Origin of the sequence: Pseudomonas sp. HR96, from assembly GCF_034059295.1 — a bacterium.
GTDB lineage: Bacteria > Pseudomonadota > Gammaproteobacteria > Pseudomonadales > Pseudomonadaceae > Aquipseudomonas.
Window position 1 is genome coordinate 1,858,361 of the sequence record NZ_CP139141.1, and the last position, 56,871, is coordinate 1,915,231.

Annotated in this window: 48 protein-coding genes, 3 tRNA genes and 1 pseudogene (2 of these 52 only partly in view); 26 read left to right on the forward strand and 26 right to left on the reverse strand. The window is 64.9% G+C overall.

The window, feature by feature from the left end:
* Positions 1-50, forward strand: the 3' portion of a protein-coding gene (gene recR, locus SFA35_RS08730; RefSeq protein ID WP_320577316.1) for a recombination mediator RecR. 553 nt of this gene lie to the left of the window's left edge; only the last 50 of its 603 coding nucleotides appear in the window; the start codon falls outside the window, past its left edge; its stop codon occupies positions 48-50.
* Between the two features lie 129 nt (positions 51-179).
* On the opposite strand, the gene SFA35_RS08735 is transcribed toward recR, so the two are convergent.
* From SFA35_RS08735 to ccoN, 11 genes are all read right to left on the reverse strand, one after another.
* Positions 180-728, reverse strand: a complete 549-nt coding sequence (locus tag SFA35_RS08735; protein WP_320577322.1) for an adenine phosphoribosyltransferase — start codon at positions 726-728, stop codon at positions 180-182.
* A gap of 66 nt (positions 729-794) precedes the next feature.
* Positions 795-1,529, reverse strand: a complete 735-nt coding sequence (fnr, locus tag SFA35_RS08740; RefSeq protein ID WP_320577325.1) for a fumarate/nitrate reduction transcriptional regulator Fnr — start codon at positions 1,527-1,529, stop codon at positions 795-797.
* A 128-nt stretch (positions 1,530-1,657) separates the two neighbouring features.
* Positions 1,658-2,431: a sulfite exporter TauE/SafE family protein gene (locus SFA35_RS08745; RefSeq protein WP_320577327.1), complete on the reverse strand. Its 774-nt coding sequence runs from the start codon at positions 2,429-2,431 to the stop codon at positions 1,658-1,660.
* Positions 2,424-2,615: a cbb3-type cytochrome oxidase assembly protein CcoS gene (gene ccoS, locus SFA35_RS08750; protein ID WP_320577329.1), complete on the reverse strand. Its 192-nt coding sequence runs from the start codon at positions 2,613-2,615 to the stop codon at positions 2,424-2,426. Before ccoS ends, SFA35_RS08745 begins: the two co-directional genes overlap by 8 nt.
* Positions 2,615-5,026: a heavy metal translocating P-type ATPase gene (locus SFA35_RS08755; protein ID WP_320578920.1), complete on the reverse strand. Its 2,412-nt coding sequence runs from the start codon at positions 5,024-5,026 to the stop codon at positions 2,615-2,617. The genes ccoS and SFA35_RS08755 overlap by 1 nt, the downstream gene beginning before the upstream one ends.
* Before the next feature lie 2 nt (positions 5,027-5,028).
* Complete coding sequence (locus SFA35_RS08760; protein WP_320577331.1) at positions 5,029-5,562, reverse strand: FixH family protein; 534 nt, start codon at positions 5,560-5,562, stop codon at positions 5,029-5,031.
* Between the two features lie 12 nt (positions 5,563-5,574).
* A complete protein-coding gene (gene ccoG, locus SFA35_RS08765; RefSeq protein WP_320577333.1) occupies positions 5,575-6,963 on the reverse strand; it encodes a cytochrome c oxidase accessory protein CcoG in 1,389 nt (462 codons plus the stop codon).
* Between the two features lies 1 nt (position 6,964).
* Entirely contained in the window at positions 6,965-7,942 is a 978-nt protein-coding gene (ccoP, locus tag SFA35_RS08770; protein ID WP_320577335.1) for a cytochrome-c oxidase, cbb3-type subunit III, read from the reverse strand.
* Positions 7,939-8,133: a cbb3-type cytochrome c oxidase subunit 3 gene (locus SFA35_RS08775; RefSeq protein ID WP_320577337.1), complete on the reverse strand. Its 195-nt coding sequence runs from the start codon at positions 8,131-8,133 to the stop codon at positions 7,939-7,941. The genes ccoP and SFA35_RS08775 overlap by 4 nt, the downstream gene beginning before the upstream one ends.
* 21 nt (positions 8,134-8,154) lie before the next feature.
* Positions 8,155-8,763, reverse strand: coding sequence for a cytochrome-c oxidase, cbb3-type subunit II (ccoO, locus tag SFA35_RS08780; RefSeq protein ID WP_320577340.1), 609 nt, complete (start codon positions 8,761-8,763; stop codon positions 8,155-8,157).
* Complete coding sequence (ccoN, locus tag SFA35_RS08785) at positions 8,763-10,205, reverse strand: cytochrome-c oxidase, cbb3-type subunit I (protein ID WP_320577342.1); 1,443 nt, start codon at positions 10,203-10,205, stop codon at positions 8,763-8,765. Before ccoN ends, ccoO begins: the two co-directional genes overlap by 1 nt.
* 265 nt (positions 10,206-10,470) lie before the next feature.
* On the opposite strand from ccoN, the gene SFA35_RS08790 reads away from it, so the two are divergent.
* The 3 genes from SFA35_RS08790 (at position 10,471) to SFA35_RS08800 (ending at position 16,336) form a co-directional block, all read left to right on the forward strand.
* Entirely contained in the window at positions 10,471-11,172 is a 702-nt protein-coding gene (locus SFA35_RS08790; RefSeq protein WP_320577344.1) for an alpha/beta family hydrolase, read from the forward strand.
* Between the two features lie 159 nt (positions 11,173-11,331).
* Positions 11,332-13,935, forward strand: coding sequence for an autotransporter outer membrane beta-barrel domain-containing protein (locus tag SFA35_RS08795; protein WP_320577346.1), 2,604 nt, complete (start codon positions 11,332-11,334; stop codon positions 13,933-13,935).
* A 100-nt stretch (positions 13,936-14,035) separates the two neighbouring features.
* The gene (locus SFA35_RS08800; RefSeq protein WP_320577348.1) at positions 14,036-16,336 is read left to right on the forward strand and encodes an autotransporter outer membrane beta-barrel domain-containing protein; all 2,301 of its coding nucleotides are present in this window, start codon (positions 14,036-14,038) and stop codon (positions 16,334-16,336) included.
* 56 nt (positions 16,337-16,392) lie between these two features.
* Here SFA35_RS08800 and SFA35_RS08805 read toward each other — a convergent pair whose 3' ends face one another.
* The 3 genes from SFA35_RS08805 to acnA all read right to left on the reverse strand — a co-directional run bounded on the left by SFA35_RS08805 (position 16,393) and on the right by acnA (position 21,717).
* A complete protein-coding gene (locus SFA35_RS08805) occupies positions 16,393-17,958 on the reverse strand; it encodes a PAS domain-containing methyl-accepting chemotaxis protein (RefSeq protein ID WP_320577350.1) in 1,566 nt (521 codons plus the stop codon).
* 113 nt (positions 17,959-18,071) lie between these two features.
* Positions 18,072-18,851, reverse strand: a complete 780-nt coding sequence (locus SFA35_RS08810) for a CPBP family intramembrane glutamic endopeptidase (RefSeq protein WP_320577353.1) — start codon at positions 18,849-18,851, stop codon at positions 18,072-18,074.
* 124 nt (positions 18,852-18,975) lie between these two features.
* Entirely contained in the window at positions 18,976-21,717 is a 2,742-nt protein-coding gene (acnA, locus tag SFA35_RS08815; RefSeq protein WP_320577360.1) for an aconitate hydratase AcnA, read from the reverse strand.
* A gap of 132 nt (positions 21,718-21,849) precedes the next feature.
* On the opposite strand from acnA, the gene rlmM reads away from it, so the two are divergent.
* On the forward strand, positions 21,850-22,914 hold the full coding sequence (gene rlmM / locus SFA35_RS08820; protein ID WP_320577362.1) for a 23S rRNA (cytidine(2498)-2'-O)-methyltransferase RlmM: 1,065 nt from the start codon (positions 21,850-21,852) through the stop codon (positions 22,912-22,914).
* 29 nt (positions 22,915-22,943) lie between these two features.
* Positions 22,944-23,198 (forward strand): sulfurtransferase TusA, encoded by a 255-nt coding sequence (tusA, locus tag SFA35_RS08825; RefSeq protein ID WP_320577364.1) that lies wholly within the window; start codon positions 22,944-22,946, stop codon positions 23,196-23,198.
* Between the two features lie 246 nt (positions 23,199-23,444).
* Here tusA and SFA35_RS08830 read toward each other — a convergent pair whose 3' ends face one another.
* The gene (locus tag SFA35_RS08830; protein WP_320577366.1) at positions 23,445-24,851 is read right to left on the reverse strand and encodes an MATE family efflux transporter; all 1,407 of its coding nucleotides are present in this window, start codon (positions 24,849-24,851) and stop codon (positions 23,445-23,447) included.
* A gap of 142 nt (positions 24,852-24,993) precedes the next feature.
* Between SFA35_RS08830 and pdxB the strand changes: the two genes are divergently transcribed.
* The gene (gene pdxB, locus SFA35_RS08835; protein WP_320577368.1) at positions 24,994-26,136 is read left to right on the forward strand and encodes a 4-phosphoerythronate dehydrogenase PdxB; all 1,143 of its coding nucleotides are present in this window, start codon (positions 24,994-24,996) and stop codon (positions 26,134-26,136) included.
* 116 nt (positions 26,137-26,252) lie between these two features.
* On the opposite strand, the gene SFA35_RS08840 is transcribed toward pdxB, so the two are convergent.
* Positions 26,253-26,441, reverse strand: a complete 189-nt coding sequence (locus SFA35_RS08840; RefSeq protein WP_320577370.1) for a PA1571 family protein — start codon at positions 26,439-26,441, stop codon at positions 26,253-26,255.
* 174 nt (positions 26,442-26,615) lie between these two features.
* On the opposite strand from SFA35_RS08840, the gene SFA35_RS08845 reads away from it, so the two are divergent.
* Entirely contained in the window at positions 26,616-28,376 is a 1,761-nt protein-coding gene (locus tag SFA35_RS08845) for an ABC transporter transmembrane domain-containing protein (RefSeq protein ID WP_320577373.1), read from the forward strand.
* A gap of 43 nt (positions 28,377-28,419) precedes the next feature.
* Here the strand turns inward: SFA35_RS08845 and SFA35_RS08850 are convergent, their stop codons facing one another.
* Positions 28,420-28,701 (reverse strand): pyrimidine/purine nucleoside phosphorylase, encoded by a 282-nt coding sequence (locus SFA35_RS08850; protein WP_320577375.1) that lies wholly within the window; start codon positions 28,699-28,701, stop codon positions 28,420-28,422.
* Between the two features lie 121 nt (positions 28,702-28,822).
* Positions 28,823-29,368 carry an exonuclease domain-containing protein gene (locus SFA35_RS08855; RefSeq protein WP_320578922.1) on the reverse strand — a complete coding sequence of 182 codons (546 nt, stop codon included), beginning with the start codon at positions 29,366-29,368 and terminating at the stop codon, positions 28,823-28,825.
* A 291-nt stretch (positions 29,369-29,659) separates the two neighbouring features.
* Here SFA35_RS08855 and SFA35_RS08860 point away from each other — a divergent pair, with 291 nt between their 5' ends.
* The 5 genes from SFA35_RS08860 (at position 29,660) to SFA35_RS08880 (ending at position 36,280) form a co-directional block, all read left to right on the forward strand.
* On the forward strand, positions 29,660-30,448 hold the full coding sequence (locus SFA35_RS08860) for a substrate-binding periplasmic protein (protein WP_414058532.1): 789 nt from the start codon (positions 29,660-29,662) through the stop codon (positions 30,446-30,448).
* Positions 30,449-30,528: 80 nt separating this feature from the next.
* Entirely contained in the window at positions 30,529-33,549 is a 3,021-nt protein-coding gene (locus SFA35_RS08865) for a dermonecrotic toxin domain-containing protein (protein WP_320577377.1), read from the forward strand.
* 71 nt (positions 33,550-33,620) lie between these two features.
* Positions 33,621-34,292, forward strand: coding sequence for a response regulator transcription factor (locus tag SFA35_RS08870; RefSeq protein WP_320577380.1), 672 nt, complete (start codon positions 33,621-33,623; stop codon positions 34,290-34,292).
* Positions 34,289-35,623 carry a sensor histidine kinase gene (locus tag SFA35_RS08875; RefSeq protein ID WP_320577382.1) on the forward strand — a complete coding sequence of 445 codons (1,335 nt, stop codon included), beginning with the start codon at positions 34,289-34,291 and terminating at the stop codon, positions 35,621-35,623. The genes SFA35_RS08870 and SFA35_RS08875 overlap by 4 nt, the downstream gene beginning before the upstream one ends.
* Before the next feature lie 96 nt (positions 35,624-35,719).
* Positions 35,720-36,280: a GNAT family N-acetyltransferase gene (locus tag SFA35_RS08880; RefSeq protein WP_320577384.1), complete on the forward strand. Its 561-nt coding sequence runs from the start codon at positions 35,720-35,722 to the stop codon at positions 36,278-36,280.
* Positions 36,281-36,435: 155 nt separating this feature from the next.
* On the opposite strand, the gene acnB is transcribed toward SFA35_RS08880, so the two are convergent.
* The gene (acnB, locus tag SFA35_RS08885; protein ID WP_320578926.1) at positions 36,436-39,045 is read right to left on the reverse strand and encodes a bifunctional aconitate hydratase 2/2-methylisocitrate dehydratase; all 2,610 of its coding nucleotides are present in this window, start codon (positions 39,043-39,045) and stop codon (positions 36,436-36,438) included.
* Between the two features lie 398 nt (positions 39,046-39,443).
* Here acnB and SFA35_RS08890 point away from each other — a divergent pair, with 398 nt between their 5' ends.
* Positions 39,444-39,908: a DUF1289 domain-containing protein gene (locus tag SFA35_RS08890; protein ID WP_320577386.1), complete on the forward strand. Its 465-nt coding sequence runs from the start codon at positions 39,444-39,446 to the stop codon at positions 39,906-39,908.
* Between the two features lie 36 nt (positions 39,909-39,944).
* On the opposite strand, the gene SFA35_RS08895 is transcribed toward SFA35_RS08890, so the two are convergent.
* Positions 39,945-40,805: a universal stress protein gene (locus SFA35_RS08895; RefSeq protein WP_320577389.1), complete on the reverse strand. Its 861-nt coding sequence runs from the start codon at positions 40,803-40,805 to the stop codon at positions 39,945-39,947.
* 139 nt (positions 40,806-40,944) lie between these two features.
* Between SFA35_RS08895 and SFA35_RS08900 the strand changes: the two genes are divergently transcribed.
* On the forward strand, positions 40,945-41,544 hold the full coding sequence (locus SFA35_RS08900; protein WP_320577391.1) for a tRNA-(ms[2]io[6]A)-hydroxylase: 600 nt from the start codon (positions 40,945-40,947) through the stop codon (positions 41,542-41,544).
* A gap of 24 nt (positions 41,545-41,568) precedes the next feature.
* Here the strand turns inward: SFA35_RS08900 and SFA35_RS08905 are convergent, their stop codons facing one another.
* Positions 41,569-42,609 (reverse strand): DMT family transporter, encoded by a 1,041-nt coding sequence (locus SFA35_RS08905; protein ID WP_320577393.1) that lies wholly within the window; start codon positions 42,607-42,609, stop codon positions 41,569-41,571.
* Positions 42,610-42,808: 199 nt separating this feature from the next.
* Here SFA35_RS08905 and SFA35_RS08910 point away from each other — a divergent pair, with 199 nt between their 5' ends.
* From SFA35_RS08910 to SFA35_RS08925, 4 genes are all read left to right on the forward strand, one after another.
* Positions 42,809-43,282, forward strand: a complete 474-nt coding sequence (locus SFA35_RS08910) for a MarR family winged helix-turn-helix transcriptional regulator (protein WP_320577395.1) — start codon at positions 42,809-42,811, stop codon at positions 43,280-43,282.
* Positions 43,279-44,760: an efflux transporter outer membrane subunit gene (locus SFA35_RS08915; RefSeq protein ID WP_320577397.1), complete on the forward strand. Its 1,482-nt coding sequence runs from the start codon at positions 43,279-43,281 to the stop codon at positions 44,758-44,760. The genes SFA35_RS08910 and SFA35_RS08915 overlap by 4 nt, the downstream gene beginning before the upstream one ends.
* Before the next feature lie 20 nt (positions 44,761-44,780).
* Positions 44,781-46,067, forward strand: a complete 1,287-nt coding sequence (locus SFA35_RS08920; RefSeq protein ID WP_320577400.1) for an efflux RND transporter periplasmic adaptor subunit — start codon at positions 44,781-44,783, stop codon at positions 46,065-46,067.
* 71 nt (positions 46,068-46,138) lie between these two features.
* Complete coding sequence (locus tag SFA35_RS08925) at positions 46,139-47,668, forward strand: DHA2 family efflux MFS transporter permease subunit (RefSeq protein ID WP_320577402.1); 1,530 nt, start codon at positions 46,139-46,141, stop codon at positions 47,666-47,668.
* Positions 47,669-47,834: 166 nt separating this feature from the next.
* Here SFA35_RS08925 and lpxH read toward each other — a convergent pair whose 3' ends face one another.
* Complete coding sequence (lpxH, locus tag SFA35_RS08930) at positions 47,835-48,554, reverse strand: UDP-2,3-diacylglucosamine diphosphatase (protein ID WP_320577405.1); 720 nt, start codon at positions 48,552-48,554, stop codon at positions 47,835-47,837.
* Positions 48,551-49,051, reverse strand: coding sequence for a peptidylprolyl isomerase (locus SFA35_RS08935; protein ID WP_320577407.1), 501 nt, complete (start codon positions 49,049-49,051; stop codon positions 48,551-48,553). Before SFA35_RS08935 ends, lpxH begins: the two co-directional genes overlap by 4 nt.
* 211 nt (positions 49,052-49,262) lie before the next feature.
* Here SFA35_RS08935 and SFA35_RS08940 point away from each other — a divergent pair, with 211 nt between their 5' ends.
* Positions 49,263-50,975 carry a glutamine--tRNA ligase/YqeY domain fusion protein gene (locus tag SFA35_RS08940; protein ID WP_320577409.1) on the forward strand — a complete coding sequence of 571 codons (1,713 nt, stop codon included), beginning with the start codon at positions 49,263-49,265 and terminating at the stop codon, positions 50,973-50,975.
* 36 nt (positions 50,976-51,011) lie between these two features.
* Positions 51,012-52,391: a cysteine--tRNA ligase gene (cysS, locus tag SFA35_RS08945; RefSeq protein WP_320578928.1), complete on the forward strand. Its 1,380-nt coding sequence runs from the start codon at positions 51,012-51,014 to the stop codon at positions 52,389-52,391.
* Between the two features lie 89 nt (positions 52,392-52,480).
* On the opposite strand, the gene folD is transcribed toward cysS, so the two are convergent.
* Entirely contained in the window at positions 52,481-53,335 is an 855-nt protein-coding gene (gene folD / locus SFA35_RS08950; protein WP_320577411.1) for a bifunctional methylenetetrahydrofolate dehydrogenase/methenyltetrahydrofolate cyclohydrolase FolD, read from the reverse strand.
* A gap of 292 nt (positions 53,336-53,627) precedes the next feature.
* On the opposite strand from folD, the gene SFA35_RS08955 reads away from it, so the two are divergent.
* The 3 genes from SFA35_RS08955 to SFA35_RS08965 all read left to right on the forward strand — a co-directional run bounded on the left by SFA35_RS08955 (position 53,628) and on the right by SFA35_RS08965 (position 53,972).
* Positions 53,628-53,704 (forward strand) — tRNA-Arg (locus SFA35_RS08955).
* Positions 53,705-53,755: 51 nt separating this feature from the next.
* Positions 53,756-53,831 (forward strand) — tRNA-His (locus SFA35_RS08960).
* 56 nt (positions 53,832-53,887) lie between these two features.
* Positions 53,888-53,972, forward strand: a tRNA-Leu gene (locus SFA35_RS08965).
* A gap of 88 nt (positions 53,973-54,060) precedes the next feature.
* Here SFA35_RS08965 and SFA35_RS08970 read toward each other — a convergent pair.
* Positions 54,061-54,312, reverse strand: coding sequence for a tyrosine-type recombinase/integrase (locus SFA35_RS08970; protein ID WP_320577414.1), 252 nt, complete (start codon positions 54,310-54,312; stop codon positions 54,061-54,063).
* Positions 54,313-54,371: 59 nt separating this feature from the next.
* On the opposite strand from SFA35_RS08970, the gene SFA35_RS08980 reads away from it, so the two are divergent.
* Positions 54,372-54,632, forward strand: coding sequence for a hypothetical protein (locus SFA35_RS08980; protein ID WP_320579244.1), 261 nt, complete (start codon positions 54,372-54,374; stop codon positions 54,630-54,632).
* Positions 54,633-54,655: 23 nt separating this feature from the next.
* On the opposite strand, the gene SFA35_RS08985 is transcribed toward SFA35_RS08980, so the two are convergent.
* On the reverse strand, positions 54,656-56,560 hold the full coding sequence (locus tag SFA35_RS08985) for an acyltransferase family protein (protein ID WP_320577416.1): 1,905 nt from the start codon (positions 56,558-56,560) through the stop codon (positions 54,656-54,658).
* A 167-nt stretch (positions 56,561-56,727) separates the two neighbouring features.
* On the opposite strand from SFA35_RS08985, the pseudogene SFA35_RS08990 reads away from it, so the two are divergent.
* Positions 56,728-56,871 (forward strand): annotated as a pseudogene (locus SFA35_RS08990) (structural protein P5); its annotated part runs 192 nt beyond the window's last position; the annotation flags it as partial.

The following is a 56,871-nucleotide window of genomic DNA, read 5'->3' on the forward strand; positions in this document are numbered from 1 at the left end:
GCGGCACCTTGGCGCACTCGTTTGCCGGACGCAAGCCGATAGCGCTTTGAAGGTGACGGGCCTTGCCCCTGTGGGACCGAGCTTGCTCGGTCGTACAGGTCAGGGCTCTGTGGGACCGAGCTTGCTCGGCAAGCGGACAGCCGCGATCCGACGATAGGACGCGTGGGCGCCTGCGTCAGTCAATACTCGCTCAACGAAAACTGCGTCAACGTGAATGCCGGGATACCCATGTCCTGCAAACGGCGCGAGCCGCCCAGTTCCGGCAGGTCGATGATCGCGGCGGCTTCGTAGACACGGGCGCCCATGCGCCGGGCCAGGTTGGCGGCGGCGATCAGAGTGCCACCGGTGGCGATCAGATCGTCGAACAGCACCATGGCGTCGCCGTCGCAGAGGCTGTCGGCGTGCACTTCCAGGAACGCTTCGCCGTATTCGGTCTGGTAGCCCTCGCTGAGCACGTCGGCTGGCAGCTTGCCTTGTTTGCGGAACAGGATCAGCGGCTTGTTCAGTTCGTGGGCGACGATGGAGCCGATCAGAAAACCACGGGCGTCCATGGCACCGATGTGGCTGAAGTCGGCGTCGATGTAGCGGTGCACGAAGCTGTCCACCACCAGACGCAGGGCTTTGGGCGACTGGAACAGGGGAGTGATGTCGCGAAATATCACCCCCGGCTTGGGAAAGTCCAGCACGGGGCGGATCAGGGATTTGAAGCTGGGTTCGTCGAAGACCATTCGCGAAGTGTCCTGGCAGGCTGTTGAATGGCCAGCATTATAGCCGAGCGCACGCCCTAGCCGTCATCAGCCGTCCAGCGAGCCGCCGGCCAGGGTGCACAAGGCCTCGGGCTGCAGGATGTGCACTTCCTTGCCCACGGCGGCGATCAACTGCGTCTCCTGCAGCCGGGTGAACACCCGCGACACGGTCTCCACGGCCAGGCCGAGGAAGTTGCCGATGTCGTTGCGCGACATGTTCAGGCGAAACTGCAGCGGCGAAAAGCCGCGGGCGCGAAAGCGCGACGACAGGTTGACCAGAAAGCTGGCGATGCGCTCATCGGCGGTCTTTTTCGACAGCAGCAACATCATCTGCTGGTCATCGCGGATCTCCCGGCTCATCACCCGCATCAATTGCCGACGCAACGCTGGCAGCTGGGCGGCCAGCTCGTCGAGGCGCTCGAAAGGAATCTCGCAGACCGTGGTGGTTTCCAGCGCCTGGGCCGACACCGGGCAGGTCTCGGTGTCCAGCCCGGACAGCCCGACCAGCTCGCTGGGCAGATGAAAACCGGTGATCTGCTCTTCGCCGGAACTGCTGACCTTGAAGGTTTTCAGGGCCCCAGAGCGGACCGCGTACACCGAGGCGAACGGATCGCCCTGGCGAAACAGCAACTCGCCTTTGCGCAGCGGCCGGCCGCGCTTGATGATGTTGTCCACCGCGTCCATGTCCTCCAGTTGCAGGGACAAGGGCAGGCACAAGGTGGCGAGGCTGCAATCCTTGCAGTGGATCTGATGGCTGGTACGGGCTTTGAGTAGCTCGGACATCGCGTCGTGCTCCTGGCAATCTTTGGCCGTGCCGGGACGGCCTTGAACATATTGCCGGGCAGCTTAACCTGTCCCAGCTCAATGCTGCGCAGTGTAGGCACGCCGTTCACCGCAAATATTGACCTGGGTCAATGTCCCATCGAAGCGTGATCCATTTCAGCGTGACCCATTGCATTGTGATCCATGGCCGCGTGGTCCATCGAAGCATGCCCCATCGAGCCATGCCCCATCAGCCACTGCTGGTGCGGCCCCGGCAGCGTCCACAGGCCGAACAGGATGACCAGCAGCCCGCCTGCCTGGCGCACGCCACGCCGGCGCAGCAGGGCGGTCGTGCGCTCGGCGGCCAGGCCGATGGCCAGCAGCACCGGCCAGGTGCCGACGCCGAAGCCGAGCATCAGCGCCGCGCTGTGCCAGGCATTGCCCTGGCTCGCCGCCCACAGCAGGGTGCTGTAGACCAGCCCGCATGGCAGCCAGCCCCAGACCGCGCCCAGCAGCAGGGCGCGCGGCAGGCTGGACACCGGCAGCAGGCGCCGCGCCAGTGGTTGCAGGTGTTTCCATAGACCGCGGCCCAGCGCTTCGATGCGCGTCAGCCCGCTCCACCAGCCGGCCAGGTACAGGCCCATGGCGATCAACAGCAGCGCCGCGACGACCCGCAGCAGCATGGCCGCCGGGCTGTTGGCCAGGGCCCAGCCGAGGCTGCCGAGCAGCAGCCCGGCCACGGCGTAGCTGGCGATGCGGCCCAGGTTGTAGGCCAGCAGCAGGCGCAGCCGGCGCGCGCGCTGCTCGGCCGGGATGGCCAGGGTCAGCGCGCCCATCAGGCCGCCGCACATGCCCAGGCAGTGGCCGCCGCCCAGTAGCCCGAGGATCAGCGCCGAGGCCAGCAGGGGCAGTAGTTCAGTCATGCTTGTGTTCGTCGCCCTGGCCGGAGCCGGCCAGGTGGTCGGGGTCCTGGTCGTCGAACAGGATGCTGTGGGCCGGGCTGTCGAGGTCTTCGTACTGGCCGCCGTCCACGGCCCAGAAAAAGATGTAGAGGGCGACGCCGACGATCAGCATCGCCGCAGGAATCATGATGTACAGCGCAGGCATCAGCCGGCCTCCTTGATACGGGTCAGGCGCAGGGCGTTGAGCACCACGGTCAACGAGCTGAGCGACATGCCCAGGGCCGCCCACACCGGTGTAACCCAGCCCAGTGCCGCGAAGGGCAGCATAAGCCCGTTGTACAGGCTGGCCCAGAGCAGGTTCTGCCAGATCACCCGGCGCGTGCGCGCGGCGACGTCCAGGGCCTGGACCAGTGCACCGAGGCGGTTGCACAGCAACACCGCGTCGGCGCCGACCCGCGCCAGGTCGCTGGCCGAGCCCATGGCCACGCTGATGTCGGCGGCCGCCAGCACCGGTACGTCGTTGACCCCGTCGCCGATCATCAGCACCTTGCGGCCCTGGCCTTGCAGGTCGCGCAGCACGGCCAGCTTGTCAGCGGCGCCCAGGCCGCCGCGGGCGTCGTCGATGCCCAGTGCGCCGGCCACCAGGCCGACCTGCGCGGAGCGGTCGCCGGACAACAACAGGGTGCGCCAGCCACGGGCGCGGCAGCATTCGAGCAACTGCAGGGCATCGTTGCGCAGCGGGTCGTCGAGCACCAGCCACGCCAGCGCACCTTGGGTATCACCCAGCAGCAGCCATTGGCCAGTCTCGTCGGGCGCCAGCGGTGGCGCCATGCCGCTCAGGCCGGCGACGAAGCCGGGTTCGCCGATGCGCAGCCGGCGTCCGTCGACCCACCCCTCCAGGCCCAGACCGGGCACGTTGAGCACGGCTTCGGCGGTAGCACTTGACTGGCCAAAGGCCCGGGCGATCGGGTGTTCGCTGCGGTTCTCCAGCGCCGCAGCGAGCATCAGGCAGTCGTCGCTCGCCAGCCCGCCCAGGGGCTGCACGGCCCGCAGGCTGAGGCGGCCTTCGGTGAGGGTGCCGGTCTTGTCGAAAATCACCGTGTCGATCTGCTGCAGGCCCTCCAGCACGTGCCCGCGGGTCAGCAGCACACCTAGCCGATGCAGGCTGCCGGTGGCGACGGTGAGCGCGGTGGGGGTGGCCAGCGACAGCGCGCAGGGGCAGGTGGCCACGAGCATGGCCAGCACCACCCAGAAGGCCCGGGCCGGCTCCAGTTGCCACCACAGCAGGCCGACGCCGGCCGCCAGCAGCAACGACACCAGCACGAAGACCTGCGCGGCGCGGTCGGCCAGGCGGGCCAGGCGTGGTTTGTCGGCCTGGGCGCGTTCGAGCAGGCGGACGATGGCCGACAGTCGTGTGTCATGGCCCAGGGCCAGAGCCTGTACGGTGAGCGGGCCTTCCACATTGAGGGTGCCGGCAGTGACCGCATCGCCAGGGCCGCGCGGCAGCGGCAGGTATTCGCCGGTGAGCAGCGATTCGTCGACGCTGGACAGGCCGCTGACGATGCGTCCGTCGACGCTGATCACCGCGCCGGGGGGCACCAGCACCTGTTCGCCCAGCTGCAGTTCGCTGAGCAGGATGCGTTCGCTGCGGCCATCGGCCGCCAGGCGCAGGCACGACATCGGCAGCACGCTGACCAGCTGCGCGGTGGCCTGGGCGGTGCGTTCGCGCGCGCGGCGCTCCAGATAACGGCCGGCCAGCAGGAAGAGCGCGAACATGCCCACCGCGTCGAAATACAGCTCGCCCTGGCCGCTGATGGCGGTCCAGATGCCGGCACCGTAGGCCAGGCTGATCGCCAGCGACACCGAGACGTCCATGGTCAGCTGGCGCTGGCGCAGGTCGCGGGCAGCGCCCTTGAAAAAGGATCGGCAACTGTAGAAGACGATGGGCGTGGTCAGCAGCATCGCCACCCAGCGCAGGATCACGTGCAGTTGGGGGCTGAGGTCGAGGTTGAATTGCGGCCAGGTGGCCATGGTCGCCATCATCGCCTGGAACCACAGCAACCCTGCCACGCCCAGTTCGCGCAGGGCGCGGCGGTTGTCGTCGGCCTGCTGCACGGCGGCGCGGTCGGCCTGCCAGGGGTGGGCGGCGTAGCCGATCTGGCGCAGTTCGCCGAGCAGCTGGCTGAGGGCCAGGGCCGGCAGCTGCCAACGCACCAGCAGGCGATGGTTGGACAGGTTCAGGCGCGCCTCGGCCACCGCCGGCAGGCCGCGCAAGTGTTTCTCGATCAGCCAGCCGCAGGCGGCGCAACTGATGCCCTCGACCATCAGGGTGATTTCGCTGAGGTCGTCCTGGCGGTGCAGGAAAGGGCCTTGCACGTCGCCACGGTCATACAGCGCCAGCTCGTCAGGCAGCTGCAGCGGCAGTTCCTGGGGGTTGTGCGAGGCCTGGCTGCGGTGCTGGTAATAGTGCTCCAGGTGGCCAGCGACGATGGCTTCGGCCACCGCCTGGCAACCCGGGCAGCAGAAGTCACGGATTTGCCCTAGCACCGGCGCACGGTAGCGCTGGCCGGCGGGAACCGGCAGCGCGCAGTGGTAGCAGGGCAGGGGCGGGGTCAGGTTCACGGGTTCTGCTCGGCTTGCAGCGGCTCGTCGCCCAGTTCCAGTGGCCTATCGTGGGTAACCTGTTCTTCCTCGAACAGGCGCCAGGTCTGGCCGTCCTGCTGGCCGAGCAACTCGACGAAGCGGCGACCCTCGACGATGTCCACCAGGTTGCCGACGTAGCGCCCCGGCTCGGCCGGGCTGCGCTGCAGGGTGACCTTGCGGTCGCGCTCGGGCTGGGTCGGCGACACCAGGTTGAGCTCCAGTGTATCGGGTTGGCTGCGCCCGCGCAGGCGCAGGTCGACCTCGCCGGTCAGCTCGTCCAGGCGCACGGTGGCGCGGGCGTCGAGGGTGTGGGCGAGCTGTTCGCGGTCCAGCGAGCGGTTGATGCCTTTGCCGGCCTCGTAATAGTTGTCGCTGACCAGGTTGTCGGGGTGTTGCACGGCGATGGTGACCATGGCCAGGGTCAAGGTCACCGAGGTGGCAAGCACGCCAATGATGATCCAGGGCCAGAGGTGCTGGTACCAGGGGCTGGTGGCGGTGGCGGCAGGCACGGTGCGATCTCCTCAGCGAAGGGTAGGGCCGGTGAAGCGGCTGGTGGCGTCGATGCTGTGGTCGGCGCCCGGGTGGTCGGCGTCGGTCAGGGTGAACACGATGGCTTGTGCAGCGCTGGGCGCCTGGTCGACGGACAGCTGCACCACCAGCGTGGCGATCTCGCCGGCGCCGACCTGCACTTGTCGCGCGCCTTGCCAGTGCAAACCCGCCAGGCCGCTGGCAGCCAGCTGGTAGCGGTGGGCGCGCTGGTCCTTATTGATGACCTTGAGGGTGTAGACGTTTTCCACTCGCCCGGCGCTGTCGAGCCGATAGAGCATGCGGTCCTTGCTGACGTCCAGCGCGGCAAGCGGGCGCAGGGTGAAGGCGGTGCTCAGCACGCCGAGCATCACCAGCAGCACCGCCGCATAGCCGAGCAGGCGCGGGCGCAACGTCTGGCTGGGCTGGCCGGCCAGCGCGCGCTCGGTGGTGTAGGCAATCAGCCCGCGCGGATAGTCCATCTTGTCCATGATGCTGTCGCAGGCGTCGACACAGGCGGCGCAGCCGATGCATTCGATCTGCAAACCGTCGCGAATGTCGATGCCGGTGGGGCAGACCTGCACGCACATCGTGCAGTCGATGCAGTCGCCCAGCCCGCCGGCACCGCGCTCGGCCTCCTTGCGTCGGGCGCCGCGCTGTTCGCCACGGGCGGCGTCATAGGAAACGATCAGCGTGTCGCGGTCGAACATCACGCTCTGGAAGCGCGCATAGGGACACATGTGGATGCACACCTGCTCGCGCAGCCAGCCGGCGTTGCCATAGGTGGCGACGGTCAGCAGGCCGACCCAGACGTAGGCCCAGGCGTCGGCCTGGCCGCTGAAGAACTCCACGGCAAGGGCGCGGATAGGCGTGAAGTAGCCGACGAAGGTCAGCGCCGTGGCCAGCGCCAGCAGCAGCCAGAGGCTGTGCTTGGCGCACTTGCGCACGATCTTGGTGAGGCTCCAGGGTGCCTGGTCGAGCTTGATGCGCTGGTTGCGGTCGCCTTCGATGACCTTCTCGCACCACATGAACATCCAGGTCCACACGCTTTGCGGGCAGCTGTAGCCACACCACACGCGCCCGGCGTAGACGGTGATGAAGAACAGGCCGAAGGCCGCGACGATCAGCAGCCCAGACAGCAGGATGAAATCCTGCGGCCAGAAGGTGGCGCCGAAGATATGGAACTTGCGCGATGGCAGGTCCCACCATACCGCCTGGCGCCCGTCGACCGTCAGCCAGGCGGTGCTGAAATAGATGAACAGCAGCACGGCGCCGCCGATCCTGCGCACGTTGCGAAACAGCCCGGTGAAGGCCCGGGTGTAGATCTGCCGACGTGGGGCGTACAGCTCGACGGTCAGGTCGGTGTGCGGGATCAGCTCGCTCATGTCATTTCACATCCGGGCTGCCTTCGCCATGGGACAGGCTGTAGACGTAGGCCGCCAGCAGGTGCACGCGGTCGTTGCCTTGCAGCTGCGCCTGGGCCGGCATCACGCCCTGGCGGCCATAGCGGATGGTCTGCTGCAGCTGGGCGAAGCTGGCACCGTAGATGAAGCCGTCGGCGTGGGTCAGGTTGGGCGCGCCGAGCATCGGGTTGCCCTGCCCGTTGGCACCGTGGCAGGCCACGCAGGTGCTGGCGAACAGCTTGGCACCGTTGCCCGGGTCAGCCTTGATGCCGTCGGGCAGGGCGCGGTTGTTCAGGCCCTTGATGACGTACGCCGAGACGTCGGCCACGCCCTGCTCGCCGATCACCGCCGTCCAGCCGGGCATGACCGCGTGGCGGCCGTTCAAGATGGTGGCCTTGATGCTGGCCGGGTCGCCGCCCCAGCGCCAGTCGGCGTCGGTCAGGTTAGGGTAGCCGAACTGGCCGCGGGCGTCGGCGCCGTGGCACACCGAGCAGTTGGAGGCGAACAGCCGGCCGCCCATTTGCAGCGCCTGCGGGTCCTTGGCCACCTCTTCGATGGGCATGGCCGCGAACTTGGCGAAGATCGGCCCGTACTGCTGCTCGGCCCGGTGCATTTCCTTTTCCCACTCATGCACGGCGCTCCAGCCGGTCTGGCCGTTGGCGAACTGGGTCTTCTTCTCGGCGTCGAGGTAGTCATAGCCGGGCAGCAGGCCCTTCCAGTTGCCCAGGCCCGGGTACAGCGCCAGGTAGCCGAGGGCGAAGACGATGGTGGCGATGAACAGCCAAAACCACCAGCGCGGCAGCGGGTTGTCGTATTCCTCGATGCCGTCGTAGGCGTGGCCCACGGTCTGCTCGGTGGTTTCCTGGCGCTGCCCGCGACGGGTCGAAAACAGCAGCCAGAGCATCGCCACCAGCGTGCCCAGGGTCAAAACAGTGACGTACAGACTCCAGAAGGTGCTCATTGCTCAGGGCCTTTTTCTTGTTTTTTTTGTGCGTTCAGCTTGGCCAGCGCCTCGGGGTCGTCGGCAAAAGGCAGCAGGTTGGCTTCATCGAAGTCCTGCTTGCGCCGGCCGCTGAACACCCAGATCGCCAGGCCGACGAAGGCCAGGAACACCAGCAAGGTGCCCAGACCGCGAATGGTTCCTGCGTCCATGAATGAAGTGTCCATCGTCGTTCACCGCTTGCTTTTGATCAGAGTGCCCAGCCCTTGCAGGTAGGCGACCAGGGCGTCCATCTCGGTCTTGCCCTTGACGGCTGCGGCCGCTCCGGCAATGTCGGCGTCGGTGTAGGGCACGCCCAGCGAACGCAGGACCTGAAGCTTTCTGGCCGTCAGCGTGCTGTCGATCGGCGTGCTGACCAGGAAGGGGTAGGCCGGCATGATCGACTCTGGCACCACGTCGCGCGGGTTGATCAGGTGGGCGCGATGCCAGTCGTCCGAGTAGCGCCCGCCGACCCGCGCCAGGTCCGGCCCGGTGCGCTTGGAGCCCCACAGGAACGGGTGGTCCCAGACGCTTTCGCCGGCCACCGAGTAGTGCCCGTAGCGCTCGGTTTCGGCGCGAAACGGGCGGATCATCTGCGAGTGACAGCCGACGCAGCCGTTGGCGATGAACACGTCGCGGCCTTCGACTTCAAGGGCCGGGCGCGGCTTCATGCCGACGATAGGCTTGTTGGTGACGTCCTCGAAAAACAGCGGGACGATCTGTGTCAGGCCGCCGATGGCCACGGCCACGACCATCAGCAGGGCCATCAGGCCGAGGTTCTTTTCGATGATTTCGTGTTTCATCAATGCGCTCCCACGACGGCGATCTGTGCAGCGGCTTCAGCCTGTTCGGCACTGGCGCCCCGGACCGTGCGCCATACGTTGTAGGCCATCACCAGCATGCCGCTGGCGTAGATCAGCCCGCCGGTCATGCGCACGATGTAGCCCGGGCCGCTGGCTTGCAGCGCTTCGACGAAGGAATAGGTGAGGGTACCGTCCTCGTTGATGGCCCGCCACATCAGGCCCTGGGTGATGCCGTTGACCCACATGGCGCAGATGTAGAGCACGGTGCCCACGGTGGCCAGCCAGAAGTGCAGGTTGATCAGCTTGATGCTGTGCATGTGGTCGCGACCCCAGATGCGCGGGATCATGTGGTACATCGAGCCGATGGTGATCATCGCCACCCAGCCCAGGGCGCCGGCGTGTACGTGGCCGATGGTCCAGTCGGTATAGTGCGACAGCGAGTTGACTGTCTTGATGGCCATCATTGGCCCCTCGAAGGTCGACATGCCGTAGAAGGCCAGCGACAGCACCAGAAAGCGCAGGATCGGGTCGGTGCGCAGTTTGTGCCAGGCGCCGGTGAGGGTCATCATGCCGTTGATCATGCCGCCCCAGCTCGGTACCAGCAGGATGATCGACATCACCATGCCCAGCGATTGCGCCCAGTCAGGCAGGGCGGTGTAGTGCAGGTGGTGCGGGCCGGCCCAGATGTACAGGGTGATCAGCGCCCAGAAGTGCACGATCGACAGGCGGTAGGAGTACACCGGGCGCTCGGCCTGCTTGGGCACGAAGTAGTACATCATGCCCAGAAAACCGGTGGTCAGGAAAAAGCCCACGGCGTTGTGGCCGTACCACCATTGGATCATGGCGTCGGTGGCGCCGGCATAGGCCGAGTAGGACTTGGTCACGCTGACCGGCAACGACACGTGGTTGACGATGTGCAGCAGCAGGGTCACCACGATGAACGCGCCGTAGAACCAGTTGGCCACGTAGATATGCCGGGTGCGCCGGCGCATGATAGTGCCGAAGAACACCATGGCATAGGCGACCCAGACCACGGCCAGCAGGATCGCGATCGGCCATTCCAGTTCGGCGTATTCCTTGGTGGTGGTATAGCCCAGTGGCAGGCTGATCAGCGCGCCGACGATCACCGCCTGCCAGCCCCAGAAGGTGAAGGCGGCCAGGTCGTCGTTGATCAGGCGCACCTGGCACGTGCGCTGGACCACGTAATACGAGGTGCCGAACAGCGCGCAGCCGCCGAAGGCGAAGATCACCAGGTTGGTGTGCAACGGGCGCAGCCGCCCGAAGGTGGTCCAGGGCAGGTCGAAGTTCAATTGCGGCCAGACCAGTTGCGAGGCGATCAAGACGCCCACGGCCATGCCGACGATGCCCCACACCACTGTCATGATGGCGAACTGGCGCACCACCTTATAGTTGTAGGCAGTCGGACTGATTGCTGTGCTCATGCTAGTGTCCACGGTTCGGATGTTGTTGTTTTCTTCAGGCAGGATGGCCAGATCGAAATTGGCCAGGCAGCGCGCGATCATAGGCGCGGTGCCAGTATCCTTGTCAAGAAAAAGCTGACCAAACGGTCAGCAATCGAAATGTGCAATTGCCTTATGATAAGCGACAAACCCTTGATCCAGAGCGCTTGCACTGTGACATCAAGTTGCCATTGATGCGCGTTCGCAACTCGCTCACCAGCCGTTCATCCGGAGCCCAGAGACCCTCATGAAAAAAACCTCCAGCGACGTTTCGCCCAGTGCAGTGGTCGATCCCCAGTGGGCCCAGCGGGTCGCCGACAATGGCTGGCTGTGGAACCCCGCCCCAGCGCGCAGCGACGGCAGCGAGCCGCCTTGCCTGATCCTCTCCCATGGTGCCGGAGCGCCGATGGACAGCCCCTTCATGCAGCGCATGGCGCAGTTGCTGGCGGCAGGCGGCGTGAGTGTACTGCGCTTCGAGTTCCCGTACATGGCGCTGCGCCGAGCCCAGGGTGGCAGGCGACCGCCTGACCGTCAGCCGGTGTTGCTGGAGAGCTGGCGCCAGGTGTACAGCCTGGTGCGCCCACTGGTGGGCGGCAGGCTGGCGATCGGCGGCAAGTCGATGGGCGGGCGTATGGCCAGCCTGGTGGCCGACGAGCTGGGCGCCGATGCCCTGGTGTGCCTGGGCTACCCCTTCTACGCCGCCGGCAAGCCGGAAAAGCCGCGAGTCGAGCACCTGGCCGAGCTGGCGACGCCCACCGTGATCGTGCAGGGCGAGCGTGACGCCTTGGGCAACAGCGCAGCGGTCGGCGAGTACCTGTTGAGCGAGCAGATCGAGCTGTTCTGGCTGGCGGCCGCCGATCACGATCTCAAACCGCTCAAGAGCAGCGGTCATACCCATGACGATCATCTGCAGACGGCGGCCGACCGGGTCAGCGCGTTCCTCGCCTGAGAGGCCGGCGGGCGGCTGCCCACCTGTTAACGCCATGTAGTACAAGACTGACGGAAAATTCCTACAGCCTACGCCCCGATCCCCTGATTTGCCTCCCTGCGGCAGGCGCGGATGATGCCCCGCGCGCCAATGCCCATCCGTGATCGAGGTAATCCCTGCATGTCCATTCTTCGCCCCCGCCATGTCCCCGCCGCCCTCGCGCTCGCCATCAGCCAGGTGCTCTGGCTGGCCAGCCATGCCCACGCCCGAGACCAGCCGGTGCTGGCTGAAAACGGCGCCCGTGTCGATGCCCATGACCTGTTCATCGCCACCGTCGGCAACAACCAGATGGCCATCACGGCACGCAGCGGGGGGCAGGTGGACGCCCGCGACAATGATGTGGCGACCTCCGGCAATGCCTCGATGGGGGTGTACGTACACGACGCCGGCAGCCAGTTCACTTCGCAAGGGCGCTTGAACATCTTCTCCTCGGGCAACAACGCCTCGGCGGTGATGGTCGAGCAGCAAGGCACGGCCTCGATCGAAGTGCTGCAGGCGGTCACCACCGGCGATGGCTCCTACGGCCTGCACGTGTTGAGCGGTGGGCAGGTCGATCTGCAGGGCGGCGCGATCACCACCTATGGTGGCACCAGCTACGGCTTGATGAGCCAAGGCGGCGGGTCTTCGATCAGCGCGAGCAATCTGTCGGTCGAGACCTTCGGCGCACGCGCCACTGCCGTACACGTCAACGACAACTCCTCGACCCGCCTCACCGACGTTACGCTGGCCACCGAGGGCGCGCAGGCGCGCGGTGTCTATGTGATCGGCCGTGACGCCGGCTTCGAGGCCGAGCGTCTGCAGGTCACCACCCGTGGCGACGGCGCCGCCGGGGTCTACGCGCTGGCCACCGATCGGACGCTGTCGCTGCGCGATTTCAGCATCACCACCCAGGGCGCCAACAGCCACGGGGTACAGATCGACCAGTCCCACGCCCAGCTTGAAGGCGGGCGCATCCATGTCGAGAACGGCTACGGCCTGTGGGCCGGCGGCCGCGATGCCGCAGGGCAGGGGGCTTCCATCATTGGCCGCGACCTGACCATCAGCGGCAGTGGTGTGGCGGCGATCGTGGGCGCCCGGGTCAACCTGGCGCAAAGCAGCATCACCACCACGCGAGACGGCGCTGCGGCGCTGGTGGTCAGCCGCGATGGGCAGATCGACCTGGACGGCGTGCGGGTGCACACCGAGGGTGACGACGCGCCGGTGGCGCGCCTGGCCGGCGGCATCATCAACGCGCGCAACACTTACCTGCGGGCCGACAATGGCCTGGCCTTGCACGCCACCACCGCTGACAACACCTTCAGCCTGGACAACGGCGAGCTGCACGGCAGTGTGCTGGTGGACGACGGCGCAACGCTCGACCTGACCTTGAACGGCTCGCTGCTCGACGGCCATGTCGAGAACCTCTCGAGCCTGCAGGTGCTGGCCGGCTCGCAGTGGAACATGGACGCCAGCAGTGACGTCGGCGCGCTGCACCTGGACGGCGGCCTGATCACCTTCGGCAACCCGCAGCAGTTCTATACCTTGACTGCCGGCGAGCTGACCGGCAACGGCATTTTCGAGCTGAGCCTAAACATGCAGGAGCGCATGATCGACTTCCTCGATATCACCGGGCAGGCCAGCGGTGACCATCTGGTGCGAATCCAGAACAGCGGTGCGGAGCCCGAGCCCGACTTCGACCCCCTGCACGTGATACGTACCGGGGGCGGCGATGCGCACTTCGGCCTGCTCGGTGCCCGGGTCGATCTGGGGGCGTTTTCCTACGACCTGGAGCGTAGCGACGATGACTGGTTTCTCTCCAATCAACGCGGCGGCGTCAGCCCCTCGACCCGCACCGTGCAGGCGCTGTTCAACACCGCGCCGAGCATCTGGTACGGCGAGCTGAGCACCCTGCGCAGCCGCATGGGCGAGGTGCGCGGCAGCGGCCAGGGCGGGGCGTGGATGCGCAGCTATGGCAACCAGTACAACGTCGACACCGGTGGCGGCCTGGGTTATCGGCAGCGGCAGATGGGCCTGTCGCTGGGGGTCGATACCGTCGCCCGCAGTGCCGACAGCCAGTGGCTGGTGGGGGTGCTCGGCGGTTACAGCCATTCGGACCTGAGCCTGTCGCGCGGTTCCAGCGGCCAGGTCGACAGTTACTACCTGGGCGCCTACGGCACCTGGCTGGCCGACAGCGGCTGGTATGCCGACGCGCTGGTCAAGGCCAACCAGTTCCAGAACCAGGCCGACGTGCGCATGAGCGACGGCGCCCGCGCCCGCGGCGACTATGTCAGCCACGGTCTTGGCGCCTCGCTGGAGCTGGGCAGGCACATCAAGCTGGGCGAGGAGCTGTTCGTCGAGCCGTTCACCCAGTGGTCCGGCCTGCTGGTCGGTGGCCGCCAGTTCGAACTCGACAACGGCCTGCGTGCGCAGAACGCCAGCACCGGCTCGCTGCTCGGCAAGGCTGGCGCGACCCTGGGCCGTACCCATCAGCTGGCCCAGGGCGGCATCGTCCAGCCGTACCTGAAGGCGGCGCTGGCCCATGAGTTCGCCCGTGGCAACGGGGTCAAGGTCAACGGCCATCGCTTCAAGAACGACCTGGCAGGCAGCCGTGGCGAGCTGGGCGCCGGGGTGGCGGTGGCGATGTCGTCGAACCTGCAGCTGCACGGGCATGTGGATTACATGGGCGGCGAGCAGATCGAGCAGCCGTGGGGGGTGAATGTGGGGATGCGCTATGCGTTCGATTGATTCAGAACGAGCCTGATACCGGGTCGCCTGCATCGCGAGCAAGCTTGGCTCTGCCCAGGCCGATGGCAAATCGGCCTTTCGCCCTCTCAAGGATATGCATATGACCTCGTTCCGACCGCTCAGCTTGCCGCCGCTGCTCTGGGCGCCTCTACTGATGCTCTCATGGACCACGGCATTGGCCGCTGACGACGATCACCTGGTGGTCGGGACCGGTGAGCGTGTCGAGGCCAATGACCGGGTCATCGATACCACTGGCGCCGGGATCGATGCCGTTCTGGTGCAGGCGGGGGGGCAGCTGCACACGCACAACCTGAGCCTGTCGACCTGGGGCGCGCAGGCGCGTGGAATCCGCCTGCAGCACCCCGGTAGCACCTTGGTGGCCAGCGGAAGGCTGGAGATCACCACCTGGTATGACGCCGGCCACGGCGTCTGGGCCAGCGAATCGGCCCAGGCCCGGATCGAACAGGCCGCCATCCAGACCCATGGCGACCAGGCTCACGGGGTCTACCTCAGGACAGCGGAAGCGACCTTGGGCGGTGGCAGCATTCATACCCGAGGCGCGCAAAGCCATGGGTTTTATGCCCGCGACCAGTCACAGCTGAGCGCCAGCAACCTGCAGATCGTTACCGAGGGCGAACGGGCGCATGGCGTGGTCATCAAGGACAGCAGGGCAGCGCTCGAGCAGACCCATGTTCACGCCCAGGGCCAGGAGGCCAGCGCCGTCTCCATGGATGGCGCAAGCCTTGACGTGCAGGGCGGTTCGTTGCAGTCGCAGTCGGGCCCGGCGGTGCGCATCGCCGGCGTCGGCAACCAGCTCAGCATTGGCGGCGCCTATGTGGCGAGTGCTCAAGGCGCTGTATTTCGGCTGGAGAACGGGACCCGCGCCACTGTTCAGGTCAACGACTCGACCCTGTCTGCTGCTGGTGGCACTGGCGAGATCCTCGACCTGGGAGAAAACGTGCAGCTGGACCTGGTGATCGACCGCAGCGTCGTCCACGGCAATCTCACGGTGGAGCAGGGCAGCGAGGTCAACGTTTCCTTGCGCAACGGCACCCGGCTGGAAGGGCAGCTGAGCGGGGTCGGCGAGCTCGAAGTGGAGGCTGGCGGTTATTGGCAGGTGGCGGGCAACAGCCAGATCGACCGACTGCTGATGTCCGGCGGGCAAATCAGCTTCGGCGACGTCGGGGCCTACCAACGCCTGGCACTGGGCGAACTGAACGGCGAAGGCCTCTTCAACCTGCGACTGGATGCCAACCAGCGTCTGACGGATTTGCTCGACGTCAGTGGCCGAGCCGAGGGTCGTTACCAGGTCAGGCTGCAGGCCAGTGGTGCCGAACCCGAGGCCGGCTTCGAGCCGCTGGAGGTGATTCGCACCGGCGGGGGTGACGCCGAGTTCAGCCTGGTCAACGGTCGGGTCGATCTCGGCGCATTTTCCTATGGTCTCGATCGCCAGGGCGACAGCTGGTACGTCTCGGCCGAGCGCGGCGGCGTCAGCCCCTCGACCCGCACCGTGCAGGCGCTGTTCAACACCGCGCCGAGCATCTGGTACGGCGAGCTGAGCACGCTGCGCAGCCGCATGGGCGAGGTACGCGGCAGTGGCCAGGGCGGGGCGTGGATGCGCAGCTATGGCAACCAGTACAACGTCGACACCGGTGGCGGCCTGGGTTATCGGCAGCGGCAGATGGGCCTGTCGCTGGGGGTCGATACCGTCGCTCGCAGTGCCGACAGCCAGTGGCTGGTGGGGGTGCTCGGCGGTTACAGCCATTCGGACCTGAGCCTGTCGCGCGGTTCCAGCGGCCAGGTCGACAGTTACTACCTGGGCGCCTACGGCACCTGGCTGGCCGACAGCGGCTGGTATGCCGACGCGCTGGTCAAGGCCAACCAGTTCCAGAACCAGGCCGACGTGCGCATGAGCGACGGCGCCCGCGCCCGTGGCGACTATGTCAGCCACGGTCTTGGCGCCTCGCTGGAGCTGGGCAGGCACATCAAGCTGGGCGAGGAGCTGTTCGTCGAGCCGTTCACCCAGTGGTCCGGCCTGCTGGTCGGTGGCCGCCAGTTCGAACTCGACAACGGCCTGCGTGCGCAGAACGCCAGCACCGGCTCGCTGCTCGGCAAGGCTGGCGCGACCCTGGGCCGTACCCATCAGCTGGCCCAGGGCGGCATCGTCCAGCCGTACCTGAAGGCGGCGCTGGCCCATGAGTTCGCCCGTGGCAACGGGGTCAAGGTCAACGGCCATCGCTTCAAGAACGACCTGGCGGGCAGCCGTGGCGAGCTGGGCGCCGGGGTGGCGGTGGCGATGTCGTCGAACCTGCAGCTGCACGGGCATGTGGATTACATGGGCGGCGAGCAGATCGAGCAGCCGTGGGGGGTGAATGTGGGGATGCGCTATGCGTTTGATTGAGAGCCGCCAGATCAAACCGGCCTGGCGGCGAGAAGCCGCCGGGCCGAATGATCTGGCTACCGGTTGAACCGTTCTACCAACGAATACTGACTGTTGGCCGTACGGGTCAACTCCTCGCTCAACAGCGCCGAGCTCTGCGCCTGTTCGCTGGTGGCGTCGGCCAGGCTCGAGATGGTGCTGATGTTGCGGCTGATTTCCTCGGCCACCGAGCTCTGCTGCTCGGTGGCGGCGGCGATCTGAGTGGCCATGTCGGTGATATGTGCGACGGCCTGGCTGATGCCCTGCAACGCCTCGTCGGCCTGCTGGACCCGCGCCACGCCTTCTTCGGCCTGGCGATGGCCGGCGTCCATGGTCTGCACTGCGGCCGTCGCGGTCTGCTGCAACTTGGCGATCAGGCCGTGGATCTGCCCGGTGGATTCGGCAGTGCGCTGCGCCAGTTGGCGCACCTCGTCGGCCACCACGGCGAAGCCGCGGCCCATCTCGCCGGCCCGCGCCGCTTCGATGGCGGCGTTCAACGCCAGCAGGTTGGTCTGGTCGGCGATGCCCTTGATCACATCCACCACGCCGCCTATCTCGTCGCTGTCCTTGGCCAGCTGAGTCACGGTGCGCCCGGTGGCGCCGACCGAGTCGGACAGTTTCTGGATGGCCAGGCGGGTCTCGCCGGCGATGTCACGGCCCTGGCCGGTCAGGCGGTTGGCTTCCTGAGTCGCCTCGGCAGTGCGTTGCACATGACTGGCGACGTCCTGGGTGGTGGCGGCCATCTGGTTGATGGCGGTGGCCACCTGCTCGGTCTCCACGCGTTGGCGTTCCAGGCCCAGCGAGCTCTGGTGCGCCAGGCTGTCGGACTGCCGGGCCTGGTCAGTGAGGTGTTCGGCGGTGTCCTGCAGGCGCGTCAGGCAGGTTTTCAAGCGCGCTTCCTGGCTCAGCAGAGCCATTTCCAGGCGCGCCTGGGAGCCGCGGCTGTCGGTGTACATCTGGGCGATCAGAGCGTCGGAGGTGGTCTGGTCGGCCAGTTTGAGCAGGCGCTTGATGCCGCGTTGCTGCCAGCGCAGGCCGAGCAGGCCCAGTGGCACCGAAAGCACGGCGGCGAGGGCGAAGCCCCAGTGGGTGTTCAACCAGGCGCCGATGAGAAAGCCGATCTGGCTGATCAGAATGAACGGCAGCCAGTCGCGCAGCACCGGCAGCCAGCGGTCGCTGGTCGGAATCGCCGATTTGCCTTGGTTGAGCCGCTGATACAGCGCCTGGGCGCGAGTGATCTGCTCGGCGCTAGGCTTGATGCGCACCGACTCGTAACCCACCACCTGGCGGTTCTCCAGGATCGGCGTGACATAGGCGTTGACCCAGTAGAAATCGCCGTTCTTGCAGCGGTTCTTGACGATGCCCATCCACGGCTCACCGCGCTTGAGGGTGGCCCACATGTGTTCGAACACGGCGACAGGCACGTCCGGGTGGCGCACGGTGTTGTGCGGGGCGTGGATCAATTCCTCCCGGGTGAACCCGCTGATCTCGACGAAGGCATCGTTGCAATAGGTGATGGCGCCCTTGGTGTCGGTGGTGGAAATCAACCGCTGCTGCGCCGGGAAAGAGCGTTCGCGTTGGGTGATGGGCTGGTTGTTACGCATGAGTATGATCCCGCAAGGCTTTGTGAGAGTGTCGGCCCCGATGCGAAGGAGTTGAGCAGCAAATGTCGGGTTTCGCGGGTTTGGTTGATCCAGGTCAATAAAAACCCGGTTTCTCAAAGCTTCAGCGGATAGCTGAACAGAGTGAAGTGCAGCAGATTCACGCAGAAGTGGCACAGCACTGCGCAGGCCAGCCCGCCTCGCTGCCAGGCGACGCCATAGCCAATGCCGGCCAGTGTCGCCAACGTGAACCAGGCCCAGCCGCCGCCCAGGTGCGCCAGGCCGAACAGCAGTGATGACAGCAGCACGGCCAGCAGTGCGCCATGGCGGTGTGGTTGCAGGCGCTTTTGCAGGAATGACAACAAGTACCCACGAAACAGCAGCTCCTCGGTCAAGCTCACCAGCAGCAGGTTGTTGGCAACCCACAGCCCTCCCGCCTGCGGCCATTTCGGTGCCCAGGCCACGGCACCGATGAGCAAGGCCAGGCCGAACACCAGGGCCATGGTCAGGCTGGCAATCACTGGCGTCTGAGCTGCTACCGCGCGCCATGGCCTGGCAGCGATCACCCAGGGGCAGAACAGCAGCAACCAGAAGCCGATCAGAGGCTTGTCCAGATTGAGGTTCATGGAGAACGGCGGCGCGTCGGGACTCAGGGTGACTTGATCGATCACCAGGGCGTTATCGAAGCCAGGCAGGGCATGGAAGCCTAATGCCATACCTACGAGCACGAAGCCGGCATGGCCTATGGGCCGCACCCTGGCGTGTCGAGTCGCCAGGCCAAGCAGTACCAGCAAGACCAACACTGGCACGCTGGCCTTACCCAGATGGCCGTAGTGCCAGGCCATGGCATAGCCAAGGCTGAGAAGAACAAGGGCGATCCCACGCCAATACTGCATAACGGCATTCCCGAGCGATGGCGGCCCATGGCCTGGCTTCTATCCTGCAGCGAGGGTTGGCACGGGGAGAGAAAGAACCTTCCCGGGCCAGCCCTCGCTCAGACTGGAAGCCGAGGTTAACACCTCAAGCCGCGATCAACTGCCGCAAAACATAATGCAAGATGCCACCGGCCTTGAAGTACTCGATCTCGTTCAGGGTATCGATGCGGCACAGCAGCGGCACGGTCTGCGTGCTGCCGTTCTCGCCGGTGATGTTCAGGGTCAAGGTCATGTGCGGTTGCAACTGCGCGCCGGTCAGGCCGACGATCTCAAGGGTTTCACGGCCGCTGAGTTCGAGCGTCTTGCGGCTCTGCCCGCCGGTGAATTGCAAGGGCAGCACGCCCATGCCCACCAAGTTGGAACGGTGGATGCGCTCGAAGCTCTCGGCGATCACCGCCTTGACGCCCAGCAGGTTGGTGCCCTTGGCTGCCCAGTCGCGGCTGGAGCCGGTGCCGTATTCCTGGCCGGCGACCACCACCAGCGGCGTGCCGTCCTGCTGGTAGCGCATGGCGGCGTCATAGATCGCCAGCTTTTCACCGCTAGGGATATACACGGTGTTGCCGCCTTCCTCGCCGCCGAGCATTTCGTTGCGGATACGGATGTTGGCGAAGGTGCCGCGCATCATCACTTCATGGTTGCCGCGGCGCGAGCCGTAGGAGTTGAAGTCGCGCGGCTCCACGCCCTTCTCGCGCAGGTAGCGGCCTGCGGGGCTGTCAGGCTTGATGTTGCCGGCCGGGGAGATGTGGTCGGTGGTCACCGAGTCGCCCAGCAGCGCCAGAATGCGGGCGCCGCGCACATCGCTGATCACCGGCAACGGCCCGGCAATGTCTTCGAAGAAAGGCGGATGCTGGATATAGGTGGAATCGTCCTGCCACACGTAGGTAGCCGCCTGGGGCACTTTGATGGCCTGCCATTGCGCGTCGCCGGCGAACACTTCGGCGTACTCCTTGTGGAACATGGCCGTGTCGACCTGGGCCACCGCGTCGGCGATCTCCTGACTGCTCGGCCAGATGTCGCGCAGGTACACCGGCTCGCCATCGCTGCCGGTGCCCAGCGGTTCACTGCTGATGTCGATGCGCACGCTGCCGGCCAGGGCGTAGGCGACCACCAGGGGCGGCGAAGCCAGCCAGTTGGTTTTGACCAGCGGGTGCACGCGACCTTCGAAGTTGCGGTTGCCGGACAGCACCGACGCCACTGCCAGGTCGCCGCTCTGAATGGCTTTTTCGATGGGTTCGTCCAGCGGGCCGGAGTTGCCGATGCAGGTGGTGCAGCCGTAGCCCACCAGGTCGAACCCCAGCTCGTCCAGATAGCGCGTCAGGCCAGCGGCTTTGTAATAGTCGGTGACCACCTTGGAACCGGGGGCCAGCGAAGTCTTGACCCAGGGTTTGCGTTGCAGGCCTTTTTCCACGGCCTTTTTCGCCACAAGCCCGGCGGCCATCATCACGCTGGGGTTGGAGGTGTTGGTGCACGAGGTGATGGCGGCGATCACCACGGCGCCATGGCGCAAGTGGTGGGTTTCGCCGCCCCAGGTGTAGAGGATGTCGCCTTTCTGGTCGGCGTTGCCGACCGCCACGCCACCGCCGCCTTCGCTCTCCAGGCGGCCTTCGTCTTGGCCCGATGGCTTGAGCTGCAGGCCGCGGAAGTCGTCGAAGGTCTGCTTGACCTTGGGCAGGGATACGCGGTCCTGAGGGCGTTTGGGCCCGGCCAGGCTGGCTTCGACGCTGTCCATGTCCAGCGCCAGGGTGTCGGTGAACACTGGCTCCTGGCCGGGCAGGCGCCACAGGCCCTGGGCCTTGCTGTAGGCCTCGACCAGCTTGACCGTGGCCTCCGGGCGACCGGAGAGGCGCAGGTAGCCCAGAGTGATGTCGTCGACCGGGAAGAAGCCGCAAGTGGCGCCGTACTCCGGGGCCATGTTGGCGATGGTCGCGCGATCGGCCAGCGGCAGGTCGGCGAGGCCGTCGCCGTAGAACTCGACGAACTTGCCGACCACTCCGTGCTTGCGCAGCATCTGCGTGACAGTGAGCACCAGGTCGGTGGCGGTGATGCCCTCCTTGAGTTTGCCGGTGAGCTTGAAGCCGATCACTTCGGGGATCAGCATCGATACCGGCTGGCCGAGCATCGCGGCCTCGGCCTCGATGCCGCCCACGCCCCAGCCCAGCACGCCCAGGCCATTGATCATGGTGGTGTGCGAGTCGGTGCCGACCAGGGTGTCGGGGAAAGCGTAGGTGCGGCCATCCTCTTCCTTGGTCCAGACGGTGCGGCCAAGGTATTCCAGGTTGACCTGGTGGCAGATGCCGGTGCCCGGCGGCACCACGCTGAAATTGTCGAAGGCGCTCTGGCCCCAGCGCAGGAAGGCGTAGCGCTCGCCGTTGCGCTGCATCTCGATGTCGACGTTCTCGCCGAACGATGCCTTGTTGCCGTAATGGTCGACCATCACCGAGTGGTCGATCACCAGGTCCACCGGCGACAGCGGGTTGATCCGCTGCGGGTCGCCGCCGGCCTTGGCCACGGCAGCGCGCATGGCGGCGAGGTCGACCACCGCTGGCACCCCCGTGAAGTCCTGCATCAGGACGCGGGCAGGGCGGTACTGGATCTCTCGGTCAGAGCGCCGTTCGTCGAGCCAGCCGGCCAGCGCCTTGAGGTCATCGCCAGTGACCGTCTTGCCATCCTCCCAGCGCAGCAGGTTCTCCAGCAGGACCTTGAGCGACATGGGCAGCTTCTGCAGGTCGCCCAGCTGACTGGCGGCATCGGGCAGGCTGAAGTAGTGATACTGGCGCTCGTCGACCTGCAGCGTCTTGAGGGTTTTCAGGCTATCGAGGGAGGGCATTGACCTTCTCCTTGCGCGGCCCGCACGGCACGGGCCTGTGGCTTCGGTTTATAAAAAGGACTGTCTGGCATGTCCGGGGTTCCGATTTCCTTTATCATGCGCCGATTTGCACGGCCTGCCTGTGAGCGTTAGATGAATACGTTGTTTATGCACTGCCGCCCCGGCTTCGAAGGCGAAGTCTGCTCGGAGATCGCCGACCACGCTGCCCGCCTGGGGGTGGCCGGCTACGCCCGCGCCAAGCCGCAGACCGCCTGCGCCGAATTCATCTGCCATGAGCCGGCGGGGCCGTTGCGGTTGATGGAGCAGCTGCGTTTCGCCCAGTTGATCTTCCCGCGCCAGTGGGCCCGTGGCAGCCACGTCGAACTGCCGGAAACCGACCGCATCAGCGTGCTGCTGGCCCAGCTGCAGGACTATCCGCTGTTTGGCAGCGTCTGGCTGGAGGTGATGGACACCAACGATGGCAAGGAGCTGTCGAACTTCTGCAAGAAATTCGAAACGCCGCTGCGCAAGGCCCTCGAGAAGGCCGGCCGGCTGCAGGACAATCCGGCACTGCCGCGCCTGCTGCTGACCTTCAAGAGTGGTCGCGAGGTGTTCCTGGGCGTCGCCGAAGCCGACAATTCGGCGATGTGGCCCATGGGCATCCCGCGCCTGAAGTTCCCACGCGAGGCGCCGAGCCGCTCGACCCTCAAGCTGGAGGAAGCCTGGCACCATTTCATCCCGCGCGAGCAGTGGGATGAGCGCCTGTCCGGCGACATGACCGGCGTCGACCTGGGTGCCGCGCCCGGCGGCTGGACCTACCAACTGGTGCGCCGCGGCATGCTGGTGACCGCCATCGACAACGGCCCGATGGCCGAGAGCCTGATGGAAACCGGGCTGGTCCAGCACCTGATGGCCGACGGCTTTACCTACAAGCCCAAGCAGCCAGTGGACTGGATGGTCTGCGACATCGTCGAGAAGCCGGCGCGCAACGCCGCCCTGCTCGAGACCTGGCTGGGCGAGGGCCTGTGCCGCGAAGCGGTGGTCAACCTCAAGCTGCCGATGAAGCAGCGCTACGCCGAAGTGCAGCGCCTGCTCGAACGCATCGAGGAGGGCTTCGAGGCACGCGGCGTGAACGTGGCGATCGGCTGCAAGCAGCTGTACCACGACCGCGAGGAAGTGACCTGCCATCTGCGGCGGCTGGATATCAAGAAGCGCTGAATCTGTTTGAACGAGTGTCTGGAGCGAACATGAGCGAGATCAACCAAGCCACCCCGGTCGACGGCGTCCTTGACGCCACCGGCCTCAACTGCCCGGAACCGGTGATGATGTTGCACCAGCATATCCGCGACCTGACCCCCGGCGGCCTGTTGAAAGTCATAGCCACCGACCCGTCGACCGAGCGCGACATTCCCAAATTCTGCGTGTTTCTGGACCACGAGCTGGTGGGCAAGGCGGTAGAGGGCGGGACATATCTTTACTGGATTCGCAAGAAGGCGGGGTGAGCCGGTTGATACGCCTTGAGATTCGGTCATGGCTACCAACGGCCGCCCACGCGGCCTCTCGGGGGCTTTGCCCGCTCCCACGTCGAAGGCGCAACACCCCACGACGTGGGAGGGGCATGGCCCCGAGAGGCCGCCAGGCCGGTGTGATCTTCCGAGCGCCTGGCGAAATGTTCAATATGGCCACCACCGGCCGCGCGTGCGGCCGGTGGTGGCCATATTGAAACCTCAAGCCATGCCCGCCGACCATCAAGCCCCCCGCCGAATCCGCTTGCGCGCACTGCGCACCACGCGAATCGCCAGCATGATCGCCGCGCAGGTCAGGCCGACGATCAGCCCTTGCCATAGCCCACTCGGGCCGCGCGCCGCGCCCAGCCAGTCGGTCAGGCCGAGCACGTAGCCCACCGGCAGGCCGATGCCCCAGTAGGCGAACAAGGTCAGCAGCATGGTCACCCGGGTGTCCTGGTAGCCGCGCAGGGCGCCGGCAGCGGTGACCTGCACGGCGTCGGAGAACTGGAACAGCGCCGCGTACACCAGCAGCATCGCCGCCAGCCCGATCACCTCGGGGTCGGCGGTGTACACCGCAGCAATATGCTCGCGCCCCAGCAGCATCAGGCTCGCCGAAAAGCAGGCATAGACCAGCGCGGTGGCGATGCCCACTCCAGCGGCGTAGCGCGCCTCGCGCGCCTGCCCACGGCCGAGGGCCTGACCGACGCGCACGGTCACCGCCATGCCCAGCGAAAACGGCACCATGAACACCAGCGAGCTGACGTTCAGGGCGATCTGGTGTCCGGCCACCACTGTGGAGCCCAGGCTGCCGATCAGCAGGGCGATCACCGCAAAGATGCTCGACTCGGCGAACACCGCAATGCCGATGGGCATGCCGATCGCCAGCAGTCGCTTGAGAATCGCCCACTGCGGCCACTGGAAGCGCCCGAACACCGCCGCCTGGCGATAGGCTGGGGCCCAGCGCACCCAGCCGGCCATGCCCAGCAGCATCGCCCACATGACGATGGCCGTAGCCCAGCCGCAGCCCACGCCGCCCAAGGCGGGCATGCCGAAGTGGCCGTAGATGAACACGTAGTTGAGTGGAATGTTCAGCATCAGCCCGCACAGCCCCAGCACCATGCTCGGGCGGGTGCGGCCCATGCCGTCGCTGCAGCAGCGCAGCACGTGATACAGGGCCACCGAAGGCAGCCCGCTGGCGATGCCGCGCAAGTAGTCCATGCAGGGGCCGACCAGCAGCGGATCGACCTTCATCAAGTGCAATACCGGCTCTGCATTGAGCAGCAGGGTAGTGGCCCCAAGCCCGGCGGCGAGTGCCAGCCACAAGGCCTGACGCACGATCGGGCCGATCTCGGTGACCTCGCCGCTGCCATAGCGCTGCGCGACCTTGGGCGTGGTCGCCAGCAACAGGCCGGTCATCAACAGGAACACCGGCACCCAGATGGAGTTGCCCAGTGCCACGGCGGCCAGATCGCGCGGCCCGACCCGACCGGCCATGACCGCGTCGACGAAGCCCATGGCGGTGTGCGCCAACTGGGCGATGATGATCGGCCCGGCGAGGCTCAGCAGGGTGCGCAGTTCCAGGCGCAGGCGCGGGCCTCGGCCCAGGCTGAGCCCGGTGTTGTTTGAGTTGAGGAGTGTCTGGGTCATAGGATCCGTCGCAGCCAGGTGTGCGACCCGGCAAACGCGGCATTCTACGCCTTGACGCCTCGGTCAGGAAATAGTCGCTGCGGGCGGGATGACGACCACGGCGCCAGCGCCTACACTGGCGGGCTTGTTCAGGAGCCCTTGCATGTTGATCGTAGCCGACGAAAATATCCCGCTGTGTGAAGCCTTCTTTGGCGGTTTTGGCGAGATTCGCCGGGTGCCGGGTCGAACCCTGACCCGTGACAGTATCGGCGACGCCCAGGTCCTGCTGGTGCGCTCGGTGACCCGCGTCGACCGCGCGCTGCTCGAAGGCAGCCAGGTGCGCTTCGTCGGCACCTGCACCATCGGCACCGACCATCTGGACCTCGCCTGGCTGGCTGAAGCGGGTATCGAGTGGGCCAGTGCCCCGGGCTGCAATGCCCGGGGAGTGGTCGACTATGTGCTGGGCAGCCTGCTGACCCTGGCCGACCTGGACGGCGCCGAGCTGGCCGCGCGGACCTATGGCGTGGTCGGCGCCGGCCAGGTCGGCGGCCGCTTGATCAAGGTGCTGCGCGGCCTGGGCTGGACGGTCAAGGTCTGCGACCCGCTGCGCCAGGCCGAAGAGGGCGGTGACTATGTCAGTCTCGACGAGGTGATCGACAGCTGCGACGTGATCAGCCTGCACACGCCCCTGGCGCGCGGCGGCGAGCACCCCACCTGGCACCTGTTCGACGCGCCGCAGCTGGCGCGCCTGCGTCATGGCGCCTGGCTGATAAACGCCGCGCGCGGTGCGGTGATCGACAACCTGGCCCTGCGCGAGCTGCTCACCGCGCGCGACGACGTGCAGGCGGTACTCGACGTCTGGGAGCACGAGCCCGGCGTCGACCCCGCGCTGGCCGACCTCTGCGTGCTGGCGACGCCGCACATTGCCGGCTATAGCCTGGACGGCCGCCAGCGCGGCACCGAACAGATCTACCGGGCGCTGTGCCAATTCCTGCAGCAGGCGCCGAGCATCGAGCTGGTCAGCCTGTTGTCCGCCGCCTGGCTCAGCGAGCTGCGCCTGCATGCCAGTGCCGATCCAGCCTGGGCCCTGGCGGCGGTGTGCCGCAGCGTCTACGACCCGCGCAGCGACGACAACCGATTTCGCCGCACCCTGGGCCTGGACGCCGCCGGCCAGCGCGCAGCGTTCGACGCTCTGCGCAAGAATTACCCGCCGCGCCGCGAGATCGACGGGCTGGCCGTGAGCATCGCTGGCGATTGCGAGGTATTGCGGGGGATGGTGGAGGCGTTGGGCTGCCGACGCGTCTGAGCCGCTGCACAAATGGCAGTGCCGGCCCGTAAGAATGGGAAGCGCACCTGAGAGGCCGGTTTGGCGCTGCATGAAAAAACCCGGCGCAATGGCCGGGTCATTTATTCACGCGCGACTCAATTATCCTTGACCGGCCTTGCCGGGTTGACCAGGCGCTTTTCCAGTTCCAGGCAGGCACTCTGGATCATTTCCTCGGTGATCGGCACTTCGCGGCCGTCGACGTCGATCCAGGAACCGCCCAGGGTCGGGGCCGAGCGGCTGTGTTGCGCAGGGGCGGCGCGTTCGCCGCTGTGGTGCAGGTTCATATCGATCTCCTCATCGGTTGCACGCAGGCTAGCGCCGCTGGATGTCTTGCGTGTGACAACGGCTGCAGCGGCGCCTGTGCATGCTGACTCAAGGATGAAATTGGAGTTCCACGAGGTCCATGAAGGCCGACAAGGTGTAGGCTTGCAGCCTTCTTCGTCCGCTGTGAGTCTTCGATGATATCGCTGTTCTCCTCTCGTCAGCGCCATGCGGTGCGCCTGGCCTGGCGCTTCATGCGGCCGTATCGCTGGCAGGCGCTGGGCGCGCTGCTGGCGCTGGTGGTCACCGCCGGCATCACTTTGTCCATGGGCCAAGGCATTCGCCTGCTGGTCGACCAGGGCTTCGTGACCCGTTCGCCCGAACTGCTGCAGCGTTCGATCGGGGTCTTCCTGCTGCTGGTGCTGGGGTTGGCTGCCGGCACGTTCACGCGCTTCTACCTGGTGTCATGGATCGGCGAGCGCTGCGTGGCGGACATCCGTCGGCACGTATTCAATCACCTGCTCGAACTGCACCCGGGGTTCTACGAGGACAACCGCAGCTCGGAGATCCAGTCGCGCCTGACCACCGACACCGGCCTGCTGCAATCGGTGATCGGCTCGTCGATGTCGCTGTTTCTGCGCAACCTGTTGATGGTCATCGGTGGTGTGGTGCTGCTGTTCATCACCAATCACAAGCTGACCTTGATCGTGGTGCTGGCCCTGCCACTGGTGCTGCTGCCGATCCTGCTGTTCGGCCGACGGGTGCGCGGTCTGTCGCGCCAGAGCCAGGACCGCATCGCCGATGTCGGCAGCTACGTCGCCGAGACCCTCGGCCAGATCAAGACCGTGCAGGCCTACAACCATCAGGCTGAAGACCGTCGGCGCTTCGCGCTGACGGTCGAACAGGCCTTCGACACCGCCCGCCAGCGCATCCTGCAGCGCGCCTGGCTGATCACCCTGGTGATCCTGCTGGTGCTCGGCGCCGTGGGGGTGATGTTCTGGGTCGGTGGCATGGATGTCATCGCCGGGCGCATCACCGCCGGCAACTTGGCGGCGTTCGTGTTCTACAGCCTGATCGTCGGCAGTTCGTTCGGCACCCTCAGCGAGGTCATGGGCGAGCTGCAACGGGCTGCCGGCGCCGGTGAGAGGATCGCCGAACTGCTGCAGGCGCGCAGCCAGATCCACGCCCCGGCCAGCGGGTTGCAACGCTTGCCCGAGCGGGTCAAGGGGCGCCTGGAGCTGCAGGACGTTCAGTTCGCCTATCCCATGCGCCTGGATTCGCCGGCGATCCGCGGCCTGAGCCTGACCGTCGAACCGGGCGAAACCCTGGCCCTGGTCGGCCCTTCCGGGGCGGGCAAATCGACCCTATTCGAACTGCTGCTGCGCTTCTACGACCCCCAGCACGGGCGCATCCTGATCGACGGCCACCCCTTGCCGGACCTGGACCCCAGCGACCTGCGCCGGCATTTCGCCGTGGTCGCGCAGCACCCGGCGCTGTTCTTCGGCTCGGTGCAGGACAACCTGCGCTACGGCCGGCCCGATGCCAGCGACGCACAGGTGCGCGAGGCGGCTCGTATCGCCCATGCCGACGAGTTCATCATGGCGCTGCCCAATGGCTACCAGACGCACCTGGGCGAAGCCGGGCTGGGCCTGTCCGGTGGCCAGCGCCAGCGGCTGGCAATCGCCCGGGCATTGTTGGTGGACGCCCCCATCCTGCTGCTCGACGAAGCCACCAGTGCCCTCGACGCGCAGAGCGAACACCTCATCCAGCAGGCGCTGCCCAGCTTGATGAAGGGCCGTACCACCCTGGTGATCGCCCACCGCCTGGCCACGGTGCAGGGCGCCGATCGCATTGCGGTCATCGAGAATGGGCAGGTACAGGCGGTGGGAACCCACCGACAATTGATTGCGCAGAACGCGCTGTACGCTCGGCTGGCGGCGTTGCAGTTCGCCAGCTGAGGCAGGTCAAGGGGTCAGCAGCGGGCGCCGACCGCTGCGTGACTTAGCGGTATTGGCACAGGTAGGCGGTTTCCACTGCGACCTTGAGCTGGAACTTGCTGTTGGCAGGCACGTTGAACTGGCTGCCGGCCTCGAAGGTTTCCCAGTCGTCGCCGTCTGGCAGCTTGACCACCAGGGCGCCGGATACCACGTGCATGATCTCGCGTTGGGCGGTGCCGAACTCGTACTCGCCTGGGGCCATCACGCCGATCGTGGCAGGGCCCTCGGGGGCTTCAAAGGCGATGGACTTGACGGTGCCATCAAAGTACTCGTTGACTTTGAACATGTAGCGATCTCCTCGAAATGTGCGTAGATGAACGGAACGGCTGAAAAAAACGCTCGCCAGTATGCCCAAGCAGCCGGAAGCCGTCACCCGTATTCAGCGTAAAATTAACTCTCCGGTCGGTTCATTGTGCCGGCAGCGTCAACGGCAGCAGCCGGGCGGTGTTGCGCGCGTCCTCCAGCGCTCGGTGCTGCTGCCCGCAAAACTGCAGCCCGGCCAGCTGCAGCGCGCTGTGCAGGCCCAGCGGGCGTTGCAGCTGGCGGGCCTTGGCGAAGCGCTGCTTGAGGTTGATGTGTGGCAGCTCCTGCATCAGGCTGTGCAACTGCTGGCGCTGCCATTCCAGGCGCAACTGCTGGCGGTCGTAGTCGCCCCAGCTGACCCACGCCTGCAGCTGCGGCTGGTAATGGCTCAGCCACCGCTCGAACTGCGCCCAGACCGCGCTCAGCGGCGCGGCGCTGTCGATGTCGGCCTGGCCGATGTGGGTCAGTTGACGGCAGAAGGGCGTCAGCAGCGGCCGTCGCTGCGGCTTGACGAAGCGCTGGAAGTGGTCGATTTCGCGGCCTTCACGGTTGACCAGCGTGGCGCCGATCTCGATGATTTCCATGTCCTCGACCGGCCAACCGCCTTCGTCGGTGGTGGCCTCCAGGTCGATGACCAGCCAATGCGGCATATAGAGCTCCCAATCCGGTGCTCGTTCACCGGCGGCTTGAGTGATCGACAGGGGCGCGAACGGGCGCTCACGACACAGTGCCAGAAACGTGCTGAACACGTACACCGATCCACATTACGCCAGTTGCGTCGTCGCTGCCTATGGGGGCCGCAGCCTCGCCACCGCGCGTGGCTATTGCCGCACGCTCTAAAAAAGCCTAGCTTCATTCGGATCCAACGGCTACGTAACAGGAATCGCTCTGTGCCCGCACCTTTCTCTCGCCCGCCCCGGGGGCTTTTCCGCTGGCTGATCCTGGCTGCAGCGGCCGTCTTGAGCGCCAGCGCCCTGGCGGCCCAGGAAGTGCGTATCGGTGCCGCGCATTTTCCGCCCTACGTCAGCAAGCCGGAGGAGGGCGGGAACATCGGCCTGCTGCCGCAGATGGTGGACGCGTTGAACAACCTTCAACAGGAGTATCACTTCGTCATCGTGCCGACTTCACTGCCGCGGCGGTTCCGTGATTTCCAGCAGGGCCGGGTCGACATGGCCATCTTCGAGAATCCCGACTGGGGCTGGCAGGACATCCCCCACGTCAGCGTCGACCTGGGGTTGGAGGACGCCGAAGTCTTTGTCGCGCACCGCAGCGAAGGCCGTGAACAAAGCTATTTTCGCAACCTGGACGGCAAACGTCTGGCCCTGTTCAGCGGCTATCACTATGCCTTTGCCGGGTTCAACGCCGACCCCCGCTACCTGCTGCAGCGCTTCAACGCGACCCTGACCTACTCCCACGACAGCAACCTGACGTTGATCCTGCGCGACCGCGCCGACATCGCCTTGATCACCCGTTCGTACCTGAGCGACTTCATGGCACGCAACCCGGACACGGCCGAGCAGTTCCTGGTGTCCGAACGGGTCGATCAGGTGTACCACCATTACGCGCTGCTGCGGCCCAACGGCCCGATCAGCGGCGAGGAGTTCAACCGCTACCTGCGCAGGCTGCATGACAGCGGCGAACTGACCCGCATCTTCCAGCCCTATCGAATCGCCGTGGTGCCCCTGGCCGCCAGCGAGAGCCTGGCACGCAATGGCCAGGCCGGGCGTTAAGGGCGTCCTGAGCGATATCTACTGCCACTCACTGCGTCACCTTCGGCAACCTGCATTTTTGTCGATCAGGAGCGCCGTCAATGAGCACCGAACTGCTGGGTTACTCCGAGGCCCACTGGCAGGCCGTCGCCGGGCAATGGGCCAATGAGTTTCCGGATATCCATGCCCTGGCTCGCGAGCAGGCGGCCGCTCTGCTCAAGCGTCTGGGCGTGCCCGAGCTGGAGCCCGACCAGGTCTGGTGGCATCGCTTCGACCGCGCCAACAGCAGCCCGCACACCTATACCGGGTGGGAGCACAGCGGCCGGCCGGTAGAGTCGCTGACACTGGTCGAGCTGCTGATGCAACGCTATGCGGCCAAGGATCAGGACAGTCTCGACAATCTCCAGGTAGAAGGTGGGTTTTACCGCGACGGGCCAGCCCATGGCGTTTTCGACGAGCGCAACGAGGTGCGCTTGCTGGCTGTACAGGTATCCGAGGAATTCTGGAACATCGATTTTGCGGCCCTCTACCAACGACGCTTGACGAACTTCTGGCAGCGACAGGGCCACAACTTCATGCTGCTGGCCAGGCTGGCCTTGCGCGCGGCCATCCTGGCCGCGCGGCAACGTCGCCAGTTGCAGGTTGCCGACCTGAAGTTGCTGCAGGGTTTGTACGACGGAACATCCAGCGCGGCGGTCCATCCCTTCAGCCTTGGCGCCTATCAAGCGCGGGACGTGCTGCGCGTAGTCGGCGCCGGCGGCCGGCAGATTCTCTATGTGCCAGGCGACAGCCGCGCGGTGCAAGCCTTTGCCAACCTCGACGAGCTGTACCAGTGGTTGCGCGAAAGCCTGGCCGACGAGGCCGGTCGCGAACGCCTGGCCAATCATTTCTCGCCCATCAGCGGCGAGCCTGGCGAACCGTTGGCCGATCTGCACGGGCTGTTGCTGAACATCGCCGGTGACGCCGAGCACGCCTACCGCCCGCTCCTCGACCAACAGCCCGCGGCAATCGACGGCGACCCCTGGCGCTGGCTGCGCGAGGAGGCCCAAAAGCAGATGCACGAGCAGGCGCGGACCCTGCTGACCAGCAATGCGCACTTGCGCCAGCAGATCTGGCTGCGCTATCTGGGCGCCTTCATCAGTGTCGGCGGCGCCTTGGCGCCTCTGGGTTGGCCGGCGGCTTTGGTGGTGGTCGGGGCGGGCTTCGTCAGCTTTGTGATGAACCTCGACAAGGCCGTCCAGGCCAGTACTGCGCAGGAGCGCCGCGAGGGCATCAGGGGGGCGATCATCAGCGCGGTGGCCATGGTGTTCAACGCACCGATGCTGTTCGAAGCCCGGGCCCCACTGGGCGAAGAGCTGGCGCAGGTGCCGGAATTGACCGAGCTGGCCACCGGCGACGTCGAGGCACAGTGGCGGCCGTTGAACGTGCTGCCGACGTTGCCCGCGCACAGCCAGGTCAATGCGTTTGGGTTGCTGCAACGCAGCGACATTGCCGTGCTCTATCATGTCGAACCCTTGCCTCGCGGTACCTCGCCCGCCGGCCTGGCCGAGCGCCTGCAGCCCACCCCGCATTTCGCCCAGGCCCCGCGGATGCTCGACGAGCCGGCCCTGCGCACCTTCGCCAGCGCGTCCGGCGCCGCCCAGTTTGCCAAGGCCGAGTTCGACGGGCCGTTCGTCATGCTGGAGATCGACAGCCAGGGATTGACGGCGGTGGCGTTCCGCGAAAATGTGTTGCATAACCCCGCCGCCCTGCTCAGGCACTGCGCGCTGGCGCCCGATGCACTGCAACATCAGGTGTTGGACGAAGTGGCCGGTGGCGCCTGGCTGTTCGACGAAGTGCACCTGGCGACCGACGGCCTGGACCCCAGTCACTGCCTGCCAGTGGCCGCCGAAGAGGTCGAGCGGCTGTCCGCCAGCCTGCCCGAGCTCGCCGGTCAGGCCGACCCCAGCGGCGTACTGCGCGGCGTCTACATTGCACCGCCGGGGTTCGGGCGCTACCTCACGGATTATTACATCGAGTTCGGTGGCTTCCAGCACCCCGTGCGCTATGACCCGCTTGGCGACTGCTGGCGTACCGAGGCCGGCCGCGGGTTTCGTTTCGATGAGGTGCAGGGGCGCTTTGTCGAATGGCCCGACGTCGCCGGCGCACTCCAGCGGCCGGCGATGGACATCGATCGCGCCGTGCAGCAGCTGGGCATCGAGGCTAGCTGGCCCTGGGACCTTGCGCCGCTGTCCGACACCGGGGGGCTGCCGATTCCACGCAAGCTGCACTGCGTCTGGCTGGGCAAGCAACTGCCGCGGCAATTCGTCAAGCGCGTCATTCATAACGCCGAAGCGGCCGGGCAGGGGCCCAACCCCTTCGATACCCACCTTTATCTGCACATCGAGGACCCGGCCGAACTCGAGAGCACCCTGCTGCGCCTGGCCGCCGGGCCGGCCCGCCTGAAGGTGCACATGCTCGAGCAGACGCCGTTCTTCGAGGCCTTTCGGCAAACCCGCTACTACGCGCAATATCGCGCCGCCGCCAGCGGTCCGGCGGTCAACTACGCGAGTGCCGTGGATGTGCTGCGCTACCGCCTGCTCCACAGTGAAGGGGGCGTGTATATGGACGTCGACGACTGGATCGAAAGCTCGGGCGATGGGCGGGGCAACTTTGCCGATGGCGAGTTCAAGGTGCAGCCCGGACAGCTGCTACTGAACAACCTGGTGTTCTTTCGCCGCCTGCAGATGCTGCTGGATTTCAATACCAGCAATTTTGGCTCGTTGCCGGACAATCCGTTGCTGGAGCAGATCAGCGCGGAAAGCTATCGCCGTTTCCTCGCCAACCCGGCTCTGTATGAGACGCGGCCTTACGATTACCTGCACACGGCGGCGCAAATGGATGCCTATGGCCGGCAGATCAGCCACACCACCGGCCCCGGCGTCTTCAATGACGTGATTGCCCGGCAGTTACCCGCCTGGCGACAGTTTCGCGGGCTCAGCCGCATTGCCCGAGGCGGCCTGTACCTGCGCCCCGCAGCGCGTGAAGCCTTGCTCGCCCAGTTGCGCGAACGAGCCAGGCATTACAGCGCGCTGGGCGGCCTGATTCGTATCGGCACCACGGGGAGCTGGTTGTACACCTGACGCGTGCGAAGGATCATAATGTGGCGTTAATGCACTGGCGCCACAGTGCCTTCTTTTGCGTGAGTCAGCCGATGCATATATTGCTCTGCGAGGACGATGACCTGATTGCCAGCGGTATCTGCGCCGGCCTCGACGCCCAAGGCCTGACCGTGGACCGTGTGGCCAGCGCTGGGGCGGCCCAGGCCCTGCTGCTGGCGGCGGATTTCGACGTGGTCATCCTCGACCTCGGGCTGCCCGACGAGGACGGCCTGAAATGGCTCAGGCGCGTGCGCCAGCAGGGTCAGAGCCTGCCGGTGCTGGTGCTGACCGCGCGCGACACTATCAGCGACCGCGTGGCGGGGCTTGAGGCCGGCGCCGACGATTACCTGCTCAAGCCTTTCGACCTGCGCGAGCTCAGCGCCCGTCTGCACACCCTGGTGCGGCGAGCAGCCGGGCGTGCGGTCAACCTGATCGAGCACGGGCCGCTGCGCTACGATCCCAGCCGGCGCGAGACCTGGCTGGCCGGTCAGCCCGTCGACCTGTCGCGCCGCGAACAGGCGCTGTTGCAGGCCCTGCTGCACAATCGCGGCCGGGTGCTGTCCAGCGAGCAACTCAAGGACAGCGTCTACGGCTTCGCCGACGAGGTCGAAAGCAACGCCTTGAACGTCCATATTCATCACCTGCGGCGCAAACTGGGCAGTCGCATCGTCGAGACGGTCCGCGGCCTGGGCTATCGCCTGGGCCCGGCCGAGGCGGCGTCGTGAGCCTGCGCCTGCGCTTGACCCTGACCTTGGGCAGTGCGTTCATCCTGATCTGGGCGCTGGCGACTGCCTGGATGTTTCGCGACCTGCGCAGCCAGATGATGGTCTCCCTGGACCAGCGCCTGGTCGCCTCGGCGCGCATGGTCGCCGGGTTGGTCGACCAGCTGCCGCAACCCTTGTCCAGCGCCGGCAACGGCACGCGGTTCAGCGCCGACCAGCTGAGCATTCCGGATGGCATGGCTTGCCAGGTCAGCTCGTTGCGCGGTGAAATCCTTGCGCGCAGCCATGCCAGCGCCCCGCAGAATATCGACGACCAGCGCAGCGGCTTTCACGATCAACAGATCGACGGCGCGCCCTGGCGCAGTTTCACCCTGGCCCGCGGCGATGTGCGCATCACCACTGCCGATCGCCAGCAAGAGCGCGAGGCCCTCAACCGCTCGGTGGTGCTGGCCACCTCGGCGCCGGTGCTGATGGCCCTGTTCGGCAGCCTTGCAGTGCTGTGGTGGGGGCTGGGGCAAGGCCTGGCTCCCCTCAAGCGCATGCGCGAAGCGCTGACCCGGCGCAGCCCCGATTCGCTCGAACCGCTGCAGTTGCCCGATTTGCCAGCCGAATTGCAGCCGTTGCTCGACACCCAGAACCAGCTGTTGCTGCGCACCGCCCAGGCCTTGGAGCGCGAACGCCGCCTGACTGGCGATGCCGCCCATGAGCTGCGCAGCCCGCTGACGGCCATCAAGACCCACCTGCAGGTGGCCCGCATGACCGCTGGCGATGCGCGCGAACAGGCTCTCGAACACGCCGAGCAGGGCACCGACCGCCTGCATCGTACCCTCGAGCAATTGCTGATGCTGGCGCGCGTCGAAGGCAGCCTGTCGTTCGACGACGGCCTGCACTGCACCATGCAGCAGGTCGCCCGTCTGGCCCTGGAGGACGCCCACCATGGCAGCGGGCAGATCGAAGCGTACGAGACCCCAGCCTTGCCTCAGGTGCCCCTCGCGGTTCCGGCCAGCCTGGCGGTCGCCGCCTTGCGCAACTTGCTGGAAAACGCCCTGCGCCACGGCCAGAGCGCGGCGGGCAGGGCGGTGCAGTTGCACCTGTCGGTGGTCGGCGGCCGGGCGCGGTTCGAGGTCCGCGACCAGGGCCCGGGCATCGCCGCGCACGATCTCGAAAACCTCACTCGGCGCTTCTGGCGCACCGGGCAGGGCGCCGGCTCCGGGTTGGGGCTGGCCATCGTCCAGGCGATCGTCCAGCGTTGCGGCGGGGCTCTGCATTTTGACAGCGAGCAGGCCGGGCTGCGGGTGACCCTCGAGCTGCCGATGGTGGGCGCGAGTCATTGATGGTTACACAAGCGGCCTGTCCCGGGGCGGCGCTTGGGAGGTAACCTAGCCTGGCTTGTTGCCCAAGCACTCAACTCATGGATGGAGAGAGCGCCAATGACCGGCTGCCCCGCTGTATCTGCCCACAAGACTCCCGGCATTACCCTGCTTGACGCCCTTGGCAGCGACGCCATGGCAATCAGCCGCCTGATCGATCACAGCGTCCGCACCGGCTGCGCGGTCGACCACCGCAACGATCCCCAACTGCTCAACACCTGGCTGCGCAGCAGTTCACCCGCGCGCCTGTTGCGACTGCTCGATCAGGGCCACATCCACGCCCGCCTTGCACTGATGCACAGCCGACCGGTGGGCGTGGCCCTGGCCCACGCCGATGGCGAAATCCTGCATTGCTACGTGTTGTCGGAATTCAGTCGGCGCGGCGTAGGCACCGCGCTGATGAGCGAGCTCGAAGAGCAGCTGCTCGAGCGCGGCTGCGTCACAGCATGCCTGAGCAGCAACCTGACGGGCCAAGGGTTCTATCGGCACCTGGGCTACCGCGAGGTCGGCCAGCCGTTGCGCATGGGCGGCCTGACGCTGACGCCGATGGAAAAGAGCCTCGTGCGCCCGGCGATGGGTGAGTGGGTAGAGCGCTTGTCGCATCGGCTGGTGGGGGGGTGAATGTGATCAATCCTGTGGCGGCGGGCCAAGCCCGCGACCTTTTGCTGTGGGTGCAGTGGCTCGTGGGCCTGGATCGAGACCATAAAAAAACCCGAGCCTCGCGGCCCGGGTTCTTTCACTTCAGCTGACCCCGCCGGTTGGGCGGGTGCTCAACCTCAGGCCTGCACGACCGGGATGTTCGCATTGGCTGCGGCATCGCGGAATTCGGCGATCTGGTCGAAGCTCAGGTAGCGGTACACGTCCGCCGCCATGCTGTCGATGCTCGCCGCATAGCCCATGTATTCCTCGACACTCGGCAGCTTGCCGAGAATCGAAGCGACTGCGGCCAACTCGGCCGAAGCCAGGTACACGTTGGCGCCATCGCCCAGACGGTTGGGGAAGTTGCGCGTGGAGGTCGACACTACGGTGGCGTTCGGCTCGACCCGTGCCTGGTTGCCCATGCACAGCGAGCAGCCCGGCATTTCCATGCGCGCGCCAGCCTTGCCGTAGATGCCGTAGTAGCCTTCTTCGGTGAGCTGGTGGGCGTCCATCTTGGTCGGCGGCGACAGCCACAGACGGGTCGGCAGCTGCCCCTTGACCTTGTCCAGCAGCTTGCCTGCTGCGCGGAAATGGCCGATGTTGGTCATGCACGAACCGATGAACACTTCGTCGATCTTCTCGCCAGCCACGCTCGACAGCAGGCGGGCATCGTCCGGGTCGTTAGGCGCGCAGAGCACAGGCTCCTTGAGGTCGGCCAGGTCGATTTCGATGATTTCTGCGTATTCGGCATCGGCATCGGCGCTGAGCAGATCCGGCTGGGCCAGCCAGGCTTCCATCGCCAGGGCGCGGCGTTCCATGGTGCGTGCATCGCCGTAGCCTTCGCTGATCATCCAGCGCAGCAGGGTGATGTTCGACTTCAGGTACTCGGCGATGGCCTTTTCCGGCAGCTTGATGGTGCAACCGGCGGCCGAGCGCTCGGCCGAGGCGTCGGACAGCTCGAAGGCCTGTTCGACGGTCAGGTCGTCAAGGCCTTCGATTTCCAGGATGCGCCCGGAAAAGGCGTTGATCTTGCCCTTCTTCTCGACGGTCAGCAGGCCTTTCTGGATGGCGTAGTAAGGGATTGCATGCACCAGGTCACGCAGGGTGATGCCTGGGTTGAGCTTGCCCTTGAAGCGCACCAGTACCGACTCCGGCATGTCCAGCGGCATCACGCCGGTGGCGGCGGCGAAGGCGACCAGGCCGGAACCGGCCGGGAACGAGATGCCGATCGGGAAGCGGGTGTGCGAGTCGCCGCCGGTGCCGACCGTGTCAGGCAGCAGCATGCGGTTCAGCCAGCTGTGGATGATGCCGTCGCCAGGGCGCAGCGACACGCCGCCACGGGTGCGGATGAAATCCGGCAGGGTGTGGTGGGTGGTGACGTCGATCGGCTTCGGATAGGCCGCGGTGTGGCAGAACGACTGCATGACCAGGTCGGCGGAGAAGCCCAGGCACGCCAGGTCCTTCAGCTCGTCGCGGGTCATCGGGCCGGTGGTGTCCTGCGAGCCCACGGTGGTCATCTTCGGTTCGCAGTAGGTGCCAGGACGCACACCTTTGCCTTCAGCCAGGCCGCAGGCCTTGCCGACCATCTTCTGCGCCAGGGTGTAGCCCTTGCCGGTGTCGACCGGGGCTTCGGGCAGCTTGAACAGGTCGGTAGGGCCCAGGCCCAGTTCGGCGCGAGCCTTGTCGGTCAGGCCGCGGCCGACGATCAGCGGAATACGGCCGCCAGCGCGGACTTCGTCGAGCAGTACCGGGGTCTTGAGTTCGAAAGTGGTGATCACTTCGTCGCTGTCGTGCTTGCAGACCTTGCCCTGGTGCGGGTACAGGTCGATCACGTCGCCCATGTTGATGTTCGATACATCGAATTCGATCGGCAGAGCGCCGGCGTCTTCCATGGTGTTGTAGAAGATCGGCGCGATCTTGGAACCGAAGCAGAAACCACCGGCGCGCTTGTTCGGCACGTAAGGGATATCGGTGCCAAAGAACCACAGCACCGAGTTGGTCGCCGATTTACGCGACGAACCGGTACCCACTACGTCACCGACATAGGCGACCGGGAAGCCGTCGCCGTACATCTGGGCGATCTGCTTCATCGGGCCGATCGAGCCTTGCACGTCGGGGACGATACCGTCGCGGGCCATTTTCAGCATCGCCAGGGCGTGCAGCGGGATGTCCGGGCGCGACCAGGCGTCAGGGGCAGGGGACAGGTCGTCGGTGTTGGTCTCGCCGGTGACCTTGAAGACTCGCAGGCTGATCTTGTCAGCCAGGGTCGGACGCTTCTTGAACCACTCGCCATCGGCCCAGGACTGCAATACGCCCTTGGCGTGCTGGTTGCCATTCTTGGCTTTTTCGGCGACGTCGTGGAAGGCGTCGAACATCAGCAGGGTGTGCTTGAGTTGCTCTGCGGACACGGCGGCGAGGTCGGCGTCGTCCAGCAGTTCGACCAGAGTGGCGATGTTGTAGCCGCCCTGCATGGTGCCGAGCAGCTCGACCGCACGTTTCTTGTCGAGCAACGGCGAGGTCGCTTCGCCCTTGGCCAGCGCGGAAAGGAAGCCGGCCTTGACGTAGGCGGCTTCGTCCACTCCCGGCGGCACGCGGTTGGTAATCAGGTCAACGAGGAACGCTTCTTCGCCGGCAGGGGGATTTTTCAGCAGCTCGACCAGGCCTGCGGTTTGTTCGGCGTTAAGCGGCTGGGGCACGATACCCTGGGCGGCACGCTCTTCAATGTGTTTGCGGTAGGCTTCAAGCACAGTTATTACCCTCATCAGTGGTCCCGGTCCGGGACGCTCATCCAGAGAACACCGACACCCGTGCGCATCCGACGGCTTTTTGAGCCGTTCAGCCAGGGTGGCGGATATCCCTTGCAGAAGCTGTTTTCAAAGTTTTACGCCTGTAGAAGGGCGGAGCTTGATGAGGGCCGACGACCGGGCGGATTGACCACCCGGACGCCAACACCCTTCTACTGGATGACTGTGCTCGTGACGCTTTGAAAACAGCTTCCAACGGACATTGGCGCCTTAATAAGGCCGGATGATTCTACGGCAATTTATCGATAAAGGTAAGTTAGGCCCCACATGTTCTGGGGTGTAAGTGGCTGGACAAAGGGCTAACATGGGCTTCGTTTCGCCGCCGGGCCCTGTTTCAAGCCATGTCCAACCAATCCATCAAGACGCCCTGCGTGGGCCTGTGCTCCACGGTCTACGGTGACCTCGTGTGCCGGGGCTGCAAGCGTTTCCACCATGAAGTGATCCACTGGAACGGTTACGACGAGGAGCAGAAACGCGCGGTCTGGACCCGCCTGGAGCACCTGTTGGTGCAGGTGATGGAGGCCAAGCTCGAGGTCTTTGACCCCCGGCGCCTGCGTGAACAGCTGGAGCAGCGCAAGATCCGCTTCGTCGCCCATCAGTCCGAATACTGCTGGGCCTACCAGTTGCTGGCCCGCGGTGCGCGGGTGATCAAGGAGCTGGAGGCCTACGGCATCGTGCTGCTGCCGGAGTTTCGCGACTGGGAGCTGCCGCAACTGCGCGACGCCATCGATCGGGAATTCTTCCTGCTGTCCGAGGCCCACTACGAGCGCTACATCGCTCCAGGTTTCCTGCGCGACGCCCTTTAGGGTCGAGCCTGCTCGGCAACAGGAGGGTCATCCCCCTCAGCGCCTCGCCAATTCCACCAGATGGTCGATGATCTCCTCGGTCTTGAGCACCAGCACATCGCTTTCCAGCGCATCGAGTACCGCCTCGGCAGTGTTGCCGATCAGCGCCCCTGACAGCCCGCTGCGGGCCACGGTGCCGATCACTGTCACCGCCGCTTCGAGCTTGTGCGCCATATAGGGGATCAGCACATCGGCCGGCCCCTCCTCGATGTGCAGGTGCAGGTCGTCGATGGCAAAGCGCTGTTGGAACGCGCGACACGCCTCGCGGTAGCGCGCCTCGACGCTGTCGGCGCGCGGCGCCAGCGGGTCGGGGGCCGAGAGCATGGGCGCCGGGTGCGCACAGACCACATGCAGCGCGCCCTTGGCCAGCTGGGCCAGGTCCTGGCCGTGGTCGATGATGCCATCGTGCAGATGCTGGTGACCGTCGTCGGGATTGCCGACATCTACCGCCGCGAGAATGTTCGCGGCATGCCAGGGCCGCTCGGTCTTGACCATCAGCACGGCGCTCGGGCATTCGCGCAGCAGCTTCCAGTCGACCGGCGTCAGCAGGGCCTTTTTCAGCGACTGCTCGGCGCGATGACGCTTGATCACCAGGGCGCAGCCCTCGGCCTGCTGTACGCCGATGATGGTCTCATGCAGGCTGCCACTCCAGGCCTGTTCGGCCGAGGCGCTGTAACCTTGTTCTACCAACCCCAGCTTGAGCTCGGTGAGCAGGGTTGAGTGGTCCTGGCTGCGGTCGCAGATCAGCAGATGCAGGTGGGCGCCCGTGACCCGGGCGATCAGTTGCCCGCGGACCAGGGCCAGGTCGTGTTGCCCGGCGGACTCCAGAACCACCAGGATGCTGCGGATGCCTTGCATGGTGCGGTCTCCGGATGCTCATCATCTATGCAGGATAGCCGCAGCTTCCCCGGCGTCCATCGCGCCGTTGCTCTGCCTCGCATATCCCGGCTGCGCGGCCTTGCGTATAATCCGTCGCTTTTGCTCCGGGGACTGGCTCATGCTGCCTGAAATTCATGCCTTTCTGGGTTGCCGCACGCCGGCCGCCTGGGTCGAGGCGGCGCTGGCCGACCAGCCGACCATGCTGATCGACCACAAGAATTGCGAATTCAAAGCCGCCAGCACGGCCATGAGCATGATGGCCAAATACGGCGGCCACAGTGACCTGGTGATGATGATGTCGCGCCTGGCCCGCGAGGAACTGGTGCATCACGAACAGGTGACGCGCCTGATGAAGAAGCGCAAGGTCGAGTGGCGCCAGCTGTCGGCCAGCCGCTATGCCTCCGGCCTGCGCAAGCTGGTGCGCAGCCACGAACCGGTCAAGCTGGTGGATACCCTGGTGGTCGGGGCCTTCATCGAAGCCCGCAGCTGCGAGCGTTTCGAGGCGGTGGTACCACACCTGGACGAGGAACTGGGCAAGTTCTATTTCGGCCTGCTGAAAAGCGAATCACGGCATTTCCAGGGCTACCTGAAGCTGGCCTATCAGTACGGCGACGCGGCCGACATCGACAACACCATCGAAAAGGTGCGGGCTGCCGAAGCCGAACTGATCGAAAGCCCGGACGTGGAATTTCGCTTTCACAGCGGCGTGCCAGCCTGACCCTCGCCACCAGGCGCTCATGAGCTAGTGGCGGTGTCTGTGGTGGATGTCCGGGAAGTGCGGATGGCTATGGGTCATCTGCGCATGTTCGTGGACATGGCTATGGGCCCCACTACCGCTCCATTCGAAGTCATGCTCGTGCTGATGGTGTTCATCGTGGACGTGACGATGCCCGTGAGTCAGCGGTGCGTGTCGGTGCTCGTGCAGATGAGTTTCGGTGAGGTGCAGCCAGACGCCGACGGCCATCAGCAGCGCGGCGATCCAGAACGACAGGGAGACGGATTCACCCAGCGCGAAGACGGCGATCGCTGCCCCCAGAAACGGCGCGGTGGAAAAGTACGCCCCGGTGCGCGCCGAGCCCAGGCCGCGTAGCGCCAGTACGAAAAATACCAGGCTGACGCCGTAGCCCAGAAAGCCCAGCGCCAGGGTTGGCGCCAGCAGCCCAGGGTCGTCGAGCCGGGCACCCAGCAGCAGCGCCAGCGAACAATTGACCAGGCCGGCGACCAGGCCCTTGAATCCGGCGACGAACAGGGCGTCCGACGCCGACACCTTGCGGGTCAGGTTGTTGTCGATAGCCCAGCACAGGCAGGCCAGGGCGACGGCGCCAAGCCCTGGCCAACTGTCGACCTGCACGGCTTGCCCCGGCCAGGCCAGCACCAGGCCGCCGGCGATGATCGCGAGCATGCCCCAGACGATCCGCCGGTCGGCGTTTTCCTTGAACACCACCCAAGCCAGCAACGCCGTCAGTACCGCCTCCAGGTTGAGCAGCAGGGATGCGGTGGCGCCGCTGGTTCGGCTCAAGCCATACATCAGCGCCAGCGGCCCCAGCACGCCGCCGAAGGCGACGGCGCCGAGCAGCCAGGGCCATTCTGCAGACGGCAGGCCGACGCGTTTCCAGCCCCGGTCGCGAATCAGGCGGGCGAGCGTCAGGCCCAGGCCGCTGCCCAGGTAGAGCAGGCCTGCGAGTAGCGCTGGAGCGATGTCCAGGCCCAGCCGCTTGGCCAGCGGCGTACTGGCGCCGAACAATGCTGCCGCGCCCAGTGCGTAGATGATGCTCAGATTCATTCCTGGCTCCTGCTGATGACTGCCTGACCTGCGACTCCCGCTAGCTTGTACGCCAGTGCGGGCGTGGGAGAAAGCCCTGCAGCGTACTTTGCCGCGTCGTCTGGCGGGTGAACCGAAGCAGGCTAACTATTTTGTTGACATCAGCTGCCTAGGCAGTAACATTGTTTGCAGTTAACTGCCTAAGCAGGCTTTTGCCTTCATGAAACATTTCACTTGCGAAAACTTCCCCGAGAGCAACCTCGGTCTGTTGATCGGGCGCGCCCACGCGCTCAAGGATCGACTGCTGGAAAAGCACCTGGTCGACGAGGACATCACGGCCGCGCAGTTCAAGGTGCTGATCATCATGCAGATGACCGACGTGGATACCCCGGCTGAACTCTGCCGTTACCTGGCGCTGGACAGCGGCGCCATGACGCGCATGCTCGACCGCCTGGAGCAGAAGGGCTTCATAGTGCGCGAGCGTTGCGACGATGACCGCCGGCAGATTCGCCTGGTATTGACCGGTGAAGGCCAACGTCTGGCCGGACGCCTGCCGCAGATCGGTGCCGAAGCCATGAACGAAATGGTCGGAGTGCTGGAACCTGCCGAATTGGCCAGCCTCGAACAGATTCTAAAAAAGATCCTGCTGACGGCTGGCGATAGCGTGACCGTCATGCGCATAGGTGATAAATGAGCCGTAACCTACCTTTCAGCCTGCCCCTGCTGACGCCGATTCTGACGGCCCTGATCCTGGCCGGCTGTGCCAACACCCATGGGCTGCACCCCGGCGGCCCGAGCCTGGACGCCAAGACCCTGCAGGCCGGCCAGTCGCTGAGCGGCATCAACCTGTCGCCGGCGGCCTGGCCGCGTGCCGACTGGTGGACCGGCCTGGGCGACCCGCAACTCGACGGCCTGATCCGCGAGGCGCTGCGTGACAGCCCTGACATGGCCATGGCCCAGGCGCGCGCCCACCAAGCCAGCGCCCAGGCCTATGCGGCCGACGCTGATCGCATGCCTACGGTCAACGCCGAAGGTGGTGTAACCCGCTCGCGGCTGGCCCGCGAACAGGACCCGACCGGGCAGGGCGACCTGTACGGCACCGTGCGCACCCTGGAGGCCACCTTCAACTACAACTTCGACCTGTGGGGCGGCCAGCGCGCCAACTGGGAAGCCGCGCTGGGCCAGGCCCGCGCCGCCGAAGTCGACCGCCAGGCGGCCGCCTTGACCCTGGCCGCCGACGTCGCCCGCGCCTACAGCGACCTGGGCCAGGCCTATATTGTCGACGACCTGGCCCAGGACGACCTCAAGCGCACCGGGCAGATGCTCGACCTGGGCAAGCGCCGCCTGGCCGCCGGGGTCGACAGCGACTACCAGTACCAGCAGACCGAGAGCCTGGTAGCCACCTCGCAGGAGTCGGCCCTCGATGCGCGCAAGCGCGTACAAAGCGCCCGCATCGCCTTGGCGGTATTGCTCGGCAAGGGGCCCGACCGGGCCGGCGAGATCGCTCGCCCGCGGGTACTGCAACCTGCCGCCGTGGCCCTGCCCAGCGTGCTGCCGGCCGAACTGCTTGGGCGCCGCCCGGACCTGGTGGCGGCGCGCTGGCGAGTCGAGGCCGCGAGCAAGGGCATCGACGCCAGCAAGACGCGCTTCTACCCCAACCTCAACTTGAGCGCCCAGGCCGGCACCCAGTCGATGGTGGGGGACGCGCTGTTCGGTGCACCGAGCAAGTTCTTCAACATCGGCCCGACCGTCTCGCTGCCGATCTTCGACGGCGGCCGCCTGCGCGCCGACCTCGACGCCCGCGATGCCGACTACGACCTGGCCGTGGCGCAGTACAACAAGAGCCTGGTGCAGGCGCTGGGCGACGTCAGCGACACCATCTCGCAACTGCGCGCCATTGGCGGGCAGATCACGGCCCAGCAACGGGCGGCCGCAGTGGCTCAGCATTCCTTCGAGACCGGCACCCAACGTTACAGCTCGGGCATCGGCAACTACGTGGACGTGCTGACCATCGAACAGCAATTACTGCAGGCGCAACGGCAGCTGGCCAGCTTGAACGCCGAGCAGATCGATCTCTCGATCAAATTGATGCAAGCCCTGGGCGGCGGTTTCCAGGATGCCAACCTTGCCTCCGCCGCCCCTGCAGCCACCGCTGCTCGCACCAACGACTGAATTGACTCAAGGTATCTGCCATGGCTAGCGCCTCTACCCCCCATAACGATTCGCCGAACGTCGGCAGCCCGGACGCCAAAGAGCAGCACGCGCCGCAGGAACCCGGCAAGCAGCAAGAGCAAGGCAAGCAGCAGGACCCCAAGGCGCAACCGGCCAACAACCGCAAGCGCAAGTTCTGGCTGATCGGCCTGGTAATCCTGATTATCCTGGTCGGCGTCGGCGTCTGGCTGTGGTACGACCTGTATGGGCGCTACAACGAAAGCACCGACGACGCCTACGTGAACGGCAACGTAGTGGAAATCACCCCGTTGGTCACCGGTACCGTCACCAGCATCGGTGCCGATGACGGCGACCTGGTGCACGCCGGCCAGGTGCTGTTGACCTTCGACCCCAGTGACAACCGCATCGCCCTGCAGAGCGCCGAGGCCAACCTGGCCAAGACCGTGCGCCAGGTGCGTGGCCTGTACAGCAATGTCGATGGCATGAAGGCCCAGGTCGCCGCGCGCCAGTCCGACGTGCAGAAAGCCCAGGACAACTTCAACCGTCGGCGCAACCTGGCGGCAGGCGGGGCGATCTCCCAGGAAGAGCTGTCCCATGCCCGTGACGACCTGTCCTCGGCGCAGAGCGCGCTGAGCAATGCCAAGCAGCAATTGAGCAGCTCACAGGCGCTGGTGGACGACACCCAGGTGTCCAACCATCCGGACGTCATGGCCGCTGCCGCGCAATTGCGTCAGGCTTACCTGGCCAATGCCCGCAGCACGTTGATCGCGCCGGTCACCGGCTATGTGGCCAAGCGCACCGTGCAACTGGGTCAGCGTATCCAACCGGGCACCGCGACCATGGCGGTGATCCCGCTGAACCAGCTGTGGATCGACGCCAACTTCAAGGAAACCCAACTGGGCCATATGCGCATCGGTCAAGCCGTGGAAATCACCGCCGACCAGTACGGCAGCGACGTCAAGTACAGCGGCACGGTCGACAGCGTCGGCGCCGGTACTGGCAGTGCCTTCGCCTTGCTGCCGGCGCAGAACGCCACCGGCAACTGGATCAAGATCGTCCAGCGGGTGCCGGTGCGCATTCACATCAACCCTCAGGATCTGGAGCAACATCCGCTGCGCATCGGCCTGTCGACCGTGGTCGACGTCGACCTGCACGACCAGAGCGGCCCGGTGCTGGCGCAGAAACCGCCACAGCAGGCGTCCTACACCACCAACGTGTATGACCAGCAGCTGGGCGAGGCGGACGCAATGATCGCCCGTCTGATCCATGACAACAGCGCCACCATGGGCAAGTCCGCCCAGCGTTGATTCGCTGGTTTCCCGGCCCGTCCTTGCTGTCGACGGGCCGGGCCGGCATCCCCTAGATTGCAGGATTCGCGATGAGCTCCAAAGCGCAATTCACGCCGCCCAGCCTGGTGTTGGCGACCATCGGCCTGTCCCTGGCGACCTTCATGCAGGTGCTCGACACCACCATCGCCAACGTGGCGTTGCCGACCATTTCCGGCAACATGGGCGTCAGCTCCGACCAGGGCACCTGGGTCATCACCTCATTCGCGGTGAGCAACGCCATCGCCTTGCCGCTGACCGGCTGGTTGAGCCGGCGCTTTGGCGAGGTGAAGCTGTTCATGTGGGCGACCTTGCTGTTTGTGATCGCCTCGTTTATGTGCGGCATCTCCACCTCGATGCCGGAATTGATCGGCTTTCGCGTGCTCCAGGGCATGGTCGCCGGCCCCCTGTACCCTATGGCGCAGACTCTGCTGATTGCCGTTTATCCTCCGGCGAAACGGGGGATGGCCCTGGCGTTGCTGGCCATGGTCACGGTGGTGGCGCCGATTGCCGGGCCGATCCTCGGCGGCTGGATCACCGACAGCTACAGCTGGCCGTGGATCTTCTTCATCAACGTGCCGATCGGCATCTTCGCTACCCTGGTGGTACGCCAGCAGCTCAAGGAGCGGCCGGTGCAGACCAGCCGCCAGCCCATGGACTATGTCGGCCTGATCACCCTGATCATCGGCGTCGGGGCGCTGCAGGTGGTGCTCGACAAGGGCAACGACCTGGACTGGTTCGAGTCCAACTTCATCATCATCGGTACGGCGATATCAGCGATCGCCCTGGCGGTGTTCATCATCTGGGAGCTGACCGACAAGCACCCGGTAGTCAACCTGCGCCTGTTCGCCTATCGCAACTTCTGTTTCGGCACCATCGTGCTGGTGGGGGGCTACGCCGGATTCTTCGGCATCAACCTGATATTGCCGCAGTGGCTGCAGACCCAGCTGGGCTACACGGCCACCTGGGCCGGGCTGGCGACCGCGCCGCTGGGCGTGCTGCCGGTGCTGATGTCGCCGTTCGTGGGCCGCTATGCGACCAAGTTCGACCTGCGCATCCTCGCCGGGCTGGCATTCACCTTCATCGGTGCCAGCTGCTACATGCGTTCGGGGTTCACCACCGATGTCGACTTCTTTCACATCGCCATGGTGCAGCTGTTCATGGGCGCCGGGGTGGCGCTGTTCTTCATGCCGACCCTGACCATCCTGCTGTCCGATCTGCCGCCCCAGCAGATCCCCGACGGCTCGGGCCTGGCCACCTTCCTGCGGACCCTGGGTGGCAGCTTCGCCGCCTCGCTGACCACCTGGATCTGGGACCGCCGGGCCATCCAGCACCATGCGTACATGAGCGAGAACGTCAACGTCTATGCGCCGGCCACCCGCCATGCCATCGACCAGCTGGGCGGGGCCAACCCCAGCACCTATGCCAAGCTCGAGCAGATGGTCAACGGCCAGGCATTCATGCTCTCGACCGTGGACTACTTCATCATGATGACTTGGATCTTCGCCGGGTTGATCGTGATTGTCTGCTTCGCCAAGCCGCCGTTCGCCGCGAAAGCGGGGCCCGAGGCGGCGGGGCACTGAAAGCCTCCGAAAGGCCGCCAGGCCGGTTTGATCTTTGGCCTGCCTGGGCGAAATGCAGCGCCCCCCTCGCCAGCTTCGCCGGCTCCTACTCGCCTGGGTTCGCTCGAAGTCAGCGTGGGAGGGGGCAAAGCCCCCGAGAGGCCGTCAGGCAGGTTTGATCTGGGGGTCAAAAGGCAAATGGCGCCAGGGCATAGCCCTGCTCGTCGACCTGCAAGGCCCAACCCTCACGGTCCCAATCGCCCAGCACGATACGCCGCGCGGCGTGCTCGCCAACCTGCAAACGATGCACCGCAGGCCGATGGGTATGGCCATGGACCAGGGTCTGCACATTATGGGCCTGCATGATCAGCGGCACCTGCTCGGGCGTCACGTCGACGATGTCGTTGGCCTTCATGCGGGTCTGCGCGCGGCTCTCGCTGCGCAGCTTGCGTGCGAGCTTGTGACGCATGGCAAGCGGCAGGTGGCGCAGAATGAACAGCGTGACCGGGTTGCGCAGGATCCGCCGCATCTTCATATAAGCTTCATCGCGGGTACACAGGCTGTCGCCGTGCATCAGCAGCACCGGCTGGTCGTTGAAGTGCACCACGCTGGGGTCGGGCAACAGCGTCGCCCCGGCGGCCTTGCAGAACGCCTGGCCAAGGAGGAAGTCGCGGTTGCCGTGCATCAGATAGATCCGCGTACCGCTGTCGCTCAGCTGACGCAGCGCCGCGCAGATCGAAAGTTGGTAGGGGGTCATGGCATCGTCGCCGATCCAGGCTTCGAAGAAGTCCCCCAGGATATACAGCGCCTCGGCCGAGCGCGCGCGCCCGGCGAGGAAATCCACGAACGCCCGGGTGATATCCGGGCGTTCTTCCTGCAGATGCAGATCGGAGATCAGCAGAATCACTCAACGATCTCGGCTTTCTCGATGATCACGTCGTCTGCTGGAACGTCCTGGTGGCCGCTTTTCGAAGTGGTTTTCACTTCCTTGATCTTGTCGACGATATCCTGGCCTTCGACCACTTCACCGAACACCGCGTAACCCCAGCCCTGCGCGGTCGGTGCGCTGTGGTTGAGGAAGGTGTTGTCGGCGACGTTGATGAAGAACTGCGCGGAGGCCGAGTGCGGCTCCATGGTACGGGCCATGGCGACGCTGTACTTCTTGTTCGGCAGGCCGTTATTGGCTTCGTTCTTGATGGTGGCGCGGGTTTTCTTCTGCGCCATGCCTGGCTCGAAGCCACCGCCCTGGATCATGAAGTTGCTGATCACGCGGTGGAACACGGTGTTGGTGTAGTGACCTTCTTCCACGTATTGCACGAAGTTCGCCACGGTTTCCGGGGCTTTGTCCTTGTTCAGCTGCAGGACGATGACACCGTGGTTGGTGGTCAGTTTGACTTTGGACATGGGAAAAATCGCTCTTCTCTGAGAATCGGTTAAGGCTCGCAGCCAGTTTACAGCGGGCGTTACACACGTTGCGGCGGTTTTTTTCACACCCCCGGGGATTTCCCCGGTAGTTTCTGGAGCCTGGCCTGTCAGCCGCTGGACCGCTTGGGCTATGATAAGCGCTTTGATTTAGTCGGCCTACCCCGGCCGAAAACCGTATGCCAAGGATCCTATGAGCAAGCCCACTGCCGATACCGCTCCGAATGCCGCCAATGCCAAAGGCAACGGCCCAGTCGTACCGACCAATTTCCTGCGCCCGATTCTTCAGGCCGACCTGGATTCGGGCAAGCACAGCAGCATCGTCACCCGCTTCCCGCCGGAGCCCAATGGCTACCTGCACATCGGTCACGCCAAGTCGATCTGCGTCAACTTCGGCCTGGCCAAGGAGTTCGGCGGCGTCTGCCACCTGCGCTTCGACGATACCAATCCGGCCAAGGAAGACCAGGAATACATCGACGCGATCCAGAGCGACGTCAAGTGGCTGGGCTTCGACTGGGCGGGCGACGTGCGCTATGCCTCGCAGTATTTCCAGCAGTTGCATGACTGGGCGGTGGAGCTGATCAAGCGTGGCGACGCCTACGTCGACGACCTGACCCCCGAGCAGGCTCGCGAATACCGCGGCAACCTCACCGAACCGGGCAAGAACAGCCCGTTCCGTGACCGCTCGGTGGAGGAGAACCTCGACCTGTTCGCGCGCATGAAGGCCGGCCAATTCAAGGACGGCGAGCGCGTGCTGCGGGCGAAGATCGACATGGCCTCGCCAAACATGAACCTGCGCGACCCGATCCTCTACCGCATCCGTCATGCCCACCACCACCAGACCGGTGACCAGTGGTGCATCTACCCCAACTACGATTTCACCCACGGTCAGTCCGACGCCATCGAGGGCATCACCCACTCCATCTGCACCCTCGAGTTCGAAGGCCACCGGCCACTGTACGACTGGTTCCTCGAGCACCTGTCGGTGCCGGCACACCCACGCCAGTACGAATTCAGCCGTCTGAACCTGAACTACACCATCACCAGCAAGCGCAAGCTCAAGCAACTGGTCGATGAGAAGCACGTCAGTGGCTGGGACGACCCGCGCATGTCGACGCTCTCCGGTTTCCGCCGCCGCGGCTATACCCCGGCATCGATCCGCAATTTCTGCGAGATGATCGGCACCAACCGCTCCGACGGCGTGGTCGACATGTCGATGCTGGAATTCTGCATCCGCGACGACCTCGACCATAACGCGCCGCGTGCCATGTGCGTGCTGCGGCCGCTGAAGGTGGTCATCACCAATTACTCGGAAGGCCAGGTCGAGCACCTCGAACTGCCGCGCCATCCCAAAGAAGACATGGGCGTGCGCGCCTTGCCGTTCGCCCGGGAAATCTACATCGACCGCGACGATTTCATGGAAGCGCCGCCCAAGGGCTACAAGCGCCTGGAGCCCGCAGGTGAAGTGCGCCTGCGTGGCAGCTACGTGATCCGCGCAGACGAGGCCATCAAGGATGCCGACGGCAACGTCGTCGAGCTGCGTTGCTCCTACGACCCGGACACCCTGGGCAAGAATCCCGAAGGCCGCAAGGTCAAGGGCGTGATCCACTGGGTGCCGGCACAGGCCAGCATCGAATGCGAAGTGCGCCTGTACGATCGCCTGTTCCGCTCCGCCAATCCTGAAAAAGCCGAAGAGGGTGCGACCTTCCTCGACAATATCAACCCCGAGTCGCTGCAAGTGCTCACCGGTTGTCGTGCCGAACCTTCGCTGGCCAACGCCCAGCCGGAGGACCGCTTCCAGTTCGAGCGCGAAGGTTATTTCTGCGCTGACCTGAAAGACTCGCAACCCGGTCGTCCGGTATTCAACCGTACCGTGACCCTGCGTGATTCGTGGGGCCAGAGCTAAGGATTCGTCGTGCTGAATACTCCCAAACCGCTAGCGCTGAACATTTACAACACGCTGACCAAGAGCAAGGAAGCGTTCAAGCCTCTGGATGGCAACAAGGTGCGCATGTACGTCTGCGGCATGACCGTGTACGACTTCTGCCACCTGGGCCACGGGCGCAGCATGGTCGCCTTCGACCTGGTCACCCGCTGGCTGCGGCATAGCGGCTACGAGCTGACCTATGTGCGCAACATCACCGACATCGACGACAAGATCATCAACCGCGCGCGGGAAAATGGCGAATCGTTCGAGGCGCTGACCGAGCGCATGATCGCCGCGATGCACGAGGACGAGGCGCGGCTGAACATTCTCAAGCCGGACCTCGAGCCCCGGGCCACGGCGCATATCGCGCAGATGCACGCGATGATCCAGACCTTGATCGACAAGGATTATGCCTACGCGCCGGGCAATGGCGATGTGTACTACCGGGTCGGCAAGTTCGCCGGCTACGGCAAGCTCTCGCGCAACCGCATCGAAGACCTGCGCATCGGCGCGCGCATCGATGTCGACGAAGCCAAGCACGACCCGCTGGATTTTGTCCTGTGGAAGGGCGTCAAGCCCGGCGAGCCGAGCTGGGAGTCGCCGTGGGGCCCGGGGCGCCCTGGCTGGCACATCGAGTGCTCAGCCATGTCGACCTGCTGCCTGGGCGACACCTTCGACATCCACGGTGGTGGCAGCGACCTCGAATTCCCGCACCACGAAAACGAGATCGCGCAGAGCGAGGCGGCCACCGGCCAGACCTACGCCAACGCCTGGATGCACTGCGGCATGATCCGCATCAATGGCGAGAAGATGTCCAAGTCGTTGAACAACTTTTTCACCATTCGCGACGTGCTGGCCAGCTATCACCCGGAGGTGGTGCGCTACCTGCTGGTGTCCAGCCATTATCGCAGCGCCATCAACTACTCCGAAGACAGCCTCAAGGAGTCCAAGAGCGCGTTGGAGCGTTTCTACCATGCGCTCAAGGGCTTGCCGCAGGTGGCCGCCAGCGGTGGCGAGACGTTCGTGGAGCGCTTCGCAGCGGCGATGAACGACGACTTCGGCACCCCGGAAGCCTGCGCTGTGCTGTTCGACCTGGTGCGTGAAATCAACCGACTGCGCGACACCGACGCCCAGGCAGCGGCCGGCTTGGCCGGTCGTTTGCGCGAACTGGCGGGTTTGCTGGGGGTGTTGCAGCTGGAAGCCGAGGACTTCCTGCGTGCCGGTGCCGAAGGCAAGGTCGATGCCGCGCAGGTCGAGGCCTTGATCCAGGCGCGCCTGGCGGCGCGGGCCGGCAAGGACTGGGCCGAGTCCGACCGCATCCGCGATCAGCTGACCGCGCTGGGTGTGGTGCTGGAAGACGGCAAGGGCGGGACGACCTGGCGTCTGGCTGACTGATCGGCCTGGGAGGCCTCATCGCCGGTTCCCGGGCAAGCTCGGTCCTACGGTGATGAGGCGGGCCTCGCCAGCGCAGGCCCCTTCAGCAATCAAGCGTGCAGCGTCTCGGCCGCATACAGGGTATTTTCCAGCAGGCAGGCCCGCGTCATCGGCCCCACTCCGCCTGGCACCGGCGTGATCCAGCCGGCGCGGGGCAGGGCGGTCTCGTAGACGACATCACCGACCAGCTTGCCGTCATCCTGACGGTTGATGCCGACGTCGATGACAATCGCGCCTTCCTTGATCCACTCGCCCTTCACCAGCCCAGGCTTGCCAGCGGCGACCACCACCAGATCGGCACGGCCGACATGCCCGGCCAGATCCTTGGTGAACCGGTGGGTCACGGTGACCGTGCAGCCCGCCAGCAGCAGCTCCATGGCCATCGGCCGGCCGACGATATTCGAAGCGCCCACCACCACTGCGTCCATGCCGTACAGGTCCTGCCCGGTGCTTTCCAGCAGGGTCATGATGCCCTTGGGGGTGCAGGGGCGCAGCAGGGGGATACGCTGCGCCAGGCGGCCGACGTTATAGGGGTGGAAGCCATCGACGTCCTTGTCCGGGCGGATACGCTCCAGCAGCGAGGAGGCGTCGAGGTGCTCGGGCAGCGGCAATTGCAGCAGGATGCCATCGATTTCCGCAGCGTCATTCAAACGGTCGATCAGGTCGGTCAGCTCTTGCTGGGTGGTGCTCGCCGCCAGGTCGTAGGCTTCGGAGATGAAGCCGACTTCCTCGCAGTCCTTGCGCTTGTGCGAAACGTAAACCTGAGAGGCCGGATCGCTGCCGACCAGGATCACCGCGAGGCCCGGCGTGCGCAGACCCTGCTGGCGACGCTCGGTGACGCGTTGGGCGATCTGCTGGCGCAGGCTGGCGGCGATCGCCTTGCCGTCGATTAGTTGTGCAGTCATGACGCGTGATTAACCATCGAAAGGGAGTGAAAAAGGACGCGCATTCTCGCATGCAACGGCCCATGGGCAAAGGCGCCCCGTCCGCCAATTCTGCTAAGCCCTTTAATTAAATGAATTTTTTTCAAAAAGGTGTTGACGACCTTCGAGCTCGTCTATAAGATTCGTCGCACTTGTCGGGCAGGACCTAGCACTGGTCAGGAAGGTCAAGCAGAGTAGCGTCGAAGGTTGACTTGCTCAATGTGATCGACCGAAGCTGTTTGTTCAAACGCCGCAAGGCGAATGCAGCAAATAAGCGCCCGTAGCTCAGCTGGATAGAGCATCCGCCTTCTAAGCGGATGGTCGCAGGTTCGAGTCCTGCCGGGTGCGCCATTAGGCAGCTTTGGCACCACAAGTACTGCAACACGCAACAAACGCAATATGGTGGGCGTAGCTCAGTTGGTAGAGCACAGGATTGTGACTCCTGTTGTCGTGGGTTCGATCCCCATCGTCCACCCCATATTCCGAAAAGGCGCCTGATTTAACGATCCGGCGCCTTTGCTTTAAACGGGTTATGCGGATGTGGTGGAATTGGTAGACACACTGGATTTAGGTTCCAGCGCCGCAAGGTGTGAGAGTTCGAGTCTCTCCGTCCGCACCAATAGGTAAATCAAGGGGTTACAAGCTTTAAAGCGGGTCCTCCTTGATGCACTGGATTAGCTGCGTGAACTGAACGTGAACAACCCGGTTCACGCAGCCCGTCCAACTCGTACTGCATCGCGCACTCTTGCCGGTGCCAGAAGGGCGTAACGCTCGGTCATCATGACCGTTGAGTGCCCTAGCAAGTCCCTGACTTCCGCCAGCGCAACGCCGGCACTGATCAGATGCGCCGCACAGGTGTGTCGCAGATCATGAATCTTGAAGTCCTTGATCCCCGACGTTTTGCAAGCCCGCTCAAATCCATTGCGCACACTCACCACCCGTTCGCCGTTTCCGCGCATGAACACCCAGGGTGCGGCATCACCATAGTGGCGTGCTTGCTCTCGCGGGAGCTCTTGCGATGCCTGATCTTAACCACTCGCCGAGGCTCATCGGCGCGAATTGCGCGACACATGTTGCCGGCGCCCATGCGCATTCCATCACTACCAATTCTTCGGGCGATCACCATCATTCAGTGACTGTCGGTGCAGTGGGTGATCACGTGCATGGCATTGCTGTGTCCGATGCGGACGATCATACCCACAGCATCTCAGTCGCAGAATCGGGCGGGGCTGGAGCACGCCCCAGGAATGTCGCCCTGCTGTATGTCATCAAATACTGATAACGAGCGCTGACTCGTTCAACTCAAGCGCCAAATATCGAGGAAAAAAGCCCCCTCAAATGCTCGTTGCCGAAGTCCAGCAGGTGGTTATCGTCGAAGTACAGCGAAACGCCGTTTTTGGAGCCAAAGCATTCACCTGCTGAGCACAAGTAAGGGGTGGGATCTACGATCACCGCAGCGCATTGATTAGCGGCAGCGTCAATCGCCGCTAGCGCAACCCGGTTACGCTCTTCGTAGGCTTGCAGAGGGGCAATTATGTCCGAAGGTTTTTGAAATATCCGCTGCTGTAGGTTCATGCCTTTAGGAATGGCGAATGGCATCTCCGGGATGGGCTTGACCAGATAGACCGGGTGGGTTTGAGCAATGGTGCAAACTGTTCGGGTATATTCAGCGATGTAGGTCTTTTCGAACGATAGCGGCGTAACCAGCGAGTCACCGGAAAAGGACACGCGATAAGAGTTGCTCCGGCTTTGATCCGTATACAAGCCTGCACGGTGAAACATGACCACTGGAATATCTGTATAGGATGTTCCGAGAACGTTCATCTTGTCGGCCATGAAGTCGCGGCACTGTTGCTCTCGCTCCTGATCGTGGGTGTGGAACTCCATCAAGGGCGGGCACCCACCGCGAGCCCACGAAAGCGAAGCCTGCGGGTTCTCCATTTGTACTGCGGCAGCGGTGGACTGTGCATGGCTGTCGCCAAACAGAATGGCCTTTATTTCGCCAGTGCCCAACTTGCAGTCGGAGGCGCCATAGGTGTTGGGAAAGCACTCTTGTGAGTACATGGTGCTTGCGTATTCCGGCTGCGGCCCCTCGACATAGGCAAACCTGAGTCCCGGATGGTGCTTGACCAGCGACGCAGTGATAGCCGCCACGCCAATCACGGATGCCACTGCTGCAGCGTGTTTCGCCAAGGACTGGGCAGGGGACTGACCGCGTTTCGTTCTGGTTTCGACGGTCAGGAATGACAGCGAGCCCAGCACAAGCGACAGCACGATTCCCCCGGCCAGGTGCGCAGGGCTGTTCAGCAGGCCGCACATGTAGAGAAGTACCACCACGGGCCAATGCCAAAGGTAGACGGAATACGAAATAGTACCGGTGAACAGTATTAACCTGTTTTCGAACAGCCTCGAAGAGGCCTGACCGTACAGCAGCAATACTGTGCCCAAGACAGGAACCAGAGCCAGGTAGCCCGGCCACAGGTCTTGCTCACTGAAAGTCACAACGCCGCCGGAGAGGGCCAGCAAGCCAATGGTTGCAGATGTCCGCATGGCCGGACGACTTAGGCGCAGTGGTAGGAGAAATACCAAGCCGCCTGCCAGCATCTCCCAGGCTCTTGTGGGCAGCATATAGAAAGCGAACACCGGATTGCTGTTGCTGATCTGAACCGATGCTGCGAAAGAAATCGCCGCGGCTATTGTCAGCACTACCAGCAGGCCCTTGGCCTGAAACCTTTGGTACAGCATGGTCATCAGGATGGGGTAGAGCAGATAGAATTGCCACTCAACTGATAATGACCAGGTGTGCAATAGCCAGTTTCCCTGGAGCGGTGTATCGAAGTAACCGCCGGCCTCGGCGAAAGAGAAGTTTGAGAGAAACACCAGAGTACCTTTCAGCGTTCTGATGAGTTCGCGCAGGTCGTCACCGGGCAAAAGACAGAAGCCCAGCAGGAGGAGGCCGGTGCAAAGCCCAATCAGGGCCGGCAAGAGGCGTCTTGCGCGTGAAGCATAGAATCCGAGGAGTGAGAAATTGCCAGCTTCAAGGCCGTTGGCGATGATTTTCGTCATCAAAAAACCTGATATGACGAAGAACACATCAACCCCTATGAAGCCTCCATTGAAGCCAGGGATTCTGAAGTGGTACAGCATCACCGAGACAACCGCGAACGCCCTCAAAGCGTTGATGTCCAGCCTGAAATCCGATTTCATGATTTTTGTATCATCTCCTGATGAGAATTATCCGAGAGGATTATAGGAATCCCTTGCCGAGCTTATCTGTAGGAAATTTCCCAAAAGTAGGGGGGAGGATTCGCCTCCCTTGACACATTCAAAAGATCCCGGCCTCTGTGCCGGTTTTTTTTGCCTGGAGCAATGCTATGTCCAGCGGTAGCCGCGGTATTCGCAACCACAACCCCCGGAAACATCGAATTTCACCCGCGCAACCGCTGGCGTGGCCAGCTCGGGCTGGAGGAGGGCTAGCAAGGCCGCGGTTCGTTCGATTCGACACAGCGGAGAACGGA

Coding starts and splice junctions, on each gene's coding strand:
- SFA35_RS08735 (WP_320577322.1), bottom strand. CDS start 728: ATGGTCTTCGACGAACCCAGCTTCAAATCCCTGATCCGCCCCGTGCTG.
- fnr (WP_320577325.1), bottom strand. CDS start 1,529: ATGTCCGAGCTACTCAAAGCCCGTACCAGCCATCAGATCCACTGCAAG.
- SFA35_RS08745 (WP_320577327.1), bottom strand. CDS start 2,431: ATGACTGAACTACTGCCCCTGCTGGCCTCGGCGCTGATCCTCGGGCTA.
- ccoS (WP_320577329.1), bottom strand. CDS start 2,615: ATGCCTGCGCTGTACATCATGATTCCTGCGGCGATGCTGATCGTCGGC.
- ccoG (WP_320577333.1), bottom strand. CDS start 6,963: ATGAGCGAGCTGATCCCGCACACCGACCTGACCGTCGAGCTGTACGCC.
- ccoP (WP_320577335.1), bottom strand. CDS start 7,942: ATGAGCACCTTCTGGAGTCTGTACGTCACTGTTTTGACCCTGGGCACG.
- SFA35_RS08775 (WP_320577337.1), bottom strand. CDS start 8,133: ATGGACGCAGGAACCATTCGCGGTCTGGGCACCTTGCTGGTGTTCCTG.
- ccoO (WP_320577340.1), bottom strand. CDS start 8,763: ATGAAACACGAAATCATCGAAAAGAACCTCGGCCTGATGGCCCTGCTG.
- ccoN (WP_320577342.1), bottom strand. CDS start 10,205: ATGAGCACAGCAATCAGTCCGACTGCCTACAACTATAAGGTGGTGCGC.
- SFA35_RS08790 (WP_320577344.1), top strand. CDS start 10,471: ATGAAAAAAACCTCCAGCGACGTTTCGCCCAGTGCAGTGGTCGATCCC.
- SFA35_RS08795 (WP_320577346.1), top strand. CDS start 11,332: ATGTCCATTCTTCGCCCCCGCCATGTCCCCGCCGCCCTCGCGCTCGCC.
- SFA35_RS08800 (WP_320577348.1), top strand. CDS start 14,036: ATGACCTCGTTCCGACCGCTCAGCTTGCCGCCGCTGCTCTGGGCGCCT.
- SFA35_RS08805 (WP_320577350.1), bottom strand. CDS start 17,958: ATGCGTAACAACCAGCCCATCACCCAACGCGAACGCTCTTTCCCGGCG.
- SFA35_RS08810 (WP_320577353.1), bottom strand. CDS start 18,851: ATGCAGTATTGGCGTGGGATCGCCCTTGTTCTTCTCAGCCTTGGCTAT.
- acnA (WP_320577360.1), bottom strand. CDS start 21,717: ATGCCCTCCCTCGATAGCCTGAAAACCCTCAAGACGCTGCAGGTCGAC.
- rlmM (WP_320577362.1), top strand. CDS start 21,850: ATGAATACGTTGTTTATGCACTGCCGCCCCGGCTTCGAAGGCGAAGTC.
- tusA (WP_320577364.1), top strand. CDS start 22,944: ATGAGCGAGATCAACCAAGCCACCCCGGTCGACGGCGTCCTTGACGCC.
- SFA35_RS08830 (WP_320577366.1), bottom strand. CDS start 24,851: ATGACCCAGACACTCCTCAACTCAAACAACACCGGGCTCAGCCTGGGC.
- pdxB (WP_320577368.1), top strand. CDS start 24,994: ATGTTGATCGTAGCCGACGAAAATATCCCGCTGTGTGAAGCCTTCTTT.
- SFA35_RS08840 (WP_320577370.1), bottom strand. CDS start 26,441: ATGAACCTGCACCACAGCGGCGAACGCGCCGCCCCTGCGCAACACAGC.
- SFA35_RS08845 (WP_320577373.1), top strand. CDS start 26,616: ATGATATCGCTGTTCTCCTCTCGTCAGCGCCATGCGGTGCGCCTGGCC.
- SFA35_RS08850 (WP_320577375.1), bottom strand. CDS start 28,701: ATGTTCAAAGTCAACGAGTACTTTGATGGCACCGTCAAGTCCATCGCC.
- SFA35_RS08855 (WP_320578922.1), bottom strand. CDS start 29,368: ATGCCGCATTGGCTGGTCATCGACCTGGAGGCCACCACCGACGAAGGC.
- SFA35_RS08865 (WP_320577377.1), top strand. CDS start 30,529: ATGAGCACCGAACTGCTGGGTTACTCCGAGGCCCACTGGCAGGCCGTC.
- SFA35_RS08870 (WP_320577380.1), top strand. CDS start 33,621: ATGCATATATTGCTCTGCGAGGACGATGACCTGATTGCCAGCGGTATC.
- SFA35_RS08880 (WP_320577384.1), top strand. CDS start 35,720: ATGACCGGCTGCCCCGCTGTATCTGCCCACAAGACTCCCGGCATTACC.
- SFA35_RS08890 (WP_320577386.1), top strand. CDS start 39,444: ATGTCCAACCAATCCATCAAGACGCCCTGCGTGGGCCTGTGCTCCACG.
- SFA35_RS08895 (WP_320577389.1), bottom strand. CDS start 40,805: ATGCAAGGCATCCGCAGCATCCTGGTGGTTCTGGAGTCCGCCGGGCAA.
- SFA35_RS08900 (WP_320577391.1), top strand. CDS start 40,945: ATGCTGCCTGAAATTCATGCCTTTCTGGGTTGCCGCACGCCGGCCGCC.
- SFA35_RS08905 (WP_320577393.1), bottom strand. CDS start 42,609: ATGAATCTGAGCATCATCTACGCACTGGGCGCGGCAGCATTGTTCGGC.
- SFA35_RS08910 (WP_320577395.1), top strand. CDS start 42,809: ATGAAACATTTCACTTGCGAAAACTTCCCCGAGAGCAACCTCGGTCTG.
- SFA35_RS08915 (WP_320577397.1), top strand. CDS start 43,279: ATGAGCCGTAACCTACCTTTCAGCCTGCCCCTGCTGACGCCGATTCTG.
- SFA35_RS08920 (WP_320577400.1), top strand. CDS start 44,781: ATGGCTAGCGCCTCTACCCCCCATAACGATTCGCCGAACGTCGGCAGC.
- SFA35_RS08925 (WP_320577402.1), top strand. CDS start 46,139: ATGAGCTCCAAAGCGCAATTCACGCCGCCCAGCCTGGTGTTGGCGACC.
- SFA35_RS08935 (WP_320577407.1), bottom strand. CDS start 49,051: ATGTCCAAAGTCAAACTGACCACCAACCACGGTGTCATCGTCCTGCAG.
- SFA35_RS08940 (WP_320577409.1), top strand. CDS start 49,263: ATGAGCAAGCCCACTGCCGATACCGCTCCGAATGCCGCCAATGCCAAA.
- folD (WP_320577411.1), bottom strand. CDS start 53,335: ATGACTGCACAACTAATCGACGGCAAGGCGATCGCCGCCAGCCTGCGC.
- SFA35_RS08970 (WP_320577414.1), bottom strand. CDS start 54,312: ATGCGCGGAAACGGCGAACGGGTGGTGAGTGTGCGCAATGGATTTGAG.
- SFA35_RS08980 (WP_320579244.1), top strand. CDS start 54,372: ATGCCTGATCTTAACCACTCGCCGAGGCTCATCGGCGCGAATTGCGCG.
- SFA35_RS08985 (WP_320577416.1), bottom strand. CDS start 56,560: ATGAAATCGGATTTCAGGCTGGACATCAACGCTTTGAGGGCGTTCGCG.